33 protein-coding genes and 1 pseudogene (1 of these 34 cut by a window edge) are annotated in these 51,626 nt (G+C 70.8%); 23 read left to right on the top strand and 11 right to left on the bottom strand.

What is annotated here, in order from left to right; translation table 11 throughout:
- From Aco03nite_RS21585 to Aco03nite_RS21575, 3 genes are all read left to right on the top strand, one after another.
- Positions 1 to 2,883, top strand: a 2,883-nt coding sequence (locus Aco03nite_RS21585; RefSeq protein WP_203797260.1) for a non-ribosomal peptide synthetase, incomplete at its 5' end; no start/stop codon positions are given.
- Positions 2,880 to 3,890 (top strand): LLM class flavin-dependent oxidoreductase, encoded by a 1,011-nt coding sequence (locus Aco03nite_RS21580; RefSeq protein WP_203797258.1) that lies wholly within the window; start codon positions 2,880 to 2,882, stop codon positions 3,888 to 3,890. The genes Aco03nite_RS21585 and Aco03nite_RS21580, both read left to right, overlap by 4 nt.
- Positions 3,887 to 5,689 (top strand): condensation domain-containing protein, encoded by a 1,803-nt coding sequence (locus tag Aco03nite_RS21575; protein WP_203797256.1) that lies wholly within the window; start codon positions 3,887 to 3,889, stop codon positions 5,687 to 5,689. Before Aco03nite_RS21580 ends, Aco03nite_RS21575 begins: the two co-directional genes overlap by 4 nt.
- 7 nt (positions 5,690 to 5,696) lie before the next feature.
- Here the strand turns inward: Aco03nite_RS21575 and Aco03nite_RS54125 are convergent, their stop codons facing one another.
- Both Aco03nite_RS54125 and Aco03nite_RS21565 read right to left on the bottom strand, forming a co-directional pair.
- The gene (locus Aco03nite_RS54125; RefSeq protein WP_203797255.1) at positions 5,697 to 11,168 is read right to left on the bottom strand and encodes a non-ribosomal peptide synthetase; all 5,472 of its coding nucleotides are present in this window, start codon (positions 11,166 to 11,168) and stop codon (positions 5,697 to 5,699) included.
- The gene (locus Aco03nite_RS21565; RefSeq protein ID WP_203797254.1) at positions 11,165 to 13,300 is read right to left on the bottom strand and encodes a beta-ketoacyl synthase N-terminal-like domain-containing protein; all 2,136 of its coding nucleotides are present in this window, start codon (positions 13,298 to 13,300) and stop codon (positions 11,165 to 11,167) included. Before Aco03nite_RS21565 ends, Aco03nite_RS54125 begins: the two co-directional genes overlap by 4 nt.
- A gap of 202 nt (positions 13,301 to 13,502) precedes the next feature.
- Here Aco03nite_RS21565 and Aco03nite_RS21560 point away from each other — a divergent pair, with 202 nt between their 5' ends.
- Both Aco03nite_RS21560 and Aco03nite_RS21555 read left to right on the top strand, forming a co-directional pair.
- Entirely contained in the window at positions 13,503 to 13,751 is a 249-nt protein-coding gene (locus tag Aco03nite_RS21560; RefSeq protein WP_203797253.1) for a phosphopantetheine-binding protein, read from the top strand.
- Positions 13,748 to 13,990 carry an acyl carrier protein gene (locus Aco03nite_RS21555; RefSeq protein WP_203797252.1) on the top strand — a complete coding sequence of 81 codons (243 nt, stop codon included), beginning with the start codon at positions 13,748 to 13,750 and terminating at the stop codon, positions 13,988 to 13,990. The genes Aco03nite_RS21560 and Aco03nite_RS21555 overlap by 4 nt, the downstream gene beginning before the upstream one ends.
- Here the strand turns inward: Aco03nite_RS21555 and Aco03nite_RS21550 are convergent.
- Positions 13,981 to 14,715 (bottom strand): hypothetical protein, encoded by a 735-nt coding sequence (locus tag Aco03nite_RS21550; RefSeq protein ID WP_203797251.1) that lies wholly within the window; start codon positions 14,713 to 14,715, stop codon positions 13,981 to 13,983. The two genes, Aco03nite_RS21555 and Aco03nite_RS21550, sit on opposite strands and share 10 nt — an antisense overlap.
- Before the next feature lie 185 nt (positions 14,716 to 14,900).
- On the opposite strand from Aco03nite_RS21550, the gene Aco03nite_RS21545 reads away from it, so the two are divergent.
- The 9 genes from Aco03nite_RS21545 to Aco03nite_RS21505 are packed head-to-tail and all read left to right on the top strand — an operon-like array spanning position 14,901 to position 33,939.
- On the top strand, positions 14,901 to 18,041 hold the full coding sequence (locus Aco03nite_RS21545; RefSeq protein WP_203797249.1) for a non-ribosomal peptide synthetase: 3,141 nt from the start codon (positions 14,901 to 14,903) through the stop codon (positions 18,039 to 18,041).
- On the top strand, positions 18,038 to 19,420 hold the full coding sequence (locus tag Aco03nite_RS21540; RefSeq protein ID WP_203797247.1) for a class I adenylate-forming enzyme family protein: 1,383 nt from the start codon (positions 18,038 to 18,040) through the stop codon (positions 19,418 to 19,420). The genes Aco03nite_RS21545 and Aco03nite_RS21540 overlap by 4 nt, the downstream gene beginning before the upstream one ends.
- On the top strand, positions 19,417 to 20,163 hold the full coding sequence (locus Aco03nite_RS21535) for an SDR family NAD(P)-dependent oxidoreductase (RefSeq protein ID WP_203797245.1): 747 nt from the start codon (positions 19,417 to 19,419) through the stop codon (positions 20,161 to 20,163). Before Aco03nite_RS21540 ends, Aco03nite_RS21535 begins: the two co-directional genes overlap by 4 nt.
- A 49-nt stretch (positions 20,164 to 20,212) precedes the next feature.
- Positions 20,213 to 20,482 carry an acyl carrier protein gene (locus Aco03nite_RS21530; protein WP_203797243.1) on the top strand — a complete coding sequence of 90 codons (270 nt, stop codon included), beginning with the start codon at positions 20,213 to 20,215 and terminating at the stop codon, positions 20,480 to 20,482.
- The gene (locus Aco03nite_RS21525) at positions 20,479 to 25,839 is read left to right on the top strand and encodes a type I polyketide synthase (protein ID WP_203797241.1); all 5,361 of its coding nucleotides are present in this window, start codon (positions 20,479 to 20,481) and stop codon (positions 25,837 to 25,839) included. The genes Aco03nite_RS21530 and Aco03nite_RS21525 overlap by 4 nt, the downstream gene beginning before the upstream one ends.
- Positions 25,836 to 27,683 (top strand): condensation domain-containing protein, encoded by a 1,848-nt coding sequence (locus Aco03nite_RS21520; RefSeq protein WP_203797239.1) that lies wholly within the window; start codon positions 25,836 to 25,838, stop codon positions 27,681 to 27,683. Before Aco03nite_RS21525 ends, Aco03nite_RS21520 begins: the two co-directional genes overlap by 4 nt.
- Complete coding sequence (locus Aco03nite_RS21515; RefSeq protein ID WP_203797237.1) at positions 27,676 to 29,664, top strand: type I polyketide synthase; 1,989 nt, start codon at positions 27,676 to 27,678, stop codon at positions 29,662 to 29,664. The genes Aco03nite_RS21520 and Aco03nite_RS21515 overlap by 8 nt, the downstream gene beginning before the upstream one ends.
- Positions 29,665 to 29,690: 26 nt before the next feature.
- On the top strand, positions 29,691 to 32,885 hold the full coding sequence (locus tag Aco03nite_RS21510; protein WP_203797234.1) for an aminotransferase class III-fold pyridoxal phosphate-dependent enzyme: 3,195 nt from the start codon (positions 29,691 to 29,693) through the stop codon (positions 32,883 to 32,885).
- Between the two features lie 16 nt (positions 32,886 to 32,901).
- On the top strand, positions 32,902 to 33,939 hold the full coding sequence (locus Aco03nite_RS21505) for a MupA/Atu3671 family FMN-dependent luciferase-like monooxygenase (protein WP_239145325.1): 1,038 nt from the start codon (positions 32,902 to 32,904) through the stop codon (positions 33,937 to 33,939).
- Between the two features lie 49 nt (positions 33,940 to 33,988).
- On the opposite strand, the gene Aco03nite_RS21500 is transcribed toward Aco03nite_RS21505, so the two are convergent.
- Positions 33,989 to 35,284, bottom strand: coding sequence for an MFS transporter (locus Aco03nite_RS21500; protein WP_203797232.1), 1,296 nt, complete (start codon positions 35,282 to 35,284; stop codon positions 33,989 to 33,991).
- Between the two features lie 174 nt (positions 35,285 to 35,458).
- Positions 35,459 to 36,109 (bottom strand): LmbU family transcriptional regulator, encoded by a 651-nt coding sequence (locus Aco03nite_RS21495; RefSeq protein WP_203797231.1) that lies wholly within the window; start codon positions 36,107 to 36,109, stop codon positions 35,459 to 35,461.
- Positions 36,110 to 37,139: 1,030 nt separating this feature from the next.
- Between Aco03nite_RS21495 and Aco03nite_RS21490 the strand changes: the two genes are divergently transcribed.
- The 3 genes and pseudogenes from Aco03nite_RS21490 to Aco03nite_RS21480 form a co-directional block, all read left to right on the top strand.
- Positions 37,140 to 37,337 carry an MbtH family protein gene (locus Aco03nite_RS21490; protein ID WP_203797230.1) on the top strand — a complete coding sequence of 66 codons (198 nt, stop codon included), beginning with the start codon at positions 37,140 to 37,142 and terminating at the stop codon, positions 37,335 to 37,337.
- Between the two features lie 22 nt (positions 37,338 to 37,359).
- Positions 37,360 to 38,160 carry an alpha/beta fold hydrolase gene (locus Aco03nite_RS21485; protein WP_203797229.1) on the top strand — a complete coding sequence of 267 codons (801 nt, stop codon included), beginning with the start codon at positions 37,360 to 37,362 and terminating at the stop codon, positions 38,158 to 38,160.
- 56 nt (positions 38,161 to 38,216) lie between these two features.
- Positions 38,217 to 38,439 (top strand): annotated as a pseudogene (locus tag Aco03nite_RS21480) (glycosyltransferase); the annotation flags it as partial.
- A 65-nt stretch (positions 38,440 to 38,504) separates the two neighbouring features.
- Here the strand turns inward: Aco03nite_RS21480 and Aco03nite_RS21475 are convergent.
- From Aco03nite_RS21475 to Aco03nite_RS21465, 3 genes are all read right to left on the bottom strand, one after another.
- Positions 38,505 to 38,999, bottom strand: coding sequence for an AAA family ATPase (locus Aco03nite_RS21475; RefSeq protein ID WP_203797228.1), 495 nt, complete (start codon positions 38,997 to 38,999; stop codon positions 38,505 to 38,507).
- A 386-nt stretch (positions 39,000 to 39,385) separates the two neighbouring features.
- Complete coding sequence (locus Aco03nite_RS54715; protein WP_203797227.1) at positions 39,386 to 40,195, bottom strand: carbohydrate-binding protein; 810 nt, start codon at positions 40,193 to 40,195, stop codon at positions 39,386 to 39,388.
- A 35-nt stretch (positions 40,196 to 40,230) separates the two neighbouring features.
- Positions 40,231 to 41,010 (bottom strand): NPP1 family protein, encoded by a 780-nt coding sequence (locus Aco03nite_RS21465; RefSeq protein WP_239145324.1) that lies wholly within the window; start codon positions 41,008 to 41,010, stop codon positions 40,231 to 40,233.
- A gap of 392 nt (positions 41,011 to 41,402) precedes the next feature.
- Here Aco03nite_RS21465 and Aco03nite_RS21460 point away from each other — a divergent pair, with 392 nt between their 5' ends.
- The 3 genes from Aco03nite_RS21460 to Aco03nite_RS21450 all read left to right on the top strand — a co-directional run bounded on the left by Aco03nite_RS21460 (position 41,403) and on the right by Aco03nite_RS21450 (position 44,599).
- The gene (locus tag Aco03nite_RS21460) at positions 41,403 to 41,642 is read left to right on the top strand and encodes a hypothetical protein (protein WP_203797226.1); all 240 of its coding nucleotides are present in this window, start codon (positions 41,403 to 41,405) and stop codon (positions 41,640 to 41,642) included.
- Positions 41,639 to 42,667, top strand: a complete 1,029-nt coding sequence (locus tag Aco03nite_RS21455; protein WP_203797224.1) for a LacI family DNA-binding transcriptional regulator — start codon at positions 41,639 to 41,641, stop codon at positions 42,665 to 42,667. The genes Aco03nite_RS21460 and Aco03nite_RS21455 overlap by 4 nt, the downstream gene beginning before the upstream one ends.
- An 84-nt stretch (positions 42,668 to 42,751) precedes the next feature.
- Positions 42,752 to 44,599 carry a ricin-type beta-trefoil lectin domain protein gene (locus Aco03nite_RS21450; RefSeq protein WP_203797222.1) on the top strand — a complete coding sequence of 616 codons (1,848 nt, stop codon included), beginning with the start codon at positions 42,752 to 42,754 and terminating at the stop codon, positions 44,597 to 44,599.
- A 57-nt stretch (positions 44,600 to 44,656) separates the two neighbouring features.
- On the opposite strand, the gene Aco03nite_RS21445 is transcribed toward Aco03nite_RS21450, so the two are convergent.
- Positions 44,657 to 46,015: a hypothetical protein gene (locus tag Aco03nite_RS21445; RefSeq protein WP_203797221.1), complete on the bottom strand. Its 1,359-nt coding sequence runs from the start codon at positions 46,013 to 46,015 to the stop codon at positions 44,657 to 44,659.
- Between the two features lie 266 nt (positions 46,016 to 46,281).
- Between Aco03nite_RS21445 and Aco03nite_RS21440 the strand changes: the two genes are divergently transcribed.
- Positions 46,282 to 48,246, top strand: coding sequence for an acetoacetate--CoA ligase (locus Aco03nite_RS21440; protein ID WP_203797220.1), 1,965 nt, complete (start codon positions 46,282 to 46,284; stop codon positions 48,244 to 48,246).
- On the opposite strand, the gene Aco03nite_RS21435 is transcribed toward Aco03nite_RS21440, so the two are convergent.
- Positions 48,227 to 48,952 (bottom strand): TIGR03089 family protein, encoded by a 726-nt coding sequence (locus Aco03nite_RS21435; RefSeq protein WP_203797219.1) that lies wholly within the window; start codon positions 48,950 to 48,952, stop codon positions 48,227 to 48,229. The genes Aco03nite_RS21440 and Aco03nite_RS21435 overlap by 20 nt on opposite strands.
- Before the next feature lie 161 nt (positions 48,953 to 49,113).
- Here Aco03nite_RS21435 and Aco03nite_RS21430 point away from each other — a divergent pair, with 161 nt between their 5' ends.
- Together Aco03nite_RS21430 and Aco03nite_RS21425 are read left to right on the top strand one after the other, a co-directional pair.
- Positions 49,114 to 50,259: a glycosyltransferase family 4 protein gene (locus Aco03nite_RS21430; RefSeq protein ID WP_203797218.1), complete on the top strand. Its 1,146-nt coding sequence runs from the start codon at positions 49,114 to 49,116 to the stop codon at positions 50,257 to 50,259.
- A 40-nt stretch (positions 50,260 to 50,299) separates the two neighbouring features.
- Positions 50,300 to 51,400 carry a mannose-1-phosphate guanylyltransferase gene (locus Aco03nite_RS21425; RefSeq protein ID WP_203797270.1) on the top strand — a complete coding sequence of 367 codons (1,101 nt, stop codon included), beginning with the start codon at positions 50,300 to 50,302 and terminating at the stop codon, positions 51,398 to 51,400.
- Positions 51,401 to 51,455: 55 nt separating this feature from the next.
- Here the strand turns inward: Aco03nite_RS21425 and Aco03nite_RS21420 are convergent, their stop codons facing one another.
- On the bottom strand, positions 51,456 to 51,626 hold the 3' end of the coding sequence (locus Aco03nite_RS21420) for a DUF4232 domain-containing protein (protein ID WP_203797217.1). It continues 405 nt past the right edge of the window; 171 of the gene's 576 nt are visible here — the last part of the coding sequence; its start codon lies beyond the right edge, outside the window; it ends in the stop codon at positions 51,456 to 51,458.

Genomic DNA, 51,626 nt, shown 5'->3' with positions numbered 1-51,626 from the left:
TTCCAGGCGATGTTCGTGTTGCAGAACATGGATCCGGCCGACTGGGCGCTGCCCGGGCTCGACGTCTCCGCGGTGCCGATGAACGAGCACATCTCGCCGTTCGACGTCTCCCTGCAGGTGACCGAGGACGGCGACGTCCTGCGCTGCGAACTGGAGTACAACTCGGACGTCTTCGACCGGGCCACGATCGAGCGGATGGCCTGTCACTTCGAGCGGTTGTTGCGGTCGGCGACGGAGAACCCGGATGCCCGGGTGAGCGCCCTGCAGCTGCTGTCCGATGAGGAACGGCACCGGCTCGCCGTCGAGTGGAACGACCCGGCTGTCGCGCTCGACGACCGGGCGATGGTCCACCACCTGGTGGAGGAGCGGGTGCTGCGCTCACCCGGCGCGGTGGCGGTGACGTACGGCGCGGAGAGCCTGACCTACGCGGAACTCAACAGCCGGGCCAACCGGCTGGCCCACCTGCTGCGCGACCGCGGCGTCGGCCCCGAAGTCCTGGTGGCCGTCTGCGTCGACCGCGGCCCGGACATGATCGTGTCGTTGCTGGCGGTGCTCAAAGCCGGTGGCGCGTACGTTCCGATGGACGCCGCCTACCCCGCCGAGCGGCTCGCGTTCCTCTTCCAGGACACCGCGACCGCGTTCGTGCTCACCCAGCGGCACCTGTCCGGCCTGCTCCCGGACACCGGCGCCGAGCTGATCCACGTCGACGAGGTGCCGGCGGAGTGGCCCGACACGAACCCGGCGCCGCTGGCCGGCCCGGACGATCTCGCCTACGTCATCTACACCTCCGGATCAACAGGTGTCCCCAAGGGCGTGATGATCGAACACCGGGCGTTCGCGGGCCGGATGGTGGACCTGGCCCGGAAGTTCGGGCTCACCGCTGACGACCGGGTGCTGCAGTTCGCGTCGGTGTGCTTCGACGTCTCGGTGGAGGAGATCTTCCCGGCGCTGATGACCGGATCGGCGCTCGTCCTGCGCCGGGACGGATGGGAACCGGCCGAGATCGTCGACCTGATCCGGACCGAACGGGTCACGACCGTGGAGTTGTCGCCCTCCGCCTGGGCGGAGATGCTGCCGTACCTGGAGGACGGCGAGGGTTTCGGTCCCCAGCTGCGCTTCCTCAACCTCGGCGGGGAGCAGGTCAACCCGTCGATGCTGGACCGGTGGTTCGCACACCGCGACCTTCCCCTGCACAACACCTACGGCCCGACCGAGGCCACGGTGACCTGCACCGCGGCGATGATCACCGGGCCGGTACGCCAGGTGCCCATCGGCCGCCCGTGTGCGAACACCGAGGTGTTCGTGCTGGACGCGACAGGCGGGCTGGTGCCGGTGGGTGTCGTCGGTGAGCTGTGGGTCGGCGGTGTGGGCCTGGCCCGGGGCTACCTGAACCGCCCGGAGCTGACCGCGGAACGGTTCGTCGTACGGGAGATCGAAAATGATCTTCGGCGGTTGTATCGCACCGGCGACCTGGTGCGCTGGAACGCCGGTGGCGAACTGGAGTTCGTCGGCCGGACCGACGACCAGGTGAAGGTGCGTGGTTTCCGGATCGAGCTGGGCGAGATCGAGGCGGCGCTGGCGGGCTGCCCGGGGGTGAGCGCCGCGGTGGTCACGGTGCGCGAGGACGTGCCGGGCGACAGACGACTGATCGGGTACGTGGTACCGGACGGCTCCGAGACCGTCGGAGTGAGCACGCTGCGTGCGTCGCTCAAACGCCTGTTGCCCGAGCACATGATCCCCGGCGGGTACGTCGTCCTCGACACGCTGCCGCTGAACACCAGTGGCAAGGTCGACAGGCGGGCGCTGCCCGCTCCCGCGGCCGGTCGGCCAGAACTCGACGCCGAGTACACCGCCCCGCGGACCGCCGCCGAAGCCGCTCTCGCCGAGGTCTGGGCCGACGTCCTCGGCATCGAGAAGGTCGGCGTCCACGACAACTTCTTCGAGCTGGGCGGGCACTCGATCCTCAGCATCCAGGTGGTGCACCGGGCCCGCCGGCACGGCCTGCGGCTCTCCCCGCGAATGATCTTCCAGGCACCGACGGTCGCCGGAGTCCTCGGCGGCGACGGGCCGGCCGGGCCGCGGGACGACCGGGCCGGGACGCTCGTCGAACTGGGCGGCCCGCCCACCGCCCGGACGCTGTACTGCCTGCACGAGAACACCGGCACGGTGCAGAACTACGCGGAGATCGCGGCGGCCCTCGCACCCGGGCTGCGCGTGGTCGGCGTGGAGGCCTCGCTCGCCGGAACCGATCCGGGCTGGCGGGACGACCTCACCGTGGTGGCGGCGGCGTACTGGGAACTGATCCGTGCGGAGACACCGGCCGGGCCGTACCTGCTCGCCGGCTGGTCCTTCGGAAGCGCGCTGGCGTTCGAGGTGGCCCGGCAGATCGAGGAGGCCGGGCAGACCGTCGAACTGCTCGTCGTCCTGGACGGGAGCCTGCCCACCCCGATCTCCCGGCCGGTGTACGCCGCCGACGAGAACGACGTGGCGGCGGTGCTGGCCCGGGTGCGCGCCACCACAGTGGACAGGTGGCCGGCGCTCGCCGGCTCCCCGGAGTTCGCCGCCGCGGTTCGTCGTGCCGATCTCCCGGTGTCGCTCCTGGCGCTCGGCCGGGACGAGATGGCCGAACAGCTGGAGATCAGGCGGGTGCACGACCGCGCGTACGCCCGCTACGCGCCGAGCCCGGTCCGCACCCGGGTGCTCCTGCTCCGGGCCCGGGAATCGGATTGGCCGTTCCCTCTGCGCGACGGATGGGCCGGCTACGTCGGCGCGGTCGATCAGCACGTGCTGGACGGCGACCACCACACGCTGCTGACCGGTGCGAACGCCGTTGCCGTCGGCCGGCGGATCACTGCGGCGATCGAGTCGGGGGAGAACCGATGACCGGGCCCGCGTACGACGTCTACTCCTCCTGCCCGCCACTGAAGGATCACTCACCCAGCTCGTACCGCAAGCGTTTGATCGAGGTCGCGCGGTGGACCGAGGAGGCCGGGTTCAAGGGCATCCTCACCCACACCGACAACGCGAGCCTCGACCCGTGGGCCGCGGCCCAGCTGATCATCGAGAACACCGAGACCCTCGTGCCGATCGTGGCGGTGAACCCGATCTACATGCATCCGCTGAGCACCGCCCGCATGATCAACACGATCGCCTTCCTGTACGGCAGGCGGGTCGACCTGAACCTGGTGAGCGGCGGATTCGCCCGCCACCTGCGCGCGGCCGGCTGCACCCTGGACCACGACCAGCGTTACGACCGGCTGGCCGAGTACGCCGAAGCCCTGCGGATGCTGCTCGGCGCGGACAAACCGGTCAGTCACCGGGGCAGCCATTACGAACTCAAGTCGGCGGCGCTGAGCCCGGCGCTCCCCCCTGACATGACACCGGGATTCTTCATGTCCGGCGCCTCGGACGCCGCCCGGAACACCCAGGAGAGACTCGGCGTGACCAGGCTCGCGTACCCCCGGGAGATCGGCACCTACCAGGGGCCCGCACCACTGCACCGGGGCGGTGTGGGCTGGGGTGTCATCGCGCGGGATACCGCGGAGGAGGCCTGGGCGGTGGCGCGCCGGCGATTCCCGATCGACAGACAGGGCGAGAAGATCCACGACTTCGCCTCGGCAGGTGTCCAGTCCCGCTGGCATCAGAACCTGTCCGAGGACGCCGTGGCCGCCGGGGCCGAGGAGAACGCCTACTGGCTGTACCCGTTCCGGTCGTACCGCGCGTTCTCGCCCTACCTGGTCGGCAGCCACGCCGAGGTGGCCGGGTTGCTGTCCCGATACTTCGCGCTCGGTGTGTCCACCGTCGTCCTGGATGTGGACGGCACCCTCGAGGAGGCGGACCTCCACCACACGCGCATCGCATTCGACCTGGTCGGTGGGAAGGAATCATGACAAGAATCGAGCGCAGCGGAGACCTGACCCACTCCCAGCAGCGGATGTGGCTCCGGATGACCTGGCGGGAGATCGGCGCTCCGTACGCGGCCCTGCGACAGCGGGTGGACTTCGCGGAGCCGATCCCGGTGGACGTCGTCGTCGGCGCCTGGCAGACACTCGCCGACCGGCACGAGGCGCTGCGCACGGTGTTCACCGTGGGCGCGGACAGCCGGCCGATGCAGCTGGTCTTCGCCGCCGACGGATTCCAGTTGCCGGTGACCTTCGACGACGAGTCGGGACTCGACGACTACCTGGCGCGCCGGCCCACGCTGCTGTTCAACGGGGTCGGTGTCCTCACCCCGTTGTGGCAGGTCCGCCTCTTCCTCCGGGACGGCGCCGTGGTCAGCGTCTGCATGACGATCGAGCACATCATCATCGACGGTGAGGGCGTGGAGAACTGGCGGGAGCAGTTCCTCGCCCTGTGCCACGGGCAGGACGCGCCGCTGCCGACGATGCAGCCGCTGGACCGCCGGGCGCAGGAGGAGCGGATGGCGCGGACCTCCCGCCGGGACCACGTCGGTGAGCTCTTCGCCAGATCACCGGGCCTGTTGGTGCCGGCCACCGGGGACGAGATCCCGGAGGCGCGGTACATCTTCCACGTCAAGCGGTACCCGGGCATGGTGCCGCTGGTGGACTCCATCTGCGCGGCGAACCGGGTGACCCGCTCGACCGTCTTCATGTACGCCATGGGCTGGCTGCTGGCCAAGTACTCCGGCCGGCACAGCGTGGTGTTCTCCAGCCTGTTCTCCAACCGGCTGGAGAAGGACCACAGCATCGAATGCCAGATGTTCCCAGTGGAGATGCTCGTCGAGTACGGCGCCGGGACGACGATCCGCCAGGAGCTGCGGGCCGCGCACGTCGCCGCGCTCACCGGGTTCGCGCAGCACCGGTCCTCGGTGCTGCGTGTCCCGTTCGAGGCGGATGCCCGGGAGACCGCGAACCGGGGGGTCGGCGTCTTCCTGCCGATCATGTTCGACTACATCCCGGACGTCCCGCCCGGCCTGCCCGAGATGGACGAGCGGGAGGAGTGGGAGACCGAGGGCGAGCCCTTCGGCCATCTCTACTACGTCTACCAGTCCGCTGACGACATCGTCATCGGGCTGGACTCGGACGTGGTGATGATCCCGGCGCCGGTGACCCGGGAGATCGCCCGGCTGCTGCCCCGGATCATCGAGTTCCTGGCCGGGGACGGCGACACCCCGGTCAGCGCCGCGGACGCGCTCCTCCCGGCCGGCTTCCGGTTCTCCTCGGACTGCCACCTGGTCGGCGAGGACTGGGTCCGTACCGAGACGGTACGACGGCTGCTGCTGGAGGCGCCGCACGTACGCGACGCCAAGGTGACAGTGGAGGACGGCGAACTGACCGCACAGCTGGTCCTGGCCCCGGAAGGAGCGGTGTACGACGTCCACGAGTCGCTGCTGACCCGGCTGTTCGCCCATTCGGACGCCAAGGCCCCGAGCCGCTACACGTTCCCGGCAGAGCCGGGCCGGGAGTGGCGGCCGGACGCGGGACTGCCGGAACACCCCCCGGTCACCAGGCCCGAGAAGGAGCTGTGCGAGGCGATCCGGGAGACCCACGGCCGGGTCGTCGCCAACCTGGCACAGACCTATCTGGAAGCGGGCGGTGATCTGCTGCGCACGGCGGCCCTGACGCAGGCGCTGCGGCGCAGAGGCCTGACCGGCCTGCGCCCGGAGCACTTCCGCTCGCCGTTCACCCTGCGGGCCATCGCCCGCGCCCTGCGGCAGGACGCGGGCTGACCACCTGTCACTCGGCGGCGGCGAACTCCGCAACGATCCGGGCTGTGAGCGTGGCCACCGTAGGCGTCGTGAACAGGGCGTCCAGGCTCAGCTCCAGCCCGGTGAGCGCGCTGAGCCGGTTGACCACCTGGATCGCCCGGACCGACTGACCACCCAACTCGAAGAAGTCGTCGTGGGCGCCGATCCGCTCGATGCCCAGCACCTGCCCCCAGACCTCCGCGACCGCCTCCTCCAGCTCGTCGCGGGGGGCCACGAAGTCGCCACCGGTGTCCGGCCGTCCCGGATCGGGCGCCGGCAGCGACCCGCGGTCCACCTTGCCGCTGGTGGTGAGCGGCATCTCGGCCAGCGGCACGAAGACCTCGGGCACCATGTACTCCGGCAGCCGTCGCCGGACGAACGCCCGAAGTGCGGAAGCGGGCGCGGCGCCTGTCACGTACGCCACCAGTCGCTGCTCGCCCGGCACGTCGGTACGCACCAGCACCGCACACGAGCCGACCTCGTCATGACCGGACAGGACCGCCTCGATCTCGCCCAGCTCGATCCGGAATCCCCTCAGTTTCACCTGGTGGTCGGCCCGGCCGAGGTAGTCCAGAGAGCCGTCCGGCAGCCAGCGGACCAGGTCACCGGTTCGGTAGACACGGACCGGTGGACCGCCGGCGACGGTGCTGTCCACAAAACGTTCGGCGGTCAGCTCGGGCCGGTTCAGGTAGCCCGGGCCCACACCCTCGCCGCCGATCAGCAGCTCACCGGTGACCCCCACCGGCACCGGCCGGCCATGCCGGTCCAGGACGTACGTCACGGTGTTCGCGACCGGCCGGCCGATCGGCACCGACCCTCCGCCGATTCGCCCGCCGAGGGGACCGGTCGCCGTGGAGTAGATGGTCGTCTCGGTGGGGCCGTACAGGTTCGTCACGCTCGCGGACCGGGCGGCCAGGCGCTCGGCGAGATCGACAGGCAGCGCCTCGCCGGCCGAGTGGACGTGGATGTCACGCAGCGCGTCCGGTGCCGCGTCCAGGATGAGCCGCCACAGCGAGGGGGTGCCCTGGGCGTGCCGGATGCCGTGCCTCTCGACGAGCGCCGCCAGCCCGCCGGGCGACGTCACCCGCGCCACGTCGGAGACGACGACCGTCGCGTGGCTCAGCAGTGGGACGAACAGCTCGACGGCGGAGATGTCGAACGTCGTGGCGGTCACCGCGAGCATCGCCTCCCCCCGGGCCATCGCGTAGTCGCGGTGCACTGCCGTCAGGAGGTTCACCAGGTTCCGGTGGGTGATCCGCACACCCTTCGGCCGGCCGGTGGAGCCGGAGGTGTAGAGCACGTACGCCAGGTCGGTCGCCGCGGCCGACGGGCCCGGGTTCACCGGCGGGTTCGCGGCGACGGCGGCACCGTCGGTGTCCAGCCGGACCAGCCGCCGCCCACCGCCGGACAGCCGGTCCACCAGCGCGGACTCGGTCACCACGAGCGGGGCCGCGGTGTCGTCGAGCATGAACGACAGCCGCTCGGCCGGGTAGTCCGGATCCAGCGGCACGTACCCGCCACCGGCCTTGAGGATCGCCAGCGGCGCGACGACCGAGTCGACCCCCCGGCGCAGGCAGATGCCGACCAGGGTGCCCGGTCCGACGCCCAGTCCGCGCAGATGGTGGGCGAGGCGGTTGGCCCGTTCGTTGAGTTCGCCGTACGAGAGGGTCAGCTCGCCACTCGTGACGGCCGGCAGCCCCGGTTCGGCGGCCACCCGCTCCTCGATCAGCTCGTGCGCCGGGGTGTTCCGCGGGAACTCCACAGCGGTGTTGTTGAACTCCACCAGGATCTCGTGGCGTTCGGCGGGCGTGAGCATCGTCCACCCGCTCAGGCGGACGTCCGGATCGGACACCGCCCCGGACAGCAGCGTCAGGAAGTGATCGGCCATCCGTTCCGCGCTCAGGAGCCCGGCGGCGTACGTCAGCCGCCCGCTCAGCGTGTCCCCGGCGGCCCGGATCGACAGGGCCAGGTCGACCTCGGCGGGCGGGAGGTCGTCGTGCAGCGCGAACGTGGCCCGGTGCTCGGGTGTGAACGGTACGTCCTGGTGTTCCAGCGCCTCGGCGGCCCGTTCGCCGATCCGCCCGAGCAACTCCCGCACCGTCGGGTCGCCGGACAGGTCGCCGCGTACCACGACGGTGCCGCCGTGGGTGCCGGGCATGCCGACGGCGATGTCGTCCTGGCCGGTGTGCCCGGCCAGCAACGCCTGGAAGACGGTCAGCAGGGCGGCGCGTGCCGTGATTCCCGTACCCCGGGCCAGGTCGTCGAGTGCCCGGACAGTCCCGGCCGGGATGGTGAACTCCACAGTGCCGCCGTCCGCCGGACGGGACCGGGCGGCGGGCAGCTCCAGCCGGTCCAGTCCGGCCAGCCGCCGCTGCCAGAAACCCGAGCGGTCCGGCTGCTCTTCCCGGCGGCGACTCCGGCGGCGGGTGGCGGTGGCGTTCCTGGTCCGGGTGCTGGTGGCACGTTCGGCCACCGGAGGGCGAACGGCGGGCGGGCGTGCGAGCGACTGGGCGAGCGCGGCGATCGTCGGATAGGTGAAGAAGGCGGTCAGGGGGATGTCGATGCCGTGCCGGTCGAGCAGTTCCCGCCGGATCCGCACGATCAGCAGCGAGGTGACACCGGCGTCGAAGATGTTCTCCACGACGCTGACCCGCGGGACGCCCAGGACCGCACACCAGATCTCGTGGAGCAGCTGCTGCGAGGCGTCGCCCGGAGCGACGTGGTCGGCGGCGGGCGCCTGCTCCCGGGCGATGCCCTTCAGCGCGTTCCGATCGGTCTTCCCGTTCGGGGTGAGCGGGAGTTCCGGCAGGGTCAGCACCCGGTTCGGCACCATGTACTCGGGCAGCCGGTCGCGCAGGAAGGCCCGGACCTGGTCCCGCAGCTCCCGCAGATCCGGTGTCACGAAGGTGACCAGGTGACTCTCGCCGCTGGCGGCGGTCACCACGAGCGTGCACACGTCCCGGATCCCGGGAACGGTCTGGGCCACGGCGTCGATCTCCCCGGGCTCGACCCGGTGACCACGAATCTTCACCTGGTCGTCGAGGCGCCCCAGATATTCCAGGTGCCCGTCGGACCGCCAGCGGACCAGGTCCCCGGTGCGGTAGACGGGCACCCCCGCGACCTCGGTGAACCGTTCTGCGGTCAGTTCCGGCCGGTCCAGGTAGCCGAACGCCAGGCCCGCGCCGCCGATGCACAACTCGCCGGGCACGCCCAGCGGGACGCGGTGCCCGGCGGCACTGGTGACGAACAGGCTGGTATTGGCGAGGGGCCGGCCGATCCCGGTGGCGGCGTCGCCGTGCGCCAGCACGGCCCGCGTCGACCAGATGGTGGTCTCGGTCGGCCCGTAGACGTTGTGGATCTCCGGCCCGAGCGCGGTCAGGGCCTGGGCGAGCGGGTGCGGCAGGTGCTCGCCGCCGCTCCAGATCTGGCGCAGGGCGGCGGGCGCCGTACCGGTGTACGAGGTGTACAGCTTCCAGGTCGCCGGGGTGGCCTGGACCACGGTGATGTCCTGGGCGGTGAGCAGTCCGTGCAGCTGTTCCGGATCACCGCCGATGCCGGGCGGCCCGATCACCAGCGTCGCCCCGGTCAGCAGTGGGAGCCAGAGCTCCAGCCCGGCGATGTCGAAGGACAGCGAGGTCAGCGCGAGAAGCCTGTCGTCCGCGCCGAAGTTCGTCTGGTGGGCGAAGTCGTCGAGCAGGTTCCCCAGGCTGGTGTGCCCGACCAGCACCCCTTTGGGGCGGCCGGTGGAACCGGACGTGTAGATCACGTAGGCGACGTCGCCGCCGTCCGCGCCGGGCAGCCGCCGCTCGGCGACCGGTGTGGACAGTGGCTCGTCCGCCACCAGGATCGCGGTCCCGGCCGGCACCGGGATCAGGTCCACCAGGTCACGTGTGCTGAGCAGGACCTTGATGCCGGCGTCCCGGGTCATGTGCTCCAGGCGGGCGCGGGGATAGGCCGGATCCAGCGGCACGTAGGCGCCGCCGGCCAGCCAGACGCCGAGCAGCCCGGCCGGCAGGTCCCGGCCCCGCGGCAGCGCGACTCCGGCCAGATCACCGGGCCGCAGTCCCCGGGCGGCGAGCGCGGCGCCGATCGACTCGGCGCGCTCGACGAACTGCGCGAAGGTGTAGTCGCCGTCCGGCGCCCGTACCGCCACGGCATCCGGCCGGCGCCGGGCCGCCTCGATCAGCCGGGCGGGCAGCGCACGGGGGTCGACCGGGCGTGCCGGGCCGGTGCCGAGCGCGGTCAGCAGCGCCCGCTCGCCGCCGTCGGACAGATCGACGCCCGCGACCTCGACTGCCGGGTTCTCCGCGACGACGTCCAGCAGTTTCAGCAGGTGCCGCTGGAACCGTTCGGCGGTGTCGCGCTCGAAGAGGTCGGCCGAGAACCACAGACGGCAAGCGAGACCGTCGTCGTACGGGTGGACGTCGAGCGTCAGGTCGAACGCCGTGGCCACCGCCGTCTCGACCGGCCGCAGATCGGCGTCCACCAGCTCCGGCGGGGAGCCGGCGCCGTCGTGGACGGTCACCATCACCTGGACCAGCGGGTGATGGGAGAGGCTCCGTTCCGGCGCCAGGCCGTCGACGAGTTCCTCGAAGGCGACGGCGGGACTCCGGTACGCGCGGTGCACACGGTCCAGACAGGTGCCGAACGAGGGTGCGCCGGTCATGTCGGCCGGGATCACCAGGGTGTCGGTGAACGGGCCGATCGGCTGCCCGCCGTCGGCCGCCGGGGTGCCCACCAGCAGCCGGTCCTGACGCGACCAGACGCTCAGGACCAGCGCGAACGAGGTCAGCAGCAGGGTGCGGAGGGAGACTTCGTGCTCGTCTGCCACCCGCTCCAGACGGCGGGTCAGCGGCGCCGGGACGTGCCAGTTGAAGTGACCGCCGGTGAACGTCTGCACGGTCGGCCGCGAGCGGTCGGCGGGCAGATCGAGAACCGTCGGATAGCCGGTCAGCCGGGCCACCCGGTCCTGGACGTCCCCGGGCCCGGCGGGCCGCGGCACGGAGTGGGCAGCCGGTGTCCCGGACGGTTCGCGCCGGTACCGGTCGGCGACCTCGTGCAGGAACAGGCTCATCGAACGGGCGTCCGCCACGATCCGGTGCAGGACGACGACAAGCGTCCCCTGGACCAGGCCCACCCGTACCAGAGGAGCCTGATCGAGGTTGAAGGGTTCGTCGATGAAGTCACCGACCGGGCCGGAGACGCGCCGCACGGTTGTCGACGCCTCGGCCAGCACCTCCCGGACCGGTGATCCGTCCCGGTCGAGGAAGCGGGTCCGCAGCACCTCGTGCCGGGCGATCACCTCGTTGACAGCCCGTTCCAGAGCGGGAAGATCCAGCTCACCGTGTACGGCGAAGGCCGCGTGCCCGTGGTGCAGCGCCGTGCCCGGCACCAGCTGCTCGATGAACCAGATCCGCTGCTGCACCGGAGCGGCCGGGCTCGTGTCCAGGACGGAGGTCATCGGTCGGCCCGCTTTCCGGTCAGTTCGGCCGGGTCGACGCCCGGGCAGTGATCGAGCAGGACGGGATGCAGATGCGGAGTCCGGTCGAACTCGCGGGGGGCCAGATCGGCCCGCAGCGCGTGGTCGTGCTCGGCGTAGGCATCCCAGTCGATCGGCACGCCGAGCTCCCACAACGCGGCGACGATCCGTGGCAGCACGCTCTCCGGTGGCAGACCGGCGGGCGTCATGACCGGGCCGGCGCCGGTGCCGAGCAGGTGCTCGGCACCGCTCAGCTGGAGGTGGACGGAACCCGGCTCGGGACGCACGTCCGCGTCGAACCCCACTGTCCGGTCGGGCCGGACGCCGGCACTCCCGAGAAGCGCCAGCTGCCCCGCCACCACCAGGTCCGACACGTGCCGGGAGAGCACCGGGACAGCACTGTGGAACGCTTCGCGCACGGCAGCGAACTCGGCCGGCGGCAGCAGGCGCTCCAGCGCCGGCAGGCCGTCGTCCACTGCCGCCCGGAAGACCGGCTCGGCCCGGTAGAGGCCGAGTGCCGTGGCGGACGGCGGGACGTCCGCGCCGGGGATCAGGACGACGAGCCGTGGCGGCGGCTGCGGGGCGACACGGTGCTCCGGCCATCTCGCGCCGGCCGGATCGCCGTCGACGGGCACCAGCGCGGCCGCCCGCACGGAGAGTTCCGGGCGGCCGGTGCGCAGCGTGTGGCCGATGTCCTGCCGCTCCTCGGCCGAGGCGCCGCCCACCGTCGCGCGCACCGACTCGACGAGCGCCGCCAGACGCCGCGGATCGTCCGCGGACAGCGGCAGCACCTGCCACGACCGGGCCCGGCGGGTGGCGGCCCGCACCTCCGGCCCGGCATCGCCGATGATGATGTGGGCGTTCGTCCCGCCCATCCCGAACGAGCTGACCGCCGCGTACCGGCCGTGGTCCGACCGCGGCCAGGGGGCCGGCTCGCCGGACAGCCGGAACGGTGTCCCGCGCAGGTCGACGGGCGTCGCTCCGTGCGTCAGCGGCGCGTTGGGCGGGATGGTGCCGTGCCGCATGGCCAGCAGGGTGCCGATGACACCCGCCGCGCCCGCGGCCGCGGTGAGGTTGCCGATGTTCGCCTTCACCGAGTGCAGCCGGCAGTCGTGCGTACCGGCACCGGCGGACCGGAACGCCCGCGTCGCCGCGTCGATCTCCAGAAGATCACCGATGGCGGTGCCGGAGCCGTGGCCTTCGAGCAGGCCGATCCGCGAGGCGTCCAGCTCGGCGACGTCGAGGGCCTCCTCGATCAGTTCGATCTGCCCGGTGACCCCGGGCACGGTGAAACCGGCCCGTTCCCGGCCGTCGTTGTTCACCGCGGTGCCGGCGATCACGCCCAGGATCGGGTTGCCCGCGGCCAGCGCCGCGTCCAGCCGGCGCAGGAAGAGGACCGCGACGCCGTTGCCGTCCACGGTGCCGTCGGCCGAGACCGTGTACGGCTCACAGACCCCGCGTGGTGACTGGATGCCCCCGGCGGTGAACAGGTAGCCCGCGTCCCCGATGTCGACCGCGACGCCCCCGGCCAGTGCCGAGTCGCATTCGCCGGCCAGGATCGCCTGACAGGCCAGGTGCACGGCGACGCTCGAGGACGAACAGGCGGTCAGCACGGTCATCGACGGGCCGGTGAGCCCGAAGGTGTAGGAGACCCGGGTCGACAGGTAGTCGGGTTCGGTGCCGACGCCGAGCCCGGCCGGGTCGACCTGGCCGTCGCCGTGGACGGCGATCCGCGTGCCGTAGTCACTCGCGCGGGCTCCGAGGAACACGCCGACCCGGTCCGGCAGGGCGCCGATGAAGCAGCCAGCGCTCTCCACCGCCCGGTAGCAGGCCCGCAGGATCACCCGATGCTGTGGATCGGTCAGCTCCGCCTCGGCCGCGGTGCCGCCGAACGCCCGGACGTCGAACGCCAGGGAATCCGCCATCGGATAGGCGACCGGCACGTAGGACGGATTTTTGTACCGGTTTTCCGGAACGCCGCGGCGCGCCAATTCATCAGCACTGAATTTGCGCCGCCCGGAGCGGCCGGTGCTGATCAGCTGCCAGAGATCTGCATTGTCACGTACTCCGGCGGCGCGGATCGACATCCCCACCACGGCCACACGATCAGACATTACCTACCCACTCGTGAATTCGGTGCAAAGATGTTTATGTGCTTCAATGCGTGATATGGCGTACGGCTACTCATCGTCGCTTTGCTGGACGGGCTGTGTCTCGCCGGCGAGACGAATGGCCGCCGCTCGGCAGCGGGATCTGGTCCCGCCGGAGAAGGCTGCCGTACGGTGCGTGCAGCGTGACGTCAGAGAGGAACGGTGCATGAGCGACAGCGATTTCCGGAACCCTATGGACGAACTGGTCGTGGGTACCGTGCGGAAGCTCGTGGGGAAGACCGATGTCGGTATCGGCGACGACTTCTTCGAACTGGGCGGCAACTCCATCATCGCCATCCGCCTCGCCCAGGCGCTCAGCGCGGAGCTCGGCATCGCCCGGGCCACCCGGGTCATCTTCAAGAACCCGCGGCTGAGTGATCTCAGCGACGCGCTCAACGAACTGGTCGCGTCATGAGCGCCGGCGCCGAGGCCACGGTGAGCGCCGCCTGGTGCGCGATCCTCGGGGTCGACGAGGCCGCCGCCGACCAGAACTTCTTCGATCTGGGCGGTGACTCGCTGATGGCCATCATGTTCATCGAGAAGGTCGAGTCCGGCCTGGACATCGAGTTCCCGATGCGGACGCTCCTGATGGACGGCGAGTACCGGTCGGTGCTTGCCGAGTGTGTCGAACTGAGTGGGCGCGCTCAGGACTGAAGCGCCCGCATCGACCCCATCAGGGCGTCGATGCGGTGGGACATCTCCGCGTCGGAGTCCGGCCCGGTCCGGTCCGGGAGCTCGGCGACCGGGACACGCAGGACATCGGCGAACCGGTTCAGCTCCGCCGGCTCGGCTGCCGACATCGCCAGCAGGAACCCCAGCCAGCCCATGCAGCGGGCGACGAACTCAGCGCCGCGCCGGGTGGCGTCGTCGGCGGTGAACCCCATCTTCACCAGGTGCGACACCAGGTCCCGGCGGATCGACTCCTCGAGATGAGTGTGCAGCGGCTGCCCGTCCAGCGCGGGCAGCGGCTCGCCGGAGGCGTCCACCCGCAGCTTGGCCCGCATCTCCGCGTACGCGTCGGTCAGCATCCGCCGGTCCGGCCAGGACGGGTCGATCAGCATGCAGGCGACGTCGGCGTCCCGCTGCAGCCGGTCGGCCATCCGCAGGCCCAACGGCGCGGCGGTGCAGTAGGCGGCCACCAGCACCGGTCCCGGTCCCACGGCGCCGGCCCAGGACTCGGCGTATCCCGCGGTCAGGTCGCCCACGTCGCGGTATCCGAGCAGCGACACGTCATTGACCGGGTCGATCCGGTAGACCGGGTGACCGGTGCCGAGAGTCACGATCCGCGCGCTGAGGCGGACATCCGACGTGGGTGTCAGGAAATCGATGACAAGAATCGGCTCCCGGTCGCCGTCCGCAAGTTTCTCAATGGTGTACACAGGGCGCCCACCCGTCTATTGGTCATGCCCGCACGGCGGTAATTCGTGAGTCGACAGACTATCGATCGCGCAACCGGCCGGCGATGCCGTGAGTGCGGTCGCCCGGCCCGCCCGGTGGACCGTGGACGCCCGGTCGATTCGCGCTGTACTCATATCTCCAGCTGTCTCGCCGGCGAGACAACACCATGGCTGATCTGTTGGAGGGATTTGTGGTTCCCGCCTCGTCCGCACAGCGAAGAATGTATTTCGCCACGGCGCTGCGACCGGACAGTCCGGCCCATATCTGGGGCATTACCCTGGTCGTCGACGGGGATCTGGAGATCGACCGGCTGAACCGTGCGATCGCCGTGATCCGCGACCGGCACGACGCGCTGCGGATCACCGTCCACGAGCGCGACGGCGACGTCTTCCAGGTGGTGCACGACGCCGGTGCGGGGCCCGCACCGGTCCAGGTCGTGGAGGCGGAGGGCGAGTCGCTCGCCGACCGCCGGGACTGGGCGCACAACGAGGCCCGCCGGATCGTCGACGTCCCCTTCGACCTGGCCGCCGGCCCGCTCTGGCGAACCGTCGTCATCCGCGTCGCGCCCGGCCACCACCTGCTGGTGATCTCCTTCCACCACCTGATCACCGACGAGATCTCGGCCCAGGTGTTCGCCGGCGAGCTCCGCGTCGCATACACCGATCCGGGCGCCCTGACAACACCAGCCGCCCAGTACGCCGACTACAGCCGCGCCGAGAACGCGGCAGGCGTCGACGAGGCAGGTCTGGACTACTGGCGTGGCCGGCTGTCCGGGATCCGGCCGGTGCGCCTGCCCGAGGACGGCGAGCACGCGCCGGGCGGGATCGACGGCCGCAGGCTGCCGGTCGACCTGCCCGAGAACGCGACCGACGAGTTCGCGGCGTTCTGCCGGGACCGGGGCGTCAGCCTGTTCACCGGCCTGCTCGCGGTCTACTTCATCGCGCTGCAGCGCTGGGCCGGGACGAACGACCTGACCGTCGGCACGCAGATGTTCAACAGGCCGGATCCGGACGCGTTCAAGACGATCGGATTCTTCGCCAACACCGTGGTGCTGCGCGGCCAGGTGGCGCCGGGCGACTCCTTCGACAGGTTCCTCGACGTCGTCAGCGACACCGTCCACGACGCCCTCGACCACCAGAGCGTCCCGTTCGAGGCGGTTGTCGACGCGCTGGCCCCGCAGCGGGACGCCGAACGCAACCCGCTGTTCGAAGCGGCGATCAGCTACGCCTCGATCGACAGGCAGGACACCTGGGCGCTCGGCGATCTGCGGATCGTCGCGGTCCCGGAGTCCTCGACGGCGCAGCGGCTGGAGTTCAGCTTCGTCCTGGACGTACGGCGGCTGGCCGGCCGGGTCGACATCGTCGTGGAGTACGACAGGCAACTGTTCTCCGAAGCGGCGGTCCGCCAGTTCGGGCGGGTCTACCGGAACCTGCTGCACGCGCTGTGCCGGGCGCCGGAGGCGCCGATCGGCGGCATCCCGTCCCTGGACGCCGCCGAACTGGCGCGGACGCTGGCCCTCGGCGCCGACGACGGACCGTGGGACGACCCGGCCACCGGGCCGGCCGGATCGGCGTGGGACCTGTTCGCGCGGACCGCCGCGACCACTCCGGACCGGGAGGCGGTCAGCGCGGGCGGGGAACGGTACACCTTCGCCGAACTCGCCGATCAGGCCCGGACGATGGCCGCCGGCCTGCGGGCCCGCGGGGTACGGACCGGCGTGCTGGTCGGGATCGGCCTGCCCCGGCGCGGTGACCTGATCGTCGCGATGCTCGCCACCTGGTGTGCCGGTGGCGCCTTTCTGCTGCTGGACACCCGGCAACCCGAGGCCAGGCGCCGACTGCTGGTCACCGAGGCGGGCGTCACCCTGGTCATCGCGGACGAACCCTTCGCCGGGGTGGACACGGTCGCACCTGCCGCGCTCCGAACCGGCCCGGCGCGGGAGCCCGCACCCGGCCCCGGCCCGGCCTACGTGGTGTTCACGTCGGGATCCACCGGGGCGCCGAAGGGTGTGCTCGTCGATCACGCGAGCCTCGTCGCGCTGGCCACCACCCAGCTGGCGCCGATGTACGCCCGGCTGCCGGCCGACGGCCAGGTCACCGTCGGGGCGCTCAGCTCGGTCACCTTCGACGTCTTCGTCAACCAGTGCCTCGGCATGATCGCCTTCGGGCACCGGCTGCTGCTGCTCGACGACGAGGAACGTGTCGACCCGCGCCGGCTCCTCGCCCGCGGGTCGGATCCCGCCACCGCGATCGAGTGGCTCGACTGCAACAGCAGCCAGATGGAGATCCTTGTCGACGCGGGCATCCTGGACGTCGCGTACCCGCCGAAGGTCGTGCTGATCGGTGGCGAGAGCCCGTCCGAACGACTGTGGCAGCGCCTGCACGACCAGCCCGGACTGATCGCTTTCAACATGTTCGGGATCACCGAGTGCACCATCGACTCGGCCCGGGCCGAGATCGGCGAGCACCCGCGACCGGTGGCCGGACGGGCGTCCGGCACCACCCGGCTGTACATCGTGGACGACCAGCTGCAGTTGCAGCCGCCGCTGTTTCCCGGCGAGATCTGCATCGGCGGGCTCGGGATCGCCCAGGGCTACGTGGGGCAGCCCGCCTACACCAGCGAACGGTTCGTCGCCGACCCGTTCAGCGGTGTCCCCGGGCAGCGCATGTACCGGACCGGCGACCGGGGACGGCTGCGAGCGGACGGCCAACTGGAGTTCTGGGGCCGCCTCGACGACCAGATCAAGGTCCGTGGCCTGCGGGTGGAGCCCGGTGAGCTGGAGGCCGCGCTGCTGCGTCACCCCGGCATCGACCGGGCCGCGGTCGTTGCGACCGACGCCGGCACGCCGAAGGCCCAGCTGCTGGCCTTCCTCGTCCCGGCCGACGGCGCCGGTGCGGACCTGGCCCCGGCCGCGGTCCGGGAGTTCCTGCGCAGCCGGCTTCCGTCGGCGCTGCTGCCGGACCGGGTGGAGACGCTCGAACGGTTCCCGGCGACACCCAACGGCAAGCTCGACCGCGCCGCGCTACTGAGCCTCAAGCCGTCACCCGGCGAACCGGACGCGTACCGAGGCGGCACCGAGCCCGCCGGCTCCCGGGCCCGGCAGCTGTGCGAGATCGTCGCCGACGTGGTCGGTGTCGCGCACGCGGACCTCGACGACAACTTCTTCGAGCTGGGCGGCAACTCGCTGCTCGCCATGATGCTCACCAGCCGGATCGACACCGCCCTGGGCAGCGAACTGCGGCTGCGGGCGGTCTTCGAAGCACGGTCGCTCCGGGACCTCCTCACCGAGATGGACATCGACGCATGACGACCGGAGCGGTGCGGAGCACCATGGACCAGCTGCTGGCGGACCTGCGCGAGCGGGGCGACGCCGAGGCGATGGCCGGGCACGACGGCTCGATCACGTACGCCGGGCTCGCCGAGCGGACCACCGGCTGGCTGTCCGAACTGGACAAGATCGGAATGGCCGCCGGCGACGTCGTGGCGATCGTCGGCAACGCCGCACCGGACGTGGTCGCGCTCTTCATGGCGCTCGCCATCCGGGGCGGGGTGGTGGTGCCGCTCGCCCCCACCGATCCGCCGCGGGAACAGCGGGCGTCCCGGCTCGCGACCGCGCACGCCGGCCGGGTCATCGAGTTCCACGACACCGGTGAGTGGACCGTTCAGGAGATCACCCCACCGGACGCGCCCCGGCCCGGCCTGCTGGCCGGACTCACCGGCGCCGGTGAGGCCGGTCTGCTGCTGTTCTCCTCGGGGTCGACGGGCGAGAGCAAGGCGGCGCTGCTGTCGCTGCCCCGCCTGTTCGGCGGCCTCCACGCGGGCGGCCGGCCCCGCCGCACGCTGCAGTTCATGGCGCTCGACCACATCGGCGGCGTCAACACCCTGTTCCGCACCCTGATCGGTGGCGGCACGGTGGTCACCGAACCGCGCCGGACGCCGAAGACCGCCGCCGAGGCCATCGAGCGCCATCGTGTCCAGGTGCTGCCCACCACGCCGACCTTCCTCAACATGCTGCTGCTCTCCGGCGCGTACCGGGAGCACGACCTGACCTCGCTCGAACTGATCACCTACGGCACCGAGCCGATGCGCGAGGTGACCCTGGCACACGCGGCAGAGGTGTTCCCGGGGGTGCGGTTCAAGCAGACCTACGGCCTCACCGAGACCGGCATCCTGCCCACCCGGTCCGTCTCGTCGGACTCGCTGCTGATGGACGTCGGCGGGCACGGATTCGACACCCGGATCCGGGACGGCGTGCTCTGGATCAAGTCGCCGAGCGCGATGCTCGGCTACCTCAACGCGCCGAGCCCGTTCGACGAGGACGGCTGGCTCGACACCGGCGACGCGGTCGAGGTGGCCGCGGACGGTTCGCTGCGTGTGCTGGGCCGGCTCTCCGCCCTGATCAACGTGGGCGGCGAGAAGGTGTCCCCGGCCGAGGTCGAGAACGTGCTGCTGCGGGCGCCGAACGTCAAGGACGTCGTGGTGAGCGGGCGGGCCAACGCCGTCACCGGAGCGATAGTCGTGGCCATCGTCGAACCGGTCGCCGACGAGGACCGCAAGGCACTGGCCCGGCGGCTGCGCCAGTTCTGCTCGGCAGCGCTGCCACCCCACAAGGTCCCGGCCGTCATCACCGTCTCGGACGGGCCGTTGCACGGCGAACGTTTCAAGCGGATGGGCGGTACGCGATGAGCGACACCATCGATCAGCGCCCGGTGGCGGTGGTCAGCGGCGGCAGCCGTGGCCTCGGGCTGGCGCTGGTGACCGACTTCCTGGCCCGCGGGTACCGGGTGGAGACGTTCAGCCGGACGGAGAGCGCCGAACTGGCCGCGCTGCGCGTGCCGGCCGATCCCGGCACCCTGACCTGGTCCGCCGTCGACGGCACCGACGCCGAGGCGGTCCAGTCGTTCGTCGCCGCGGCGGTCCGCCGGCACCGCCGGATCGACGTGCTGGTGAACAACGCCGCGGTCGGGCTGGAAGGTTTGCTCACACTGACCTCGCCGGCCACGATCGACGCCGCGCTGCGGACCAACCTGACACTGCCGATCCTGCTCGCCCGGGCCTGCCTCAAACCGATGCTCGCCCGGCGGACCGGCGTGGTGGTCAACCTGTCGTCGATCAACGCGCTGCGCGGGCAGACCGGCGTCGCGGTGTACGGCGCGGCGAAGGCGGCACTCGACGGGTTGACCCGTGGCCTGGCCCGGGAGGTCGGGCCGGCCGGGATCCGGGTGGTGAGCGTCGCCCCCGGCTACTTCGACAGCGACATGACCGCGGGGATCGGCCCGGAGCAGCGCCGCCGCATCGTCCGCCGGACACCGCTGGGCCGGCTCGGTGCGGTGGAGGACGTGCTCGGCGTCGTCCGCTTCCTCACCTCCCCGGCGGCGAGCTTCATCACCGGACAGACCATCACCGTCGACGGCGGCTACACCTGCTGAACCCCGGCACGGGGAGCGGGGCGACATGCGAAACGGGAGTGTGATTCGAATGAACAGGCGTGAGACGGTCATGACGGCGCTGCTCGAGATCGTGAACGAGGTGGCCGGACCGGTCGATCACCTGGACGAGGACCAGTCGCTCGTCGACCAGCTGGGTCTGGAGTCGCTGCATCTGGCCCGGCTGGTCGCCGTCCTGGAGATGGAACTGGACACCGACCCGTTCACCGCCGAGGTCCCGATCACCAGCGTGCGCACGGTCGGCGACCTGCTGCGGGCGTACGACCCGGTGGTCCGTGCCCCGCTGGGAGACCCGGCATGACCCCACGGGCGATCGCCATCATCGGCATGGCCGCGCGTTTCCCCGGCGCACCGGACGTGGACGCGTTCTGGGACCTGATCGTCTCCGGTCGCGAGGCCATCCGTGACCTCGGCGACGAGGAACTGCTCCGCGGCGGCGTGGACCCGGCCTGGCTCCGCGATCCCGACTACGTCAAGGCGACCGCCGGCCTGGACGACGTAGACCTCTTCGACGCGGCCCACTTCGACATCTCGGGCCGCGAGGCCGCCGCGATGGACCCGCAGCACCGGATCTTCCTGGAGACCTGCTGGCACGCCCTGGAACACGCGGGTGTCCGGTCCCCGGCCGGAACCGGCGCCGCGGTCGGCGTCTTCGCGGGCAGCGGTGGAGTGCTGACCAGCTATCTGCCCGAGGTGCTGCGGCACTCCGGGCCGCTCGCCGACCCGACCGCCTCGCTCGAACAGCTCGGGTCCGACAAGGACTTCCTCGCCACCCGGGTGTCGTACAAACTCAATCTGACCGGGCCCAGCCTGACCGTGCAGACCGCCTGCTCCACCTCGCTCGTCGCGGTGCACCTGGCCTGCGAGAGTCTGCTGCGCGGCGAGTGCGGGACGGCGCTGGCCGGTGGGGTGAACATCAGGCTCCCCAGCGCCGCCGGGCACTGGTACCGCCGGGGCGGGATCCTGTCACCGGACGGCCGCTGCCGGCCGTTCGACGTCGGCGCGCAGGGCACCATCTTCGGCAGCGGTGTGGGCGCCGTGGTGCTCAAGCCACTCGCCGACGCGCTGCGTGACGGGGACACCGTCTACGCCACCATCCTCGGCACCGCGATCAACAACGACGGTGGCGGCAAGGCCAGTTACGGCGCCGCCAGCCAGCCGGGCCAGCTGGGTGCGATGCGCCGGGCCCTCGACGACGCGGGCATCGACCCGGCGACGATCGGCTACATCGAGGCGCACGGCACCGGGGTGCCGCTCGGCGACCCCACCGAGGTCGGTGCGCTGAAGAAGATCTTCGGCCGGGACGGGGCCTGCGCCCTCGGCTCGGTGAAGGCGCAGATCGGGCACATGGAGGCGGCCTCCGGCATCGCCGGCCTGATCAAGGCCGCGCTGTCCCTGCACCGGGGCGTGATCCCGCCGAACCCGTACTTCACCGCACCGAACGCCCGGTTGAACCTGACCGGGACCGGCCTGTACGTCAACGACCGGGCGCTGCCGATGACCGGCAGTCCGCGCCGGGCGGCGGTCAACTCCCTGGGCATCGGTGGCACCAACGCGTTCGCGGTGCTGGAGCAGGCGCCGGACCGTACGCCCCCGGTCCGGCAGCCGGGTCCCGAACTCGTCACGATCAGCGCGAAGACCCCGGACGCGCTGCGCGAACTGGCCGGCCGCTGGGCCGATCGCCTGCGGGAGCCCGGTGCGGACCTGCGGGACCTGGCGTACACCAGCCACACCGGGCGCAACGCGCTGCGGCACCGGGTCAGCGTGCTCGCCGGCACCGGGCCCGCCGCGGCCGACCAGCTCACATCGTGGCTGCGTGACGGCAAGGGAGCGGCCGACGCCGGCGAAGCGGCCCGAGACCGGCCACGGGTCGGTTTCCTCTTCCCCGGGCAGAGTTCCGAGTACGCCGGGATGGCAGTCGAGCTGTACCGGGAGCACCCCGCGTTCCGGACCGCCCTGGACCGGCACACGGAACTCTTCCGGAGCCTCACCGGCACCGATCCGCTCGACGTGTTCGCCGACCCGGCGGCGCAGGCCCGGCCCGAACTGCTCCAGCCGGCGGTCTTCCTCCTGCAAATCGCGCTGGCGGAGTTCTGGGCCGCGTGCGGCGTGCGCCCGGACGCGGTGGCCGGCCACAGCCTCGGCGAGTACGCGGCCGCCTGCGTGGCCGGAGTGCTCAGCCCCGAGGAGGGTCTCGCACTGGTCAGCGAACGCGGTCGCGCCTTCGCCGCGGTTCCCGGCAGCGGCCGGATGATCGCGGTGGGCTGCGACGATCCGGCCGAGCTGGAGCGCCTGATCGAGGCCACCGGCGGATCGGCGTCGATCGCCGCGTACAACGCGCCGCAGCGGATCACGGTCTCCGGCTCGGACACCGAGACGGCTGAGCTGGAGGAGGAGTTCCGGCGGCGGCGCTGGGGCGTGATCCCGCTGGAGACCACCCACGCCTTCCACTCGCCGCTCGTCGCCCCGGCGGTACCGGCCCTGGTCGCGGCCGCGAGCCGGATCGACCACCGGGCGCCGGCCGTGCCGATGGTGCTGAACCTCACCGGCACGTGGGCGAAGAAAGGCGAACTCGGCCCGGAGTACTGGGGACGCCAGCTCACCTCGCCGGTCCGGTTCGCCGCCGGGATCGGCAAGCTGCTCGCCGGGGAGTGCACCGTCCTGCTCGAAGTCGGACCGGGCCGGGCCCTGACCACAGCGGGCCGCGCCCAGTCCGGCAAGGACGTCGTCTGGCTTCCCGGCCTGTCCGACCGGAAGCCGGATCCGGCCACCGTCCTGGCCCATCTGGCCCGGATGGAACGGGCCGGGACGCCAGTCGACTGGGCGGGGTACTACGCGCCGCTCCAGGCGAGCCGGACGGCAGCGCCCCGCTACCCGTTCGCCCGGACCCGGCACTGGATCGCCGCCGCGGCCCCGGTCCCGGCCGGCCCCACCGGCGAGCTGCCCGGTCTGACCCGGATCGCCCTGCCACAGTCCGCGCAGCGGCGCTACGACACCACGGTGTCCGCGCTGGCCCCGGGCATCCTCGCCGACCACGAGATCGCCGGCCGCCTGGTGGTGCCCGGGGCCTACCACACGGCGTGCCTGGTGGAGGCGGTGACCGCCGGGGCCGGAGCGGTCGTCGAGGACCTGATCTTCCCGCGCGCGCTGGAGGTCACCGACACCGAGCGCCGGGTCCAGCTGGTGCTCACCCCGACCGGGAACGGCAGGTTCGTCGCGCAGTCACTCGGTCTGGCCGAGGACGCCGATCCGGTCGCCGACCCGTCGTGGCAGGTCCACGCCGAGGGCGGGATACAGCCGGCCGGCCGGCCGGCCCAGCGGTGGACGGACCCGTCGGCCTACCGTGCGGGCGAACCGTATCCGGCGGCGGAGCTCTACCCGCGTTTCGAGGCCGCCGGGTTCCGGTTCGGGCCGGCCTTCCAATGGATCCGCGAGCTGCGGCTGGCCGGTGACGACAGCTCCGGCGACCTCGTCTTCGACGCCGCCTCACCGCGGGAGCGGACAATGGCGCTGCTCGACTCCTGCGTTCAGCTGGCGATCGCGGCACGGATCGTCCGGGCGGCCCCCGGCGAAGGGGTGCTGCTCCCGTTCCGGATCGAACGGGCCGTGTTCCACGCGGCCCGCCATCAGGCACGGGCCGGCACCGCGTACGTCAGGCACCGGTCGGCCGGGACGTCCCGGGCGTTGGCCGATGTCTCGCTCGTCGACGAGGACGGCACCGTGCTGCTCGAACTCACCGGCCTGGAACTGAGAGCGGTGTCCTTCGGCGGCGGCCGGGCCGAACCCGGCATTTATGCCGACACCTGGGAACCGGTCGACCCGAACGTCGCCGGATCAGCGCCGGCCGGCCGGTGGATCGTGTTCGCCGACGGCGGTGAGCACTGGCGGCACGCCGTCCGGGCGCTCGAGACGGCGGGCAGCCGCTGCGTGATCGTCGAGACCGGGGCGGTGTTCGTACGCCACGACGACCAGCACTACGAGCTGGATCCCACCGACGACGAGAGCCTGTCCCGGCTGTTCCGTGCCACCGGGCCCGCCGACGTCCTGCACTGCCTCGGCCTGGACGCCGGGCAGACCGAGGCGGCCCGCGGCAGTCTGCCCGCTCTGGTCCGGGCGGCCGGCCGGCCGGGTTCGGTGGTGCTGCTCACCAGCGGGGCGGTGGCCGTGCACGAGCCGGGCGAGGTCGGTGACCCGCACGGCACGATGCTCTGGGGCCTGGGCCGGACCATGGCCCTGGAGACACCCCACCTGCGGGTACGACTGGTCGACGCCGATCCCCGGGACCTGACCCGCGCCCTGGGCATGCTCGCCGGGCTGCCCGGCTCGCCCGCCGAGGTGGCGATCCGGGCCGGCCGGGTCCACCAGCCCCGGCTGCGCCTGGACACGGCCTCGCCGGCCGGTTCGCCGGGGTTCCGCGCCGATGGATGCCACCTGATCACCGGCGGGACCGGGGCGCTCGGCCTGCGGACCGCCCAGTGGATGATCCGGCGCGGGGCCCGCCACGTGGTGCTGGCCTCCCGTCGCGCCCCGGAGACGCCGATCGGCGAACTGCGCGACTCCACGGCCCGGATCACCGTTGTCGGTCTGGACGTCACCGACGAGACGGCTGTCGGCCGGCTCGTCGAGCGTGCCGAACGGGAGTGGGGTGGTCTCCGGAGCGTCGTCCACGCGGCGGGCGTCCTGGACGACGCGCTGCTCCCGCAGCTGACCCCGGACCGGTTCCGGACGGTGCTCGGCCCGAAGGTGGCCGGCGGCTGGAACCTGCACCGGGCCACCGTGGACCTGGACCTCGACCACTTCATCCTGTTCTCCTCCACGGCCGCGCTGCTCGGCAGTCCGGGGCAGGCCAACTACGCGGCGGCGAACGCCTTCCTGGACGGGCTCGCCCACCACCGCCGTGGTCTCGGGCTGCCCGCCCTCAGCGTCAACTGGGGACCGTGGTCGGAGGGCATGATGGCCCGGCTGAGCGGGCCGCATCAGTCCCGGTTCCGGGACGGTGGATTCACGCCGGTGTCGCCCGATCCGGCCTTCGCGGCCCTCGACCGGCTGCTGGCCGCGCCCGGAAGCCAGTACGGCGTGCTCGCCGTGGACTGGTCCCGCTACCGGGCCCGCTTCCCCGGCGCCCGGGCCGTCGCCGCGGACACCGAAGCCCGGGACGGCGCTGAGGTGGGCCTGCTGCTGCGGCGCAACCTGCCCGGCGCCGACCGGGAACGCGGCCGGGAGATGGTGCTCGACTACCTGCGCGGCATGCTCTCCACCCGGCTCGGCATGTCCGGGGCCGCGCTGCACGAGGATCTGTCGCTGCAGGAGGCCGGGCTTGACTCGCTGGTAGCGGTCGAGGTGCGCGGCCAGATCTTCCGGGACCTGGAGGTCGACCTGCCGCTGGGTGGGTTGCTCGAGGGCAACGCCCTGCGGCTGCTCGCCGACGAGTTGACCGAGCGCCTGGCGCTGCGCGACGGGACGGCCCCGGCGGCTCCGGCCGGCACCGGACCGGTCGTCGTGGAACCCGTCGGGGCCGGGCCGGAACCGCTGTCGCCCGATGCTGCGGAACGGCTTCTGGCGTCGATGGATTCGCTGACCGAGGACCAGCTGGAGGCGCTTCTGCCCTGGCTGGCCGAGCAGGAGACCGCCGTACCGACCGAGGGGCGATTCGCATGACCGACTACGACACCCGCAAACGCCTGGAGGAGGCTCTGCGGGCACGCGCCGGCCAGGCCCGGACCGACCATCCCGTGTCGTACGCCCAACGGCCTCTGTTGATGTTGCACCGGATGAACCCGGACAGCGCGTCCTACAACGTCGCGTTCACGGCCCGGTTCACCGGTGGGTTCGAGGCCGCAGCGTTCCACCGGGCGGTCCGGTCGCTGGTGGGACGGCACGCGGCCCTGCGCACCACATTCGGCCGGGTGGGTGCGGACGGCCGGGACGACGTCCGCCAGACGGTGCACGGATGGCTCGAACCCGACGTCACCGAACAGGACGCCGGTCAGTGGGACGAAGAGCGGACCCAGGAGGCGGTACGCGACGCTTACCGCGAGCCGTTCGACCTGGTCACCGGGCCGCCGATCCGGGTAAGGGTGTACCGGCGGGCGCCGGGGGAGGCGGTCGTCCTGCTGGCCCTGCACCACGTGGTCTGCGACTTCTGGTCGCTCGGCGTCATCGTGGCGGAGCTCGAACAGCTCTACCTCGCGGAGGTGGAGCGCCGCCCGGTGCGGCTGCCGGCCGGGAACGTCCCGTACCACGACTTCGTCGCCCGCCAGCGTGAGCTGATCGCCGGTGAACGCGGTGCCCGGGCCCGGTCCTACTGGCACACCCGGCTCGCCGGTGACCTCGAACCGGCGCGATGGCCCCGGTTCGCGATCGATCCGGCGGACGCCGATGCGGGCGGGTCCATCGTGTTCCCGGTCTCCGCCGAACTCACCGACGGCGTGTCCACGCTTGCCAGAGAGCAGGGCGCCACGCCGTACGCGGTGCTTCTGACTGTCTTTCAGCTTCTGGTCGGCGGTTACACCGGGCGGCAGGACGTGCTTGTCGGTACGCCCGTCGCGGGCCGTTTCGACCCGTCGCTGGGCGAGTGTGTCGGCAACTTCGTCAACCCCGTGGTGCTGCGTGCCGACCTGAGCGACGCGGTGCCGTTCCGGGAGCAGCTCACCCGGACCCGCCGGGCCGTGGTGGAGGCGCTGGAACACCAGGACTATCCGTTCGAGCTGCTGGTCAGCGAGCTGGCGCCGCGCCGGGTGAGCGACCGGAACCCGATCTTCCAGGCGATGTTCAGCTATCAGAAGCCGAGCCGATATCCGGCGCTGGCGGGCCTGTACGTGGCCGATCCGGGCGCGACCCCGGTCGGCTGGGCCGGGCTGACCGCGGTCCCGTTCCGGCTTGATCAACAGGACGACCAGCTCGAACTCGTCCTCGAGGTGGTGCAGGACGGCGACCGCCTGGCCGGGCTGCTCAAGTACCGCAGGTCCGTCTTCTCCGCTCCGGCCGCCCAGCAGTTGATCGACGACTACCTGGCACTGCTGGGAGCCGCGCTCGCTGACCCCGGCCGCAGCGTGGCGGAGCTGTCGTCGATGACCGGGGCGGACCGGAACACCATCCCGGCCGGTCCGGACACCGGCCCGGCGTCCACGGGCGAGCTCACCGGGCACCAGGTGCGGAGGGTGACGACCGTCTGGCAGAAGGTGCTCGGCCGGGAGGGCATCGGCCCCGACGACAACTTCTTCGACCTCGGCGGCAACTCGATGCTGCTGATGCAGGTCTTCGAGATGCTCGCCGACGAGACGGCGGACACCCCGCTGAAGGTGCCGGACCTGTTCCGCTACCCGACCGTCACCAGCCTTGCCCGGCACCTCGGCCGGGGCGCCACCACCGAGGATCCGGATCCCAGCCGCGTCCGGGCGCCGAGCCGGCGGGCGCGACTGGCGGAGGGCACCGCCCGCAGCGCACGGCTGCGGGCCCGGGACCGGCACCGCCCGGCGACCGAGGGAGACCGGGATGTCTGAGTCCGAAGTGGCGGACCCGGTGGTCCGATCGAACGACGTGGCGGTCATCGGGATGTGCGGCAGGTTCCCCGGCGCGGAGAACCTGACCCGGTTCTGGGACCGGGTGCGTGCCGGGGACGACATGCTGACCACCTACACCGACGCCGAGCTGACCGCCGCCGGGGTGCCCGGCGAGTTGCTGCGCGATCCCGGATTCGTCGGACGGTCGGCGCAGCTGCCGGACGCGTTCGACTTCGACCACACGTTCTTCGGCTACACCCGGCGCGAGGCCCGGCTGCTCGACCCTCAGCAGCGGATCCTGCTCGAGGTCGCGTGGGAACTGCTGGAGACCATCGGCTACTCCGGCGGTGCCGGCGACCAGGCCGTCGGGGTGTTCGCCGGCGCGTCGATGAACACCTATCTCACCAATGTGGTGGCCCGGTCCTGCGACCCGTTGAGCCTGATCGGCACCGAGCTGATGATCGCCAACGACAAGGACTACCTGACCACCCGGATCTCGTACAAGCTCGGTCTCCAGGGGCCGAGCATCAACGTGCAGACCGCCTGTTCCACGTCGCTCGTCGCGGTGCACCTGGCGGCGCAGAGCCTGCTCGCCGGTGAATGCGACATCGCCCTGGCCGGGGGCGTCTCGGTGATCGCCAACGACCATCCGGGTTATGTCTACAGCGAGGGGATGTTCCTGTCCCCGGACGGCAGGTGCCGTCCCTTCGACGCCGACGCGGCGGGCACCACCTTCGGTGACGGCGCCGGTCTGGTCGCCCTGAAACGGCTTGCCGAGGCGATCGAGGACGGCGACCCGATCCTCGCCGTCCTGAAGGGCTCGGCGATCAACAACGACGGATCCGACAAGATCGGCTACACCGCGCCGAGTATCGCGGGGCAGCGTGCGGTGATCGCCGAGGCGCAGGCGATCGCCGAGACGGACAGCGACACGATCACCTACGTCGAGGCTCACGGCACCGCGACCCTGCTGGGCGACCCGATCGAGTTCACCGCGCTGCGGGAGGTCTTCACCGAGGGCGGCGCCCGGCCCGGCAGGTGTGCCCTGGGCTCGGTCAAGGCGAACGTCGGGCATCTCGCCGCCGCGGCCGGGATCGCCGGTTTCATCAAGGCGGTGCTGGCGCTCCAGCACCGGGAGATCCCCGGCCATCCCGGCTTCACCAGGGCGAACCCGGCGCTCGAACTGGCGGGCAGCCCGTTCTACATCACCACGTCGACTGTGGACTGGCCGGCCGGCGAGACGCCCCGGCGGGCCGGTGTCAGCTCCTTCGGCTTCGGTGGCACCAACGCCCACGTCGTCCTGGAGGAGGCGCCGGAGCCGCCGCCCCGTCCGCGGCCGGCCGCCGGCCCACGGCTGCTCGCGCTGAGCGCACGGAGCGACCGGGCGCTACGCGGGCTGGCCGGCCGGCTGGCCGACGTGCTCGCCGGCCCGGACGCGCCGGATCTCGGCGACGTGGAGTACACACTGGGCCGGCGACCGGTGCGGCCGCACCGGCACACCGTCGTCGTGGACGACCACGCCACCGCGGTGGCCACGTTGCGCGCGTTCGCCGATGGGCCGGTCACCGCCGGGTCTCCGGCCGTGGCGGCCCCGCCGGACCGGCCGGACCGGACCGGCGAGCGGCCCCGCCGGGTTCCGTTGCCCGCCGAACCACTGAACCGCGTCTTCCACCATCTCGGGTCGTCCCGCGAGCACGCCGTGTCGCCCACCGATGAGCGGAGACAGTCGCTGGCCCGGCTGTGGTCCGAGGTACTGCGCACCACCGTGGACCGCTACGACCGGAGCTTCTTCGACCTGGGCGGCGACGAGTTCCTCGCGGTCCGGCTCGCCCGGCGCATCGAGCAGGAGCTCGGTGTGTCACTACGGGTCGTCGAACTCCTCGCGAATCCCACGATCGATCAACTGGCGGACCGGCTGGATCCGGACCGGGCGCCCGAACCGCCACGCCGCCGCGCCGGTCGCCGAACAGGAGCAGCCTGATGCACGGGGAGAACACCTTGGAGTCAATGCTCGACGAGATCGTCACCATCATCGGCGGCTATTTCGACCTCGAACCCGGTGAGCTGGACCCGGATCTGGCCTTCACCGAACTCGGGGCGGATTCGATGGCGCTGCTCGGCATGCTGCGGCTGGTGGAGGACCGCTACGGCTGCCGGGTGTCGTTCCGGCAGATCTTCGGTGACGTCCGGACCCCGGCCGAGCTGGCGACGTTCGTCGCCGTGAACACCGCGCCCGTCGCGGCGGTTCCGGACGCCGTGGTTCCGGCTGCCGCGGTTTCGGCTGCCGTGGTTCCGGACGTGACGGTTCCGGACGTCGTCGTACCGGGTGCCGTGGCCCCGCCCCCGCCGGTATCCGCTGCTCCGGAGGCCTCCACCTCGGTGCAGAGCCTGATCCGGGAACAGCTCCTGATCATGCAGCGCCAACTGGACCTGTTGACCGGCGGCGCGGCTGCCGGCAGCACGTCGGTGCCGGTGCCGGCGTCACCACCCGCCGCACGGCGGGCCACCGCCGGGCCGGTCATGCCGCTCGCCCCCGGCATGCGCGGCCGGGTGATCACCGGCGAGGACTCCGAGCAGCGCAACCGCTATCTGAAGACGCTTGCCGACCGGCTCGGCACCCGGATGGCGGGCTCGAAGGACTTCGCCCAGCGGTACCGGCCGATGGTGGCCGACAGCCGGTCGACGATCGGCTTCCGGCCCGCGACCAAGGAGATGCTGTACCCGGTCGTCGCCGACCGTGGGCGGGGCGCGAAACTGTGGGACATCGACGGCAACGAGTACGTTGACCTGACCCTCGGCTACGGCGTCCACCTGCTCGGGCACAACCCGCCGGTGATCGAGTCGGCCCTGCGCGAGCGGCTGGACATCGGCTTCAGCCTCGGGCCGCGCTGCCGGCTGGTCGAGGACGTCGCCGCCGGCATCCTCGAACTGACCGGGATGGAACGGGTCGCCTTCCTCAACAGCGGCACCGAAGCGGTGATGACGGCGGTGCGCCTGGCCCGGGCGGCGACCGGGCGCGACAAGATCGTGGTCTTCTCCACCGCCTACCACGGTCACTTCGACGCGGTGCTCGCCGTCCCGTCGTACGAGAACGGGGTGTTCGGTACCAGGCCGCTCGCGCCGGGCATCTCCCCGGGGGCGGTGCAGGACGTCTACGTTCTCGAATTCGGCAGCGACGAGGCACTCGCGTTCATCGACCGGCACGGCTCGGAGCTGGCCGCGGTGATGACCGAGCCGGTGACCCTGCGTACTCCCGGCGTGCAGAATCCGGAGTTCCTCCGCAAACTGCGGGAACTCACCCGGGCGCACGGCGCGAAGCTCATCTTCGACGAGATGGTGACCGGGTTCCGCTGCCACCCGGCCGGCGTCCAGGGCCTGTACGGCATCGAAGCCGACCTGGCCACCTACGGCAAGATCGTCGGCGGTGGCATGCCGCTCGGGGTGATCGCCGGACGCGGCGGGGTGATGGACTCCATCGACGGTGGTGTCTGGAACTTCGGTGACGACTCCGGCCCGACGCTGGAATCCACCTTCTTCGCCGGCACGTTCAACCAGCACCCGCTGACCATGGCGGCGGCCAAAGCAGTAGTCGATCACCTCCGCGCGGAGGGGCCCGCACTGCAACGTGATCTGGACCGGAAGACCGAGATCTTCGTGGACCAGCTGAACGCCGACTTCCGTGAGCTGGACGTGCCGATCGAGGTGCGCCGGTTCTCCTCGCTGTTCCGCTTCGAGCACGAGGCGAACATGGATCCGCTCTACTACAACCTGCTCGACCGGGGCGTGTTCGTCTGGGAGCTGCGCAACTTCTTCCTGTCCACCGCGCACGAGCAGGCGGATCTCGACCACATCCGGAACGCGGTACGGGAGTCCGTCGCCGAGCTGCGCGCCAACGGCATGCTCGCGGACCGCCGGCCCGCTCCGGCACCCCGGCGCGGCACCCTGGCCCAGCGGCAACTCCGGGACCTGGACCGGACGGGTGTGCCCGCCTACGAGATGTCCATCGGGTTCTGGCTGGACGGCCCGCTCGATCAGACGGTGCTCCGCGACGCCGTACACGGCCTGGTCGACAGGCACGAGTCCCTGCGGACCACTCTCGCCGCCGACGGTGACACGCTCATCGTCCATCCGGCGGACCGGACCGCGCTGACCGAGTACACCTGTGCGGACCAGGCTGACCTGGAACGGTTCCGGCGGACCTGGTCCGAGCAGCCGCTCGACATGGCCGCCGGGCCGGTGTTCCGCGCCGCGGTGGTGCGCGCCGAACCGCGGCGGCACCTGCTGCTGCTCGCCGTGCACCACGCGGCGGTGGACGGCTGGTCCTACAGCGTCCTGCTCGACGAGCTGATCACGATGTACAACGCCGGATGCCGGGGACAGAGCCCACAGCTGCCGCCGGCCGTGCAGTTCCGGGACTACGTCGACTGGCACGAGCAGGTCGCCGCCGGTCCCTCGGCCGGCGCTCAGCGTGATCACTGGCGTGCGGTGCTGAAGGAGGCGCCGACGCTGGAGCTGCCGATGGCGCAGGAGCCGAAGACCGCCCCCTATCGAGCGGTACGGCAGAGCATCCTCCTCGACTCCACCTTCCGCGACCGGCTCGGTGACGCCGCCCGTGCGGAGGGGGTCACCGTGTTCGCCTACCTGGTCGCGGCCTGGGGAACCCTGTTGCACCGGTTGACCGGGCAGGACGACATCGTGCTGCCGATCGCTGCCGCCCGTCGCCCGGCGGAGCTGGACCGGGTGGTCGGGTACTGCTCGAATCACCTGCTGCTGCGCCTGCGCTGGTCGGCGGATACGGCGGCAGCGGACTACGTGGCAGAGGTTCTGGACCAGTTGGTGACCGGGCTGGAGTGCCAGGACCACCCGTTCGCGGAGCTGATCGCCGAGTCCGCGCTGCCCGGCACGGGCCTGCGGAACGCGCTGTTCACGACGTCGATGTCGTTCTACCGGCAGATTGTGGCGCCGCCGATGGACGGGCTCGTGGTGTCGGAGGCCGACCCGCTGCCGATCACGCACACCGGCAACCCACTGTCACTGAACATCGTCGACCGTACCGACGGATTGCGGTGTGACTTCGAGATCGCGGCCGACGCCGTCCACCCGGATCTCCTCGAGGACATCCCGCGGCACTACCGGGACCTGCTGGGCGCCCTGATCGCCGACGGCGATCGACAGCTGGGCGAGCTGGACCGGGACCAATGACGGCAGAGAAGGGGACATGATGGATTTCGGGCTGTTCTATTTCGCCGACGACAGCGGAGCGGCCGAGAACGACCGTTACCGGCTGCTGCTGGACGGCGCCCGGTTCGCCGACGAGAACGGTTTCCACGCGGTGTGGACGCCGGAGCGCCATTTCCACCAGTTCGGCGGGACCTATCCGAACCCCTCGGTGACCGGGGCGGCGATCGCCGCGACCACCAGCCGGGTGCAGGTCCGGGCCGGAAGCGTGGTGGCGCCGTTGCATCACCCGGTGCGGATCGCCGAGGAATGGTCAGTGGTGGACAACCTCTCGCACGGCCGTGCCGGGGTGTCCTTCGCCTCCGGGTGGCACGCGACCGACTTCGCGCTGAACCCGTCGGCGTACCAGGACCGGCGGACCGTGATGTACGAGCGGATCGAGCAGGTACGTGCGCTGTGGCGGGGGGAGTCCGTCGAGGTCGTCGACGGGCTGGGCAATCCCGGACAGGTGCGGTCGTTCCCGCCGCCGGTCCGGGGTGAGCTGCCGGTGTGGGTGACGAGTGTCGGCGACGTGGAGACCTTCCGCAGCGCCGGCCGGATCCGGGCCGGCCTGCTGACCCACCTGCTCGGGCAGAGCCCCGAACAGCTGGCGGAGAAGATCGTCGAGTACCGCAAGGCCGCGACCGAGGCGAGTGACGGCGCCTGGACCGGCCACGTCGTGGCGATGGTGCACACGTTCCTCGGCGAGGACGACGACGCCGTCCGGGAGCAGGTCAGGCCGTCGCTGTCGGCCTACATGCGCAGCTCCCTGCGGCTCATCCTGTCCTCGGACCTCGGGCCGGAGGACGTCGCGAATCTCGAGGCCGACGAGATCGACTTCCTGGTGGAGCGAGCGTTCGAGCACTACTTCGACAACATCGGCCTGCTCGGTTCGGTCGACAAGGCGCAGCGGATCGTGGCGAACCTCGCCGAACTCGGGGTGGACGAGGTCGCCTGCCTCATCGACTTCGGGCTGCCGGCCGACGAGGTGCTGTCCGGCCTGACCCATCTCAAGGTGCTGCGCGACGCCTGCGGATGACAGTGATCGGCGCCCGTTCCCGGCGGGGAGCGGGCGCCGATCGTCGTGGTCAGTCCGCCTGGTTCGCCGCGGTCTCCTGGACCTTGGCCATCGCGGCGCGGTTGAACACCCGCCAGGTGACCGCGGTGACGGCGAGGGCGACAGCGAATCCGGCCCAGTACGGCGCGGTGATGCCGAACTGTTTGGCGAGGATCCCACCGAGCAGCGCCCCGACCGCGTTGCCGCCGAAGACGATGAACAGGTGCAGGCTGGAGACCCGGCCCATCATTTCCGGCGGGGTCAGGCGATGACGCAGTGAACCGGCCACGATGTACCACAGCGCGGTGTGCACGCCGAACAGGAAGAGTGCGAAGCAGGCGAGCCAGGCGTTGCCGGACCAGGCGAGCGCCAGATACATCGCGGCCTCGACGACGAGACCACCGCGGATCGTCCAGGTGGCGGTCACCCGCTTGATGAGGCGGTCACCGAAGGCCGAGCCGAGGACACCGCCGACCGCGATGCTGGAGAACAGCAGGCCGTAGCCGACCGAGCCGAGGTTCAGGCGCTCCTTGGCGAGCAGCACGAGGACGGCGCCGCCGGCGGTGAGTGTGATGTTCAGGACACCGATCAGGATGCTCATCGTGCGCAGGATCGGCTGGCCCATCAGGAACCGGAAGGCGACCGCGATGTCCGACCGGGCGGTGATCAGGCCCTGCTTGAGGCCACCCCCGACGGTCGGGGCGGTCGGGTCCACCGGGCCCGACGCGATCCGGTACACCCCCGGGACCAGCGTGATGAAGATGGCGCTGACCACGTACATCCCGGCGTTGGCCAGGAACGGGATGCTCGCCGCGATCACGAACAGGGCCGCTCCGAGCGGACCGGCGATCATGTCCTTGGTGGTGATCGTCCCGCCCATCAGCCAGCCGTTCGCCTTCTCCAGCAGGTCCTTCGGGACCACCGCCGGAATCATGGCCTGACTCGCCGTCTCGAAGATCACCTCACCGGTGTGGATCAGGAACAGCGTGACGAACAGCAGCCACAGGGGAGCGTGCCCGAACAGGATCGCCACGCCCAGCGCCGCCATCACGGCGAAGCGGGCCCAGTCCAGTCCGATCATGAGCCGGCGGCGGTCGACCCGGTCGACGAGGATGCCGCCGGGGAGGGTGAACAGCAGCCACGGAACCCAGATGACGGCGGAGGCCGCCGAGACGATCACCGGGTCGTTCGTCTGCGAGGCCACGTACAACGGCGCCGCGATCGTGACGAGTCCACTGCCGAGCGCGGAGGCCGTGCTTGCCGTCCAGAATTTGGCAAATGTGGGCCCCAGTACGGGCCCCGCTGTTTTCGCAGCTGTTCCGGTCATATGGCCAGAACCTAGCAGCGAAGTCTTCGCCGCGGAATGCCTCGATGAGCGGGCGGGTGCTGTTGTTCCTGTCTCGCCAGCGAGACAGGAACAACAGCGACTCACGTGCTAAACCGTTGGGGAATCCAATAAATCCGTACGACCCTCATCGGGTGAGGACCGATGAAACACATTTCACACCGCTGCGGCCGCACGCCGGAGAACGTCCGCGGCCCAGGTCTCGACCTGCTCGCGTTCTTTGCTGGCGGCTTTCTCGAATACCGCCAGTTCTTCGGCCGACAGGTGGAGATGCAGCAGTCGACGGTCTGCTGCCGGGCCGGTGGCGACCGGCTCGGCAGCGCCTTCGACAGCTCGCCCCGAACCGTCCTCCGGGGTTTGTTCACCCTGCCTGATCAGCAGGCTGCCCCGGAGTTCGGTACGGAGTTTGTTCCGGCTCCAGCCCAGCTCCTCCGCTTTCCGTAGCCAGTAGTCCTGCTCGGCCCGGTCCAGGGAGACCACCTCGAGGTGGTGACTGAAACTGAGGCTCTGCCGGCGCCGGGACATCGGAAAGCGGCTGGCCACCCAGGTATAGTTGCGGAGGGTCTGGTAACTGAGCGAAGTGCGTTTTGCGGCCTCCGCGTACCGACCGTGGAATGTCGATTCTCCGTAAACCAGCCAGTCGGCGATCCACCAGCTGGACGAATTCGCGAAGGAGAAGAGATTGGCGCCGACCTTCTCCCAGACGGCGAGACTCGGCTTGGACGTGAACATCAATCCTGATTGGTAGAGCTGAACACCCAGGCTTCGGTTGTCCTCCGTGGCTCCCGATGCCGCCACGTGTGCCATGGCTGTTCCGCTCAGTTCCGTCGAGTGGGAACCCGTATCCATTGTTTGTTATCTCCCCCGTGCATATCCCATCCGTTCGGCATCGGGATGGGATCCGTATTTCCGCAGCCACATCCGAGATCATTGGTTGTGATCGAAGTATCGCTGCCGGGCGTCGGCACGCCACCACATCGGACCTGCCTCGGGGCCGGTGTCGCCAGCTCGTGGTGCTGGCAGGTTCCCAGTGGTGTCAGTTCCCGGCAGAAATGCACTGACCGGTAGGGCGAATTCCGTTCGGAATCGTCCGTGCCACCCATAGGATTACCGAACTCCTACATGCTCCCAAACTCCTTTTGAATAGCCGACGGCATTGAATGGAATTCGGTTTCCTGTGTTGCCGGCATGCTTCGGGTGCGGTTTTTCCGATGCTGCCAGCGGTCGGTGGGCCTGTCAATATCGATTCGGCGTGGTTGATACCGCTCACACTTCCTGGTGGGGCCGCCGGTTGCCGTCCGTCGATCCCTTGCCGGTGTCGGAGTGTAGCTCCAGGTCTTGACTGTCTGGTCACCGCTCGGCAAATGCGATTTATCCGTACTGCTTCCGGTTTGATGGCAACCCGGGTGGGTGATTTGGGGGTGTTGCATACGATCGGTGCGCCGATTTTCCTAGCAAAGTTTCAGGTTGCACAGGCCTGTGGGGGACAGTACGAGGCAGGCGGCCAGTGCTCGCCGGTATCGAGATCACATACCTTATCGAGCTTGGTCCTTAATGGACCGAACGGCATTGAACGAAGGGTCGCCGACCATTTTTGATCGGGCATTGACGCAAGATCGAAGCCCGTGATAAAATCCGAATCAGCGGTAGCTGATAGAGGCATTAAAAAGCAATTGTCTGCGGGGGCGTTGCGCTTGTATCGAGATTTTCCGATGGCTGTGAGCGTTTGCGAGACGTCTCATTCCGGCTGTTCACCGTGCCCTTCCGTGAGCAGGTTCGCAATTTCCGGCGCGTGTCGGCCCCGTTCGACCAGGTCCCGCGTGAACGGAGCGTTCTTGTGACCAAGATCCTTGATGACGCCGGGAGCACCTTCGTGGTGCTCACCGACGCGGAGGGCCGTCATTCGCTGTGGCCCGGCCTGATCGCCGTTCCGGCCGGCTGGACCACGCGGTTCGGGCCCGCCGGGCGATCCGAGTGCCTCGACCATGTCGGACGGTCCTGGACCGGCCTGCGCCCGAGCACCCCCGACAACTGAAACCCGTTCCGGGGGAGGTCACATGCCCAGCATCATGACCGATGGCCGGCGCCTGGAGTACACCGTCCACGGCGAGGGTGAGCCGGTGCTGCTGATCAACGGGTGCGGCGGCCGTGCCGCGACCTGGCGGCTGTACCAGGTGCCGGCCCTGGTCCGGGCCGGATACCAGGTGGTGACGTTCGACAATCGGGGCACCGGGCCGGAGACCGTCGACGCGTTCACACTCGACGACATGGTGGCCGACACCCTCGCGCTGATCACCGGGGCCGGTCTGACCGGGTGCCGGGTCATCGGCGTCTCGATGGGCGCGATGATCGCCCAGGAGTTGGCGCTGGCCCACCCGGAGGCGGTCCGGCAGGTGATCCTGCTGGCCACCCGTGGCCGCACCGACGTGCTGCGCCGGGCCATGGTGCAGGCCGAACTGGACGGCGGCGGATTGTCCTCGGCGGAGCGTGGCGTGCTGCGGGCCCTGCTCAACCTCTCCCCACTGACGCTCGCCGACGACAGGCGCGCCGACGACTGGCTGGCGATGCTCGAACAACCGGTGGCGGCCGGCCCGGGCTATCGGTCCCAGCTCACCAGCACCCTGCTGCCCGACCGGCTCGCGGCCTACCGGCGGATCACCACGCCGGCACTCGTCGTCTCGTTCGCCGACGACGTCACGACACCCGAGCATCTCGGCCGGGAGGTCGCCGAGGCCATTCCCGGAGCCCGGCACGTCGGCATCCCCGGCTGCGGTCATCTCGGTTTCCTGGAGAACCCGGACGCCGTCAACGACGTCATGCTCACCTTCCTGCGCGAGGGCGCCGCCACCGCGTCATGATGTCCGGCGCGGTCTCGGCGGCCCGGGTCACCGGCTGCGCGCTCCCGGTGGGTTCGCTCCCGGCCCGCCTGGCGCACCGCTGTCACGTCGTCGACCTCATCCACGACGAGCTGCCGGACGTGCCGGCCGCCGCGGCCGTCGTGGTGGCCCGCAGCGGCGCCGGCACGGTCGCCGAACTCACCGCCCTGGGCAAGGGCCCGCATCCTGGTCCCGTACCCGGTCTCGGCCGGTGACGAGCAGCGTGTCACGGCCCGGCACCTGGCCGAGGCGGGCGCCGCAATCTAGGTCCCGGACGGTTGCCGAGAAGAGCACTCGACAACCGTCTTCAGTGGCTTTCGATGGCTTCAGCCCTCGATGCCGGTTGTCGCGCCCACCGGGACCAGGGGGGCGTTCTCCCGGTAGAGGCGATGTTTGTTGCGGATGATCTGCTCGCCGACCGCCCGCCCGCCGTTGCGCCCGCGTTGTTCGTCGCGGGCGATGCACACCTCCACGTCCACATCGGTCATGTCCCACAGGACCAGGTCGGCCCCGCATCGTTCGGCCAGGTCGCGAGCTGTTTCGAGGTAGTGCGGGAGGAGGAACGTGTCGTCGCAGACCACGTCCAGGCCGGAGCGCAGCAGGGCCTCGATCGCGGCGTTCACCACCAGCTGTTCCCGTAAGGCGTACAGCATCGTGTAGTCGTTGTCGGCGCCGACCAGGATCTGCGGGTGCAGCATCGCGGCGATCTGGTCGGTGCCCACCCTGGCCCGTCGTTCCGGGTCTTCGGCGACCCAGCGCAGGGCCCGGGTGGTCTTGCCTGCCGCCGGCAGGCCACGCGTGATGATCAGTCGTCTAGGCACCGGTCATCACCGCCCCCGCGAACCGAGTCGGATGCCGACGGTGGGATCTTGCGGTCACGCGTGCGTCCTCTCCTCCGGGCTGATCTTCCTGGGCACAGCGGGATTTATGATCTGCGATGGATTCCCCATTGTTGTCGCACAATTTGTCCGTCGCGATTCGCTGGAGGTATGAGTCAGCCAAAACCCGGCTATTTCGGGTTCCGGGCAACTTGTGAAAAAAGCTCTCACCAGCGCGTGAAACGACCGTCACGAAGGGTGTGGCCAGGGTCGAAGCGGGCCGTTGTCGCGAAGCGTTTTGTCGCTCGTACGGCAAATATTGTCTTGTTTGTGTTTTAGGTATTTGCCGAGATGACGTCGGGTCGGGCACCACACCGATCGACCATGCCTCAGTGGCGGAAGGTGAACCAGCTGATCGCCACGAAATCGGACGGCTGGGCGCTGGTGAAGGTCAGGTACACGTCGTGGACGCCGGTCGGGCGGGACACGTTGCCGGGTACCGAGCGCCAGGACTGCCAGCCGCCGGTGTTGTCGACGGCGAAGTCGCCGATCGGGGTGGCGCCGGTGCTGCCCAGACGGATCTGGACCAGGCCGCTGCCGCCGCCGGTGAGGCCCGAGGAGAGGCGGGCCACGAAGTCGACCGGGCCGGACGCTCCGAAGTCGACGTCGTCGTAGCGGATCCAGTCGCCGGGACCGATCGGGCCGAGCGCCGTGCCGCCCTCGTCACCGGCCATCACGGCCACACCCTTGCGGGCGTCGGACGACGTGGCCCGGATGACGGCGAACGCGTCCCGGGCCGGCGTCGCGGTCGCCGTGGTGGCAGCCGTGGCCGGTTTTGTGGTCGCCGCGGTGCTCTTCGCCGGGGACGCCCCGGCGGTGGTGGTGCCGGTCGCGGCCGGCGCGGCGGGGGAGACGGCACCCCGCGCGGAGGGCCCGGCGGCCGCGTCCCCGGCCGGTGGGCGCGGCGGTGGCGGGGAGACCGCCGGGGAACCGGACGCGACGGCGCCGGGCCGGGCGGGTGTGAAGATCTCCGCCCCGCCGGCGTTGCGGGCGACGTCCGGATCCGGTCGCAGGGTGGCCCAGAGGGTGACGGCCAGCAGGACGGCGAGGGCGAGGACGCCACTGAAGATGACGACCCACGGGGCGGCGGCCAGAACCGAACCGCCGGAGAGACGCCACACGCGATGCCTGCTGGCCATGCACTTCCTCGGGGAAAAGGGGATCGAACGCCGGGTCAGGCGGAGGGGTTGAAGGAGATGCCGGCGGGCATCGCCTCGGTGATCAGGTTGACGAAGTTGGCGTCCTTCAGGCCGAAGTTCGCGCTGCCGAAGTCATAGTTGCTCAACGTGGTCCGGATGCTGGTCGAGGGGTACCCGTTCCAGCCCACCAGCGTCGGGAACCGCCAGGTGCCGTACGCGTTCTCCGGCGGCTCGTCGTTGCTGCCGGCGAGCCGGAAGGTGTGCGTGCTGATGCCGTCCTTGTGGTAGACGATCTTCGGGTTGTTGCCGGACCAGCGCACGCTGCTCGCGGCGGAGATCGAGAAGTCGCCGTGTGCCGAGGTGGCGACGTACTTCGCGACGTCGTTCTGCACCCAGACGACCACGTGCTCCCAGTCGTGGCGGTGGCCGCCGATGGAGCTGTTGGCGAGCGCCTGGTCCTTCTCGAAGTAGAGGCCGTACGCGATCGCGCACCACCCGTTGTTGCACTTGTAGCGCGAGTAGCCGTTGGTGTTGTCCAGATCGGACGTGTCGTGGCAGTCGCCGCTGAGCGATCCGGTCGGGTTGAGCCCGCCGTTGACGGTTCCGGTCGGGCCGATCGCCGGGGTCGGGTAGCAACCGTCGGTGTCGTAGTCGTACGCCGGCTGCCACTTGGTCTCGATCGCCTCGGCGTTGCCGGGCAGCTTCGCCGGGGGCGCGGCCAGCGCGGGGGACGCGGCGGCGGCGACCAGAGCGAGGGCGGCGGCGGCGACCAGCGCCGTTCGTCGCGCACCGGCGGGGATCATGTTGGGGGCCATGAGCCGTGCTCCTTACCAGTCGGTAACAAACGCGCTCAGCCTGGCGGCCCGGACGTACGAAAGCAATAGTGGATTTTCGATGTTTGTCAGTTGTTCCGAAGCAGACGATGGACGGCCCGAACGGGATCACCCCGAGCGGATACCAGAGCAGGTCGAGCGGGTCGAACGACGTGCCCGGGGCCGGCCGGGCGAGCCGGCTCTCCGCCGACAGCGCCGCCGGGATCCCGGTGAGCGGGAAGAGTTCGGCACCCCAACACCAGGACAGAGCGACGATCCCTGCGGCGTACGGGTGGAGAACGGGCGCCACGAGATTTCAGCACGCCGCGATCCTAGGGGCCGTATCCGGGATCATCCCGATGCGGCCGGTGATCGCCGTGCCTACCGTCGAATACATGAACATGCTGCTCAAGGTGCTCGCGCTGCTCGTCGCGGCGGCCGTGGTCGTGCGCGGCGTGGCCGAGCCGTTCCTGATCGACCTGACCGATCCGTCCACCTATGCCGGGCACTGGGGCGGCCCGAGCCTGATCGGCGTGCTCGCCGTGTCCCTCGGTCCCGCGGTGCTGGCCGCGATGTATCTCTACGGATCCGTGGTGCGCTGGCGCCGACGTGAGGTCGTATCGTCCACGAAGTGACCCGAGCCACCGTACGGGACGTCGCCACCCGTACCGGACTGTCCATCGCCACCGTCTCCCGGGTGCTGAACGGCCGGGCCAACGTCGCGCCGGACACCCGGGACCGGGTCCTGTCCGCCCTCGGTGAGCTGGGCGGGCAGGCGCCGCGGCGGCGGGGCGAGCGGGCCACCGGAATCTTCGTGCGCTGCCCCTACGTGCTGACCGACTACTTCGGGCTGATCGTCTCCGCGGTCGCCGAGGCCCTGGAACCGCACCATCTCCCGGTGGTGCTGAACGCGGGGGTGTCGGCCCAGCGCGAGCACGTGCTGACCACCCTGACCGGCCGCCGGGACGTGGCCGGCGCGGTGCTGATCCTGCCGCCGGAGCCCGGCGCCGAGCTGGTCCGGCTGCGGGACCGGGGTTTCCCGTTCGTGGTGCTCGACCCGCGGACACCACCGCCGCGGAACCTGGCGGCCGTCTCCGCCGCACACTTCTCCGGCGCCCGGCAACTCACCGCCCACCTGATCGGTCTCGGTCACCGGCGGATCGGCATCATCGGCGGGCCGCGGGACTGGCTGGCCGGGGAGAGCCGGTTCGCCGGTTATCTGGCCCCGCTCGCCGACGCGGGGGTGCTGCCGGACCCGGAGCTGACCCGGTTCGTCGCCGAGCCGACCACCGCGCTCGGGCACCGGGCCGCCGCCGAGCTGCTGGACCTGCCGGACCGGCCGACCGCGCTGCTGGCCTTCAACGACAAGATGGCGATCGGGGCGCTGCGGGCGGCCGCCGAACGGGGGCTGCGGGTGCCGGCCGACCTGTCCGTCGCCGGGTTCGACGACATCGAGCTGGGCCGGGCGTGCCGGCCGATGCTGACGACGGTCCGGCAGCCCCTGGAGGAGATGGGGCGGATGGCGGTGCACCTGCTGCTGCGGATGCTGGGCGGGCACCGGCTGGACGCGCTGCACGTGGAGTTGGCGACCGAGTTGGTGGTCCGGGAGTCGACCGGGCCGGTTCCTGACGTGTTTCACGGTTCCGGAACCGGGACGTGACCGCGCGGTCCGCGAATGCATTGACCGACTCGAATTAACAGAGGTTTCCTTCCTGTTACCTTCCCCCGTGTAGCAGGAGTCCACATGCGCAGACGCGGATCGTTGCTGGCGCTTGTCGTCGGCGCCACGTTCCTGAGTTCCCCGGCGTACGCCGCCGGCGAAACCGTGAACATCCACCTCACCACCACATCGGACAGTGCCGGCCGGGTCGTCACCCGCGGTCTCCAGCAGCAGACCCCGATCGCCTTCGGGCCGGCCGGCGGCACCGCGAACCAGACGATCACCGTCGACGAGAACGCCACCTACCAGGTCTTCGAGGGCGGCGGCGCGTCGATCACCGACACCACCGCCCACCTGCTGCGCGGCGGACCGGTCAGCGCCGCCACCCGCGACGCGGTGATGACAAGACTGTTCAGCCCCACCGACGGCATCGGGCTGTCGTTCGTCCGCAACCCGATCGGCGCGTCCGACCTGTCCCGCCCCGGCAACGTCTCGCTCGACGACACCTGCTGCGACCTGACCGACTTCGGCGCCAACGGGTACGACACCAACGTCCGGCTGCTCACCCAGCAGGCCCGCGCCCTCAACCCGGCGCTACGGGTGAAGGGGGTGCCGTGGAGCGCGCCCGGCTGGATGAAGGACAACGGCCGGATGGACCAGATGGGCTGGCTCAAGTGGGAGTACTACCCGATGTACGCCCAGTACCTGGTCAGATACGTGCAGAGTTACCAGGCCGCGGGCGTGCCGATCAACTACGTCTCGGTGCAGAACGAACCCAACTGCTGCCAGGCGGCCAACCCGGCGGCGATGAACTACCCGGGAATGAGCTGGAACCCGTCCGGCCTCGTCGAGTTCACCAAGAACCACGTCTACCCCGCGTTCCGGGCCGCCGGCATCACCACCAAGGTCCTGATCCACGACTGGAACTACGGCGACTACGCCAACTTCGGCGCGGCGATCCTGGCCGACGCCGGGGTCCGCGACGACCCGCTCTTCGGTGGCATCGCCTGGCACGGCTACTTCGGTGACCCGGCCGTCGGCAGCCAGGTCCACGACGCCTACCCGGCGGTCAAACAATTCTCCACCGAACACTCCGGCGGCACGTGGATCGGCAACCAGCACAACGAGGACATGGCCGACATCGTCAACTACGCGCGGAACTGGAGCAGCAGCCTCGTCAAATGGAGCCTGGCCCTCAATCAGGGCATGGGACCCCACAACGGCGGCTGCGGTACGTGTACCGGGCTGATCACCGTGCAGGACGGCGGATCCCGGGCCGGCCAGGTCGACTACACGGTCGAGTACTACACCACCGGACACCTGACCAAATTCGTCAGACCCGGCGCGGTACGCATCGGCAGCACCGCCTCCGGCACGGTGCCGAACGTCGCCTGGCGCAACCCGGACGGATCCAAGGCGCTGATCGCCCACAACGGCGGGACCGGCAGCCAGTCGGTGCGGGTCGACTGGGGTACGCAGTCCTTCGTGTACACCCTTCCGGCCCGTACCACCGCGACCTTCACCTGGTCCGGAACCGGGAGCCCGGCACCGGGCGGGACCGTCACCGGCCTGGCCGGGAAGTGCGCCGACGTGGCCGGGGCCGCCACCGCCAACGGCACCGCGGTGCAGCTCTGGACCTGCAACGGCACCGCCGCCCAGCGGTGGAGCCGGCCCGGGGACGGCACTCTGCGGGCGCTCGGGAAATGCCTCGACGTCGACGGGCCGTCCACAGCCGACGGAACCGTCACCCATCTGTGGGACTGCCATTCCGGAACGTCGCAGAAATGGACCCCGGACGGCAGTCAGCGACTGGTGAACAGCTATTCCGGTAAATGTCTCGACGTGACCGGGAACAATTCCGCCGACGGTGCCCGACTGCAGATCTGGACCTGTGGAACCGGCGCCAACCAGAAGTGGGCCCTGAACCAGTAGGGGAACGAGATCGGGCCGGTCCCTGTGGGGGCCGGCCCGATCTTTGTGCAGTTTCGGTCAGGACTCGATCGCGGGAGGCTTCCGCTGACCGGGGATCCCGGCGACCGGGTCCGCATCGCCCGGTTTGGCCGGCGACACCGGCTTGACCTGCGCCGACCCGGAAACCTGTGCCGACCCGGACATGGGCGCCGCGGGCGCGGGCTTCGGGGTCTTCGAGATCGCGCCGGAGAGCTTCAGGTCCTGCGCCAGACCGGCTTTCTGCAGGCTCTGCGCCAGCCCGAGGTTCTTCGGCGCCTGCTGCTGAACGGCATTCGGCGCGTTCGCCTGCTGCAGATTCTGTGCCGGCCGAGCAGACGGCACCGGCGGAGTGGCCTGCCCGGTCGGCTTCGGAGGCGTGGCCTGGCCGGTCGGCTTGGGCGGCGTGGCCTGCCCGGTCGGCTTGGGCGGCGTGGCCTGGCCGGTCGGCTTCGGCGCTGTCGCCTGGCCGGTCGGCTTGGGCGGGGTGGCCTGCCCGGTCGGCTTCGGCGCGGCGGGTAGCGCGGGCGTGGCGGGCAGAGCCGGCGGCGTGGACGGCTTCGGCGGGGTCGCGGCAACCGCCCGATCGACGCTCGGCAGCGCCATCGTTCGATCCTCGGCCGGCGCGGCGGCGGGCTTGGGGGCGATGACCGGAGTGACGGGAACCGAGCCGGCGGGCTTGGGCGCGGCCGGTGTGACGGGAGCCGCTGCGGCGGGCTTCGGCGCGATGACCGGTGCGGCGGGCGGCTTGGGCGCGGCCGGCTTCGGCGCGGCGGGCAGGGCCGCGGCCGGGGCGCCGGAGTTGATGGCGACCGTGCGGTCGGCGGCCGGGGCGCTGTTGATGGCCACGGTGCGGTCGGCGGCCTGGGTGGAGTTGACGCCGGGGAACCCCGTACCCGGAGTGCGGATGATCGTGGTCTGTTCGACGGCGACGTTGATGCCGGGCGCCTTGGCGGCGCCCCGGAACCGGCCGATCTCACCGATGATCGGCAGGACCGGGGGCTCGTAGCGGGCCCACCGGCGGGCACTCAGCGCGGTGGTCATCAGCGGGAACGCCAACAGGGCGGCGAGACCGTACCCGGGCCGGCTCAGGTCGAAGCCCTCTTTGGACACTTCCGGGGCCCACATCGCGGCGTACGCGGCGGGCGAGTTCCACGCCCAGATCGTCACGCCGAGGAACGTGGCGCCGGTCAGTGCCGGCCCGGCCGGGGAGATCGGGGAGAAGGCCAGGATGGTGACGAGGATCCCGGCGAAGACCACCAGCAACAGGCCGCTGATCGACTCGGCCGAGAAGAACTCCCGTCCGCGACTGCTCAGGTCGTTGGTGAAACCGACGCCGATCAGCACCCAGATGGAGGGTGCCAGGACGAGTGCATACAAGATCGACCTGAGGTGACGCATGATCCGGAACGCTACCGCTCTGCGGCAAGTGTCCCGGGACCGGCCGTCCACGACCGCTCTGACCATGTCCAAGGGCCCGGCGGACGACCTTGGTCCTGTGTGGCAGACCCCGCGGGGCTACGGCGTGGCCCAGGTGGTGGCTGGCGGCATCCGGACAAAGGCCACATACAACACCGGTATGCGACCTTTGTCCGGCTGGCGCCAGCCACCACCTGGACCTCGCCTCGCTCCCACGGGGTCTGCCACACAGGACCTAAGGTGTGCTCATGACTACAGGTGGGGTGACGGTCGGCACACTGCTGTGGGAGCCGCCGGTGGACATCCGGGAGACCACCCGGATCGGGCGCTATCTGGCCTGGCTGGAGTCGGAGCGCGGGCTGGCCTTCGCCGACTACGCCGCCCTGTGGGAGTGGTCCGTCACCGACCTGACCGCGTTCTGGCAGTCGATCTGGGACTTCTTCCAGGTGATCGGGCACGAACCGGCCACCGCGGTGCTCGACTCGGCGGAGATGCCGGGGGCCCGCTGGTTCCCCGGCGCCACGCTCAACTACGCCGAGAACGTGCTGCGCCTGCCCGGTTTCGACGACGACGATCCGGTTGTCACGGCGTACTCCCAATCGCGGGAACCGCTCACCCTGACCGCCCGGCAGCTGCGGGAGGACGTCCGGATGGTCCGTGCCGGGCTGAGGTCCCGGGGTGTCGGCGCGGGTGACCGGGTCGCGGCCTACGCGCCGAACATCCCGGAGACCTACGTGCTGATGCTGGCCACGGCCAGCCTGGGCGCGATCTTCTCGTCCTGCGCGCCGGAGTTCGGGGCCCGCAGCGTGATCGACCGCTGGAGCCAGATCGAGCCGAAGGTGCTGGTGGCCGTGGACGGCTACCGCTACGGCGACAAGGACGTCGACAGGCGTGCCGAGATCACCACGATCCGGGAGTCGATCCCGTCGATCGAGCACGTGATCACCATCGGATACCTGGGCGGCGACGGCGACTGGGCCGAGCTGACCGGCGACGACCCGCTGGAGTTCACCCCGGTCCCGTTCGACCACCCGCTCTACGTGCTCTACAGCTCCGGCACCACCGGCCTGCCGAAACCGATCGTCCACGGGCACGGCGGCATCCTGCTGGAACACCTCAAGATCCTGGCCCTGCACCACGACCTCGGCGCCGGCGACCGGTTCCTCTGGTTCACCACCACCGGCTGGATGATGTGGAACTACCTGGCCAGCGGCCCGGCGGCGGGTGCCGCGATCGTGCTGTTCGACGGCAACCCGGGCTGGCCGGACCTGTCGGCGCTGTGGGAGCTGGTGGACACCGCGGGCGTCACCTACTTCGGCACGTCGGCGCCGTTCCTGCTGGCCTGCCGCAAGGCCGGGATCACCCCGCCGGCGTCCGGCCGGCTGCGCGGGATCGGCTCGACCGGAGCGCCGTTGCCGCCCGAGGGCTGGACCTGGGTCTACGAGACGATCGGCCCGGACATCCGGTTGATGTCGCTGTCCGGCGGCACCGACGTGTGCACCGGATTCGTCGGCGGGGTGCCGCTGCTGCCGATCCGCGCCGGGGTGATCACCAGCCGGATCCTGGGCGCCCGGGTGGAGGCGTACGACGGATCCGGCAAGCCGGTCGTCGGCGAGCTGGGGGAGCTGGTGATCAGCGCGCCGATGCCGAGCATGCCGGTCGGCTTCTGGAACGACACCGACGGCAGCCGCTTCCGGGAGGCGTACTTCGACGTCTTCCCCGGGGTCTGGCGGCACGGCGACTGGATCACCGTCGACCCGGACGGCAGTTGCGTGCTCACCGGCCGCTCGGACGCGACCCTCAACCGCGGCGGCGTACGCCTGGGCACCGCCGAGTTCTACTCGGTGGTGGAGAGCCTGCCGGAGATCGCCGACTCGCTGGTGGTGCACCTGGACACGCCCGGTGACCCGAACGGCGAGCTGCTGCTCTTCGTGGTGCCGGCCGACGGTGTCGAGCTGGACGACGCGCTGCGCGGCCGGATCGCCCGGGAGCTGCGGGCCGCGCTCTCGCCCCGGCACGTCCCGGACGCCGCCCACCGGGTGGACGCGATCCCGCGCACCCTCTCCGGCAAGAAGCTGGAGGTGCCGGTGAAACGGATCCTCACCGGCACCCCGGCCGGGTCCGCGGCCGCGAAGGGCGCCCTGGCGAACCCGGAGTCGCTGAACGCCTTCGCCGCCCTGTACCGCGAGCGGCTCAGCGCAGCGTCAGAGTGACCTTCTCGGTGGCCGCCCGCGCCTCGACCTTCGACGCGTCCAGGTTGGCGCAGAGCACGATCGAGGCGCCCACGGTCAGCGGGGCGAGCAGCCAGTCGACCGGGTCCGGGTAACCCGCGGTGTCGATCAGCACCCGGGCACCGGGCGTGATGCCCAGCTCGGCGGCCCGGTCGTGGGCGGCGGCCACCACGTCGTGGTGGCTCAGCTCGACCGGGCCGGCCAGCGCCCGGTCCTCCGCGGCGACCGTTTCGCCCCGGAAGTGGTCGCCGAAGTTGCGGACCTCGGTCACGTAGTCGGTGAAACCCTCCGGAACGGTGCGCAACGGCATCGCCAACGGGAGCAGGCCGGTCACGTACCGGTCCATGGTGGCCCAGTTCACCGCGGCGGCGGCCCGCTCCGGTGTGGTGAACAGCGCCTCCACCGGCTGCGGATCGCCGTCCAGATCGGCGGCCAGCCCGGCGGCCGAGACGCCGAGCAGCAGCGCGGCGGTCTGCCAGTGCGGCGGCAGCAGCAGCGCGACCGCGTCGCCGTGCCCCAGGCCGACCCCGTCGACCAGCAGATTCGCGGTTTTCTGGACCCAGTTGTCGAGGGTGATCCCGGACAGCTCGGTGCGGTCCCCGGTGGCGTCGTCGTACCAGGTGAGCAGGGGCGCGGCCGGATCGCGCACGATCGCTGCGGTGAAAACCTGCGGAATCGTCGTCTTCATCGCCTCACACCATAGGCGGATCACGCTCAGTAATGGCCGTGACAGGACCGCAACGATCGGCGGTGTCGCGGACACCTTCCCGAAGCGATCCCGGCGTACCCTCGAACCGTCGGTTGTTCCATTGCCGTATCGGTACGTCAGAGACGCCAAGGAGATGCCTCGTGACCCCCGGTCGCCCCCCGCGAGTGCTCGTCGACGCCACCAGTGTCCCCGCTGACCGTGGTGGTGTCGGCAGATATGTCGACGGGCTCCTCGGTGCCCTCGGTGAGTTGAGCCCGGACCGTGTCGATCTAGCGGTCGTCGCGCAGCGGGCCGATGCGGAGCGTTACCGCCGCATGCTGCCGAGTGCCGAAGTGATCCCCGGCCCCGCGGCGATCGTGCACCGGCCGGCCCGTCTCGCCTGGGAGCAGACCGGTCTCCCGCTGCTGGCCCAGCAGGTCAACGCGGACGTGCTGCACTCGCCGTTCTACACCTGCCCGCTGCGGACCGGCTGCCCGGTGACCGTGACCGTCCACGACGCCACGTTCTTCACCGAGCCGGAGCACTACGACAACACCAAGCGGACCTTCTTCCGCAGCGCGATCAAGACGTCGCTGCGCCGGGCCGCCCGGGTGATCGTGCCCAGCAAGGCCACCCGGGACGAGCTGATCCGGCTGCTGGACGCCGACCCGACCCGCATCGACGTGGCGTACCACGGTGTCGACCAGGGGGCCTTCCACTCGCCGACCGAGGACGAGAAGGCGCGGGTCCGGGCCCGCCTCGGTCTCGGTGACTCCGGTTACGTCGCCTTCCTGGGCGCCAAGGAGCCCCGGAAGAACGTGCCGAACCTGATCCGCGGCTGGGCCCGCGCGGTCGCCGACTGGCCGCACCCGCCCGCGCTGGTGCTCGCCGGTGGCCAGGGCCACGACGACGACATCGACCGCGCGGTGGCTGAGGTCCCCCCGCACCTGCGGCTGCTGCGCCCCGGCTATCTGCGGTACGCGGATCTCCCCGGCTTCCTCGGCGGCGCCCTGGTGGCCTGCTACCCGTCGTTCGGTGAGGGCTTCGGCCTGCCGATCCTGGAGGCGATGGCCTGCGGCACCCCGGTGCTCACCACGCCACGCCTGTCGCTGCCGGAGGTCGGTGGGGATGCTGTCGCCTATACGACAGAGGCGCCGGAGCGGATCGCCGTCGACCTGGCCGACCTGCTGCACGACGAACAGCGCCGCCGGACGCTCGCCAAGGCGGGGGCGGACCGTGCCAAAGAGTTCACCTGGGCGTCGAGCGCGGAGGTGCATGTAACAACTTGGACTCGGGTCGCGGCTTGATCATCTACTAAACTCTCCGCGCATGAGCGACGAACAGGCTGTGCTGTACGGAGTGGTTCTGGCCGGCGGTACCGGAACCCGTCTGTGGCCACTGTCCCGCGCCGGTCATCCCAAGTTTCTGCACCCCCTGACCGGTACCGAGGCGTCATTGCTGCAGGCCACGGTGGACCGGTTGGACACCCTCACCTCACCCGATCGGGTCTTTGTGGTGACCGGCGTGGCCCACGCCGCGGCGGTTTCCCGGCAACTCTCCGCAGTCCCCGACGAGAACGTTCTGATCGAGCCGTCACCCCGTGACTCGTGTGCGGCGATCGCCCTCGCGGCCGCGGTCATCGCCCGGCGCAACCCGGAAGCGATCATGGGCTCCTTCGCGTCCGATCACCTGATCGCTGACAAGGAGGCCTTCGCCGGCGTCATCCGGCAGGCGATGGCGGGTGCCGCCGAGGGGCTGCTGATGACCCTCGGGATCACCCCGACCCGGCCCGAGACCGGCTACGGCTACCTCCAGTGCGGCGCCTCCGTGGGCGACGGGCCGGTGGTGAAGGTCGACGAGTTCAAGGAGAAGCCGACCTACGACGTGGCCGAGGGCTACGTGAAGTCCGGCAACTACCTGTGGAACGCCGGCATGTTCGTCTGGCGGGTCGACTCCTTCCTCGCCGAACTGCACCGGCAGCAGCCGCAGCTCGCCGCGGGCGTCAGCCGGATCGCGGCCGCCTGGGGCACCGCCGAGCAGGAGGAGGTGATGGGCGACGTCTGGCCCACGCTCCCGAAGATCTCGGTGGACTACGCGGTCATGGAGGGCGCTGCCGCGGCCGGCCGGGTGGGCACCGTCCCGGGTGACTTCGGCTGGAACGACGTCGGCGACTTCCACACCCTCGGCGAGGTGCTCACCGCCGATCAGGCCGGGAACGTGGTCGTGGGGCAGGACACCGGCGCCGAGAAGCACACCGTGCTGCTCCGGGAGACCGAGGGGCTCGTCGTCGTGCCGTCGTCCGGGCGCCTGGTGGCTGCCATGGGGGTCCGGGATCTGGTCATCGTCGACACCCCGGACGCCGTTCTCGTCTGTCCTCGTGAGCGTGCCCAGGAGGTCAAGCAGCTCGTCGACCACCTCAAGGAGCTGGGGCAGCACGGGTACATCTGAGAGGCGCCCGATGGCCGGTTCTGGGGCCGTGGTGGCCCCAGAACCTCTGCTCGTGCTACCAGGTCAAGGCCTGGTCGGGGGTCGGGGTCAGGACTCCGGTCTTCAGCTCGGACATGGTTATCCGGGTTTTTCTCGGGATGGGGAAGTCCTTCAGGGTCGCCGCTGGGCCGTCCGGTTTCAGGCTCAGGCTGAACCGTAGGTTGGCGCCCACGGGGCAGGTCTTCGA

Source organism: Actinoplanes couchii (assembly GCF_016862075.1).
GTDB lineage: Bacteria > Actinomycetota > Actinomycetes > Mycobacteriales > Micromonosporaceae > Actinoplanes > Actinoplanes couchii.
Note: the sequence above shows the minus strand (reverse complement) of the source record. Positions and strands in the feature narration are given on the sequence as shown.

Bases quoted from the DNA above. Each gene is read 5' to 3' on its own strand.
- Aco03nite_RS21545 (WP_203797249.1), top strand. From the start codon at position 14,901: ATGGCTGATCTGTTGGAGGGATTTGTGGTTCCCGCCTCGTCCGCACAG.
- Aco03nite_RS21510 (WP_203797234.1), top strand. From the start codon at position 29,691: ATGCTCGACGAGATCGTCACCATCATCGGCGGCTATTTCGACCTCGAA.
- Aco03nite_RS21505 (WP_239145325.1), top strand. From the start codon at position 32,902: ATGATGGATTTCGGGCTGTTCTATTTCGCCGACGACAGCGGAGCGGCC.
- Aco03nite_RS21460 (WP_203797226.1), top strand. From the start codon at position 41,403: ATGAACATGCTGCTCAAGGTGCTCGCGCTGCTCGTCGCGGCGGCCGTG.
- Aco03nite_RS21530 (WP_203797243.1), top strand. From the start codon at position 20,213: ATGAACAGGCGTGAGACGGTCATGACGGCGCTGCTCGAGATCGTGAAC.
- Aco03nite_RS21485 (WP_203797229.1), top strand. From the start codon at position 37,360: ATGCCCAGCATCATGACCGATGGCCGGCGCCTGGAGTACACCGTCCAC.
- Aco03nite_RS21435 (WP_203797219.1), bottom strand. From the start codon at position 48,952: ATGAAGACGACGATTCCGCAGGTTTTCACCGCAGCGATCGTGCGCGAT.
- Aco03nite_RS21565 (WP_203797254.1), bottom strand. From the start codon at position 13,300: ATGTCTGATCGTGTGGCCGTGGTGGGGATGTCGATCCGCGCCGCCGGA.
- Aco03nite_RS21445 (WP_203797221.1), bottom strand. From the start codon at position 46,015: ATGCGTCACCTCAGGTCGATCTTGTATGCACTCGTCCTGGCACCCTCC.
- Aco03nite_RS21440 (WP_203797220.1), top strand. From the start codon at position 46,282: ATGACTACAGGTGGGGTGACGGTCGGCACACTGCTGTGGGAGCCGCCG.
- Aco03nite_RS21580 (WP_203797258.1), top strand. From the start codon at position 2,880: ATGACCGGGCCCGCGTACGACGTCTACTCCTCCTGCCCGCCACTGAAG.
- Aco03nite_RS21520 (WP_203797239.1), top strand. From the start codon at position 25,836: ATGACCGACTACGACACCCGCAAACGCCTGGAGGAGGCTCTGCGGGCA.
- Aco03nite_RS21465 (WP_239145324.1), bottom strand. From the start codon at position 41,010: ATGGCCCCCAACATGATCCCCGCCGGTGCGCGACGAACGGCGCTGGTC.
- Aco03nite_RS21535 (WP_203797245.1), top strand. From the start codon at position 19,417: ATGAGCGACACCATCGATCAGCGCCCGGTGGCGGTGGTCAGCGGCGGC.
- Aco03nite_RS21500 (WP_203797232.1), bottom strand. From the start codon at position 35,284: ATGACCGGAACAGCTGCGAAAACAGCGGGGCCCGTACTGGGGCCCACA.
- Aco03nite_RS21560 (WP_203797253.1), top strand. From the start codon at position 13,503: ATGAGCGACAGCGATTTCCGGAACCCTATGGACGAACTGGTCGTGGGT.
- Aco03nite_RS21495 (WP_203797231.1), bottom strand. From the start codon at position 36,109: ATGGCACACGTGGCGGCATCGGGAGCCACGGAGGACAACCGAAGCCTG.
- Aco03nite_RS21515 (WP_203797237.1), top strand. From the start codon at position 27,676: ATGTCTGAGTCCGAAGTGGCGGACCCGGTGGTCCGATCGAACGACGTG.
- Aco03nite_RS21555 (WP_203797252.1), top strand. From the start codon at position 13,748: ATGAGCGCCGGCGCCGAGGCCACGGTGAGCGCCGCCTGGTGCGCGATC.
- Aco03nite_RS54125 (WP_203797255.1), bottom strand. From the start codon at position 11,168: ATGACCTCCGTCCTGGACACGAGCCCGGCCGCTCCGGTGCAGCAGCGG.
- Aco03nite_RS21450 (WP_203797222.1), top strand. From the start codon at position 42,752: ATGCGCAGACGCGGATCGTTGCTGGCGCTTGTCGTCGGCGCCACGTTC.
- Aco03nite_RS21575 (WP_203797256.1), top strand. From the start codon at position 3,887: ATGACAAGAATCGAGCGCAGCGGAGACCTGACCCACTCCCAGCAGCGG.
- Aco03nite_RS21525 (WP_203797241.1), top strand. From the start codon at position 20,479: ATGACCCCACGGGCGATCGCCATCATCGGCATGGCCGCGCGTTTCCCC.
- Aco03nite_RS21540 (WP_203797247.1), top strand. From the start codon at position 18,038: ATGACGACCGGAGCGGTGCGGAGCACCATGGACCAGCTGCTGGCGGAC.
- Aco03nite_RS54715 (WP_203797227.1), bottom strand. From the start codon at position 40,195: ATGGCCAGCAGGCATCGCGTGTGGCGTCTCTCCGGCGGTTCGGTTCTG.